The sequence below is a fragment of the Agrobacterium sp. DSM 25558 genome, assembly GCF_900100825.1.
Classification (GTDB): Bacteria; Pseudomonadota; Alphaproteobacteria; order Rhizobiales; family Rhizobiaceae; genus Agrobacterium.
In genome coordinates, this window is sequence record NZ_FMUD01000025.1 from 1 (window position 1) to 57,671 (window position 57,671).

General features: G+C 57.0%; 45 protein-coding genes (1 of these 45 running past the window's edge). 26 read left to right on the top strand and 19 right to left on the bottom strand.

Translation table 11 applies throughout. The features are described 5' to 3' along the window. From DSM25558_RS19205 to DSM25558_RS19245, 9 genes are all read left to right on the top strand, one after another. On the top strand, positions 1-284 hold a 284-nt coding region (locus tag DSM25558_RS19205; protein WP_077106300.1), incomplete at its 5' end, for an IS5/IS1182 family transposase. Positions 285-558: 274 nt separating this feature from the next. Further along, complete coding sequence (locus DSM25558_RS19210) at positions 559-1,338, top strand: DeoR/GlpR family DNA-binding transcription regulator (RefSeq protein WP_077106301.1); 780 nt, start codon at positions 559-561, stop codon at positions 1,336-1,338. A 102-nt stretch (positions 1,339-1,440) separates the two neighbouring features. Beyond that, the gene (gene glpD / locus DSM25558_RS19215; RefSeq protein ID WP_077106302.1) at positions 1,441-2,949 is read left to right on the top strand and encodes a glycerol-3-phosphate dehydrogenase; all 1,509 of its coding nucleotides are present in this window, start codon (positions 1,441-1,443) and stop codon (positions 2,947-2,949) included. A gap of 76 nt (positions 2,950-3,025) precedes the next feature. Further along, the gene (locus DSM25558_RS19220; protein ID WP_077106303.1) at positions 3,026-4,111 is read left to right on the top strand and encodes an ABC transporter ATP-binding protein; all 1,086 of its coding nucleotides are present in this window, start codon (positions 3,026-3,028) and stop codon (positions 4,109-4,111) included. Positions 4,112-4,123: 12 nt separating this feature from the next. After that, the gene (locus DSM25558_RS19225) at positions 4,124-5,194 is read left to right on the top strand and encodes an ABC transporter ATP-binding protein (RefSeq protein WP_077106304.1); all 1,071 of its coding nucleotides are present in this window, start codon (positions 4,124-4,126) and stop codon (positions 5,192-5,194) included. Between the two features lie 3 nt (positions 5,195-5,197). Continuing rightward, positions 5,198-6,064 carry a carbohydrate ABC transporter permease gene (locus DSM25558_RS19230; RefSeq protein WP_077106305.1) on the top strand — a complete coding sequence of 289 codons (867 nt, stop codon included), beginning with the start codon at positions 5,198-5,200 and terminating at the stop codon, positions 6,062-6,064. Positions 6,065-6,078: 14 nt separating this feature from the next. Further along, complete coding sequence (locus tag DSM25558_RS19235; RefSeq protein WP_062451178.1) at positions 6,079-6,897, top strand: carbohydrate ABC transporter permease; 819 nt, start codon at positions 6,079-6,081, stop codon at positions 6,895-6,897. A 15-nt stretch (positions 6,898-6,912) separates the two neighbouring features. Next, entirely contained in the window at positions 6,913-7,194 is a 282-nt protein-coding gene (locus DSM25558_RS19240; protein WP_077106306.1) for a DUF2160 domain-containing protein, read from the top strand. 78 nt (positions 7,195-7,272) lie between these two features. Continuing rightward, a complete protein-coding gene (locus DSM25558_RS19245) occupies positions 7,273-8,994 on the top strand; it encodes an ABC transporter substrate-binding protein (RefSeq protein ID WP_077106307.1) in 1,722 nt (573 codons plus the stop codon). 237 nt (positions 8,995-9,231) lie between these two features. Here the strand turns inward: DSM25558_RS19245 and fba are convergent, their stop codons facing one another. Next, the gene (gene fba / locus DSM25558_RS19250) at positions 9,232-10,296 is read right to left on the bottom strand and encodes a class II fructose-bisphosphate aldolase (protein WP_077106308.1); all 1,065 of its coding nucleotides are present in this window, start codon (positions 10,294-10,296) and stop codon (positions 9,232-9,234) included. A 349-nt stretch (positions 10,297-10,645) separates the two neighbouring features. On the opposite strand from fba, the gene DSM25558_RS19255 reads away from it, so the two are divergent. The 4 genes from DSM25558_RS19255 (at position 10,646) to DSM25558_RS19270 (ending at position 14,830) form a co-directional block, all read left to right on the top strand. After that, positions 10,646-11,647 (top strand): ABC transporter substrate-binding protein, encoded by a 1,002-nt coding sequence (locus DSM25558_RS19255; RefSeq protein ID WP_077106309.1) that lies wholly within the window; start codon positions 10,646-10,648, stop codon positions 11,645-11,647. Positions 11,648-11,747: 100 nt separating this feature from the next. Then, complete coding sequence (locus tag DSM25558_RS19260; RefSeq protein WP_077106310.1) at positions 11,748-12,635, top strand: ABC transporter permease; 888 nt, start codon at positions 11,748-11,750, stop codon at positions 12,633-12,635. Beyond that, positions 12,628-13,719 carry a quaternary amine ABC transporter ATP-binding protein gene (locus DSM25558_RS19265; protein WP_077106311.1) on the top strand — a complete coding sequence of 364 codons (1,092 nt, stop codon included), beginning with the start codon at positions 12,628-12,630 and terminating at the stop codon, positions 13,717-13,719. Before DSM25558_RS19260 ends, DSM25558_RS19265 begins: the two co-directional genes overlap by 8 nt. An 88-nt stretch (positions 13,720-13,807) precedes the next feature. Further along, positions 13,808-14,830, top strand: a complete 1,023-nt coding sequence (locus DSM25558_RS19270; RefSeq protein ID WP_077106312.1) for an LLM class flavin-dependent oxidoreductase — start codon at positions 13,808-13,810, stop codon at positions 14,828-14,830. Positions 14,831-14,873: 43 nt separating this feature from the next. Here the strand turns inward: DSM25558_RS19270 and DSM25558_RS19275 are convergent, their stop codons facing one another. Beyond that, positions 14,874-16,691 carry an ABC transporter ATP-binding protein gene (locus DSM25558_RS19275; protein ID WP_077106365.1) on the bottom strand — a complete coding sequence of 606 codons (1,818 nt, stop codon included), beginning with the start codon at positions 16,689-16,691 and terminating at the stop codon, positions 14,874-14,876. 515 nt (positions 16,692-17,206) lie between these two features. On the opposite strand from DSM25558_RS19275, the gene DSM25558_RS19280 reads away from it, so the two are divergent. Continuing rightward, positions 17,207-17,866 carry a peroxiredoxin gene (locus DSM25558_RS19280; protein WP_077106313.1) on the top strand — a complete coding sequence of 220 codons (660 nt, stop codon included), beginning with the start codon at positions 17,207-17,209 and terminating at the stop codon, positions 17,864-17,866. Between the two features lie 1,764 nt (positions 17,867-19,630). Here DSM25558_RS19280 and iolB read toward each other — a convergent pair. From iolB to DSM25558_RS19305, 5 genes are all read right to left on the bottom strand, one after another. Continuing rightward, the gene (iolB, locus tag DSM25558_RS19285) at positions 19,631-20,440 is read right to left on the bottom strand and encodes a 5-deoxy-glucuronate isomerase (protein WP_077106314.1); all 810 of its coding nucleotides are present in this window, start codon (positions 20,438-20,440) and stop codon (positions 19,631-19,633) included. A gap of 15 nt (positions 20,441-20,455) precedes the next feature. After that, a complete protein-coding gene (gene iolE, locus DSM25558_RS19290) occupies positions 20,456-21,355 on the bottom strand; it encodes a myo-inosose-2 dehydratase (protein WP_077106315.1) in 900 nt (299 codons plus the stop codon). A gap of 1 nt (position 21,356) precedes the next feature. After that, complete coding sequence (iolD, locus tag DSM25558_RS19295) at positions 21,357-23,180, bottom strand: 3D-(3,5/4)-trihydroxycyclohexane-1,2-dione acylhydrolase (decyclizing) (RefSeq protein ID WP_077106316.1); 1,824 nt, start codon at positions 23,178-23,180, stop codon at positions 21,357-21,359. Next, the gene (gene iolC / locus DSM25558_RS19300; RefSeq protein WP_077106317.1) at positions 23,177-25,099 is read right to left on the bottom strand and encodes a bifunctional 5-dehydro-2-deoxygluconokinase/5-dehydro-2-deoxyphosphogluconate aldolase; all 1,923 of its coding nucleotides are present in this window, start codon (positions 25,097-25,099) and stop codon (positions 23,177-23,179) included. The genes iolD and iolC overlap by 4 nt, the downstream gene beginning before the upstream one ends. A 117-nt stretch (positions 25,100-25,216) precedes the next feature. Then, positions 25,217-26,032: a MurR/RpiR family transcriptional regulator gene (locus DSM25558_RS19305; protein WP_077106318.1), complete on the bottom strand. Its 816-nt coding sequence runs from the start codon at positions 26,030-26,032 to the stop codon at positions 25,217-25,219. 148 nt (positions 26,033-26,180) lie between these two features. On the opposite strand from DSM25558_RS19305, the gene DSM25558_RS19310 reads away from it, so the two are divergent. Continuing rightward, positions 26,181-27,806 carry an ABC-F family ATP-binding cassette domain-containing protein gene (locus DSM25558_RS19310; protein ID WP_077106319.1) on the top strand — a complete coding sequence of 542 codons (1,626 nt, stop codon included), beginning with the start codon at positions 26,181-26,183 and terminating at the stop codon, positions 27,804-27,806. Between the two features lie 50 nt (positions 27,807-27,856). Here DSM25558_RS19310 and DSM25558_RS19315 read toward each other — a convergent pair whose 3' ends face one another. The 3 genes from DSM25558_RS19315 to DSM25558_RS19325 all read right to left on the bottom strand — a co-directional run bounded on the left by DSM25558_RS19315 (position 27,857) and on the right by DSM25558_RS19325 (position 30,871). Beyond that, positions 27,857-28,090: a DUF2171 domain-containing protein gene (locus DSM25558_RS19315; RefSeq protein ID WP_077106366.1), complete on the bottom strand. Its 234-nt coding sequence runs from the start codon at positions 28,088-28,090 to the stop codon at positions 27,857-27,859. Between the two features lie 97 nt (positions 28,091-28,187). Further along, positions 28,188-29,930 carry a methyl-accepting chemotaxis protein gene (locus tag DSM25558_RS19320; RefSeq protein ID WP_077106320.1) on the bottom strand — a complete coding sequence of 581 codons (1,743 nt, stop codon included), beginning with the start codon at positions 29,928-29,930 and terminating at the stop codon, positions 28,188-28,190. Between the two features lie 161 nt (positions 29,931-30,091). After that, positions 30,092-30,871 (bottom strand): LuxR family transcriptional regulator, encoded by a 780-nt coding sequence (locus tag DSM25558_RS19325; protein ID WP_077106321.1) that lies wholly within the window; start codon positions 30,869-30,871, stop codon positions 30,092-30,094. Between the two features lie 852 nt (positions 30,872-31,723). Between DSM25558_RS19325 and DSM25558_RS19330 the strand changes: the two genes are divergently transcribed. From DSM25558_RS19330 to DSM25558_RS19350, 5 genes are all read left to right on the top strand, one after another. Beyond that, positions 31,724-32,701, top strand: coding sequence for a fibrinogen-binding protein (locus DSM25558_RS19330; RefSeq protein WP_077106322.1), 978 nt, complete (start codon positions 31,724-31,726; stop codon positions 32,699-32,701). 160 nt (positions 32,702-32,861) lie between these two features. Further along, on the top strand, positions 32,862-34,874 hold the full coding sequence (locus tag DSM25558_RS19335; RefSeq protein WP_077106323.1) for a hypothetical protein: 2,013 nt from the start codon (positions 32,862-32,864) through the stop codon (positions 34,872-34,874). Between the two features lie 24 nt (positions 34,875-34,898). Next, positions 34,899-37,073, top strand: coding sequence for a type I secretion system permease/ATPase (locus tag DSM25558_RS19340; RefSeq protein ID WP_077106324.1), 2,175 nt, complete (start codon positions 34,899-34,901; stop codon positions 37,071-37,073). Between the two features lie 4 nt (positions 37,074-37,077). Further along, positions 37,078-38,430, top strand: a complete 1,353-nt coding sequence (locus DSM25558_RS19345; RefSeq protein ID WP_077106325.1) for an HlyD family type I secretion periplasmic adaptor subunit — start codon at positions 37,078-37,080, stop codon at positions 38,428-38,430. A gap of 105 nt (positions 38,431-38,535) precedes the next feature. Beyond that, complete coding sequence (locus DSM25558_RS19350; RefSeq protein WP_077106326.1) at positions 38,536-39,027, top strand: hypothetical protein; 492 nt, start codon at positions 38,536-38,538, stop codon at positions 39,025-39,027. Here DSM25558_RS19350 and alkB read toward each other — a convergent pair. Further along, a complete protein-coding gene (gene alkB, locus DSM25558_RS19355) occupies positions 39,022-39,666 on the bottom strand; it encodes a DNA oxidative demethylase AlkB (RefSeq protein WP_077106367.1) in 645 nt (214 codons plus the stop codon). The two genes, DSM25558_RS19350 and alkB, sit on opposite strands and share 6 nt — an antisense overlap. Further along, entirely contained in the window at positions 39,666-40,304 is a 639-nt protein-coding gene (locus tag DSM25558_RS19360; RefSeq protein WP_077106327.1) for a hypothetical protein, read from the bottom strand. The genes alkB and DSM25558_RS19360 overlap by 1 nt, the downstream gene beginning before the upstream one ends. Positions 40,305-40,477: 173 nt before the next feature. Between DSM25558_RS19360 and DSM25558_RS19365 the strand changes: the two genes are divergently transcribed. Beyond that, a complete protein-coding gene (locus DSM25558_RS19365) occupies positions 40,478-41,212 on the top strand; it encodes a metallophosphoesterase (RefSeq protein ID WP_083716576.1) in 735 nt (244 codons plus the stop codon). 184 nt (positions 41,213-41,396) lie between these two features. On the opposite strand, the gene DSM25558_RS19370 is transcribed toward DSM25558_RS19365, so the two are convergent. After that, a complete protein-coding gene (locus DSM25558_RS19370; protein WP_077106328.1) occupies positions 41,397-43,217 on the bottom strand; it encodes an IlvD/Edd family dehydratase in 1,821 nt (606 codons plus the stop codon). Positions 43,218-43,713: 496 nt separating this feature from the next. Here DSM25558_RS19370 and ytfQ point away from each other — a divergent pair, with 496 nt between their 5' ends. The 5 genes from ytfQ to DSM25558_RS19395 all read left to right on the top strand — a co-directional run bounded on the left by ytfQ (position 43,714) and on the right by DSM25558_RS19395 (position 49,039). Next, positions 43,714-44,673, top strand: a complete 960-nt coding sequence (ytfQ, locus tag DSM25558_RS19375) for a galactofuranose ABC transporter, galactofuranose-binding protein YtfQ (RefSeq protein WP_077106329.1) — start codon at positions 43,714-43,716, stop codon at positions 44,671-44,673. A 68-nt stretch (positions 44,674-44,741) separates the two neighbouring features. Further along, positions 44,742-46,265, top strand: coding sequence for a sugar ABC transporter ATP-binding protein (locus DSM25558_RS19380; RefSeq protein WP_077106330.1), 1,524 nt, complete (start codon positions 44,742-44,744; stop codon positions 46,263-46,265). Beyond that, entirely contained in the window at positions 46,265-47,308 is a 1,044-nt protein-coding gene (locus tag DSM25558_RS19385) for an ABC transporter permease (protein WP_083716582.1), read from the top strand. The genes DSM25558_RS19380 and DSM25558_RS19385 overlap by 1 nt, the downstream gene beginning before the upstream one ends. Beyond that, positions 47,305-48,285 carry a galactofuranose ABC transporter, permease protein YjfF gene (gene yjfF, locus DSM25558_RS19390; protein WP_083716577.1) on the top strand — a complete coding sequence of 327 codons (981 nt, stop codon included), beginning with the start codon at positions 47,305-47,307 and terminating at the stop codon, positions 48,283-48,285. The genes DSM25558_RS19385 and yjfF overlap by 4 nt, the downstream gene beginning before the upstream one ends. A 22-nt stretch (positions 48,286-48,307) precedes the next feature. Beyond that, on the top strand, positions 48,308-49,039 hold the full coding sequence (locus tag DSM25558_RS19395; protein WP_077106332.1) for a FadR/GntR family transcriptional regulator: 732 nt from the start codon (positions 48,308-48,310) through the stop codon (positions 49,037-49,039). 23 nt (positions 49,040-49,062) lie between these two features. On the opposite strand, the gene DSM25558_RS19400 is transcribed toward DSM25558_RS19395, so the two are convergent. From DSM25558_RS19400 to DSM25558_RS19425, 6 genes are all read right to left on the bottom strand, one after another. Next, positions 49,063-52,320: an error-prone DNA polymerase gene (locus DSM25558_RS19400; RefSeq protein WP_077106333.1), complete on the bottom strand. Its 3,258-nt coding sequence runs from the start codon at positions 52,318-52,320 to the stop codon at positions 49,063-49,065. Beyond that, the gene (locus DSM25558_RS19405) at positions 52,317-53,834 is read right to left on the bottom strand and encodes a Y-family DNA polymerase (protein ID WP_077106334.1); all 1,518 of its coding nucleotides are present in this window, start codon (positions 53,832-53,834) and stop codon (positions 52,317-52,319) included. The genes DSM25558_RS19400 and DSM25558_RS19405 overlap by 4 nt, the downstream gene beginning before the upstream one ends. Continuing rightward, positions 53,749-54,510 carry an ImuA family protein gene (locus DSM25558_RS19410; protein ID WP_077106335.1) on the bottom strand — a complete coding sequence of 254 codons (762 nt, stop codon included), beginning with the start codon at positions 54,508-54,510 and terminating at the stop codon, positions 53,749-53,751. Before DSM25558_RS19410 ends, DSM25558_RS19405 begins: the two co-directional genes overlap by 86 nt. A 134-nt stretch (positions 54,511-54,644) precedes the next feature. Then, positions 54,645-55,910, bottom strand: a complete 1,266-nt coding sequence (locus DSM25558_RS19415; protein WP_077106336.1) for an O-antigen ligase family protein — start codon at positions 55,908-55,910, stop codon at positions 54,645-54,647. A gap of 7 nt (positions 55,911-55,917) precedes the next feature. After that, a complete protein-coding gene (locus tag DSM25558_RS19420; protein WP_143239303.1) occupies positions 55,918-57,189 on the bottom strand; it encodes a polysaccharide biosynthesis/export family protein in 1,272 nt (423 codons plus the stop codon). A 127-nt stretch (positions 57,190-57,316) separates the two neighbouring features. After that, a protein-coding gene (locus DSM25558_RS19425) for a sugar transferase (protein WP_077106338.1) crosses the window boundary here: on the bottom strand, positions 57,317-57,671 show its 3' portion. Its footprint extends 326 nt past the window's final position; the window shows 355 of its 681 coding nt (coding positions 327-681); the start codon falls outside the window, past its right edge; the stop codon is at positions 57,317-57,319.

Here is a 57,671-nt window from a genome sequence, read left to right on the forward strand (position 1 = left end):
TGCCGAAGGCCAGGACGTTGCTGGCGGACAAGGGCTATGACGCCGACTGGTTTCGGTTTCGCGCTGCCTTAGCCGAGCGCAAGATCGACGCCTGCATCCCTTCAAGGTCCAACCGGAAAGTGCCCGTCCCGCACGATCCTGTTCTCTACAGGAAACGCCACAAAATCGAGAACATGTTCGGCAAGCTAAAGGACTGGAGGCGCATCCACACACGTTACGATCGCTGCGCACATACCTTCTTCTCAAGCATTTGCATCGCCGCCGCTGTTATCTTCTGGCTCTGATTTTATGAGTCCTGAGCCTAGCAGGATTGCGGCGCGCGTTGTTGTTTTTATAGACTGCATTTTTTTAATTTCCCCATAAAGTGTGAGAACCCGCAAACAAGGACAAAACGCGCCGAGGCGCAACCCCAATATTTATCAGGCGGACAAATTGGAGCCTTCACACGCGTGCCAATTGTGGAAAACCTTTCTCCAGACCAGCAGCCCCGGACACTTTCGCTTTTCAGAAAAATGAAATAAAACGAAAGTCCACAGATATTTCCGGGTAGAAGCCTCCATGTTTTTCTCATCGCGCCAGCTTGAAATCATCGAACTTGCGAAATCCGAGGGCAAGGTCAGTGTCGATGATCTGGCCTCCCGATTTTCAGTGACGGCGCAGACGATACGCAAGGATTTGAACGATCTGTGCGAGGCGCGCGCGCTGACACGAATCCATGGCGGCGCGATCTTTCCCAGCAGCACGGAAAACGTGAAATATGAAGCAAGACGCTCGATAGCTGCGACGGAAAAACAGGCGATAGGCCGCGCCGCAGCCGAGCTCATCCCCCATAAATCCTCGCTATTCATCAATATCGGCACGACGACGGAAGCTGTCGGCGAAGCGCTCGTGGACCATCAGGAACTGATGGTCATTACCAACAACATCAACGTTGCCAATAGGTTGCGGATATTTCCCGGTATTGAGGTCGTCATTGCAGGCGGCGTGGTGCGCGGCACGGACGGCGGGATCGTCGGGGAAGCGGCGGTGGACTTCATCCGCCAGTTCAAGGTGGACTATGCGGTGATCGGCGTGTCGGCCATCGACAAGGACGGCGCATTGCTGGATTACGATTTCCGCGAAGTGAAAGTGGCGCAGGCCATCATTGCCAACGCACGGCACGTCATTCTGGTGTCCGATTCCAGCAAATTCGACCGAACGGCACCGGTGAGGATAGGTCATCTCTCGCAGGTCCACACCTTTATAACCGACCACTGTCCGCTTGAATCCGTGAAAGTCATTTGCAAGGAAAATGACGTTCGGTTGATCGAAACCGAACGCTCACGGCCTGAGAACTGAAACGACGAACATTCGTTTGACATTCACTTTCTTTTCATTTTAACTCCCCTCAATTTCGAATTCCAAGAATAAGCGGCGGAATTTCGCATCAGGGAGAGTGACGTGACTGAGCAGGCGGTTCGCGATATTTTCGTGATCGGTGGGGGCATCAACGGATGCGGCATTGCGCGTGATGCTGCCGGTCGCGGCTATTCTGTCACCCTTGCCGAGATGAACGATTTCGCCTCCGGCACCTCTTCCGGCGCAACCAAGCTCATTCACGGCGGCCTTCGTTATCTTGAACATTACGAGTTCCGTTTGGTGCGCGAAGCCCTGATGGAACGCGAAGTGCTGTGGGCGATGGCCCCGCATATCATCTGGCCCATGCGTTTCGTTCTGCCTTTCCACAAGGGTGGTATTCGCCCTGCATGGCTCATCCGGCTCGGGCTTTTCCTTTATGACCACCTGGGTGGCCGCAAGCTTCTGCCCGCCACCAAATCCCTCGACATGCGCCGCGACCCCGCCGGCAAGCCACTAAAGCCGCTCTTCACCAAGGCCTTCGAATATTCGGATGGCTGGGTGGATGATGCCCGTCTGGTGGTGCTGAACGCCCGAGACGCTGCCGACCGTGGCGCAGATATCATGAGCCGCGCCAAGGTCACCTCCGTTCGCCGCGAGGGTGGCCTTTGGAACGTCGATGTGCAAGATACCGCAAGCGGCACCGTCAAAACCGTGAAGTCGCGTATGCTGGTTAACGCTTCTGGCCCGTGGGTGGACAATGTTCTGTCGAATGCGGCGGGCAAAAATCAGGTTCACAATGTGCGGCTGGTTCAGGGCAGCCACATCATCGTGAAGAAGAAGTTTAACGATCCACGCGCTTACTTCTTCCAGAACCCCGACAACCGCATCATTTTCGCCATTCCCTATGAGACCGATTTCACGCTGATCGGCACGACCGACCGCGACTATCAGGGTGATCCGGCGGATGTGAAGATCAGCGGCGAAGAGACGGATTACCTCTGCAACGCGGCCAGCGAATATTTCGCAGAACCGGTGACGAAAGACGATATCGTCTGGACCTATTCCGCCGTGCGTCCGCTGTTCGACGACGGCGCATCCAGCGCGCAGGAAGCCACCCGCGATTACGTTCTGAAGCTGGAAAACGCGTCCGGTGAAGCCCCGTTGCTGAATGTTTTCGGCGGCAAGCTGACGACCTATCGCCGTTTGGCTGAACATGCGCTGGAGAAGGTGGCGGAAGCCATTGGTGACAAGGGCAAGCCATGGACTGGCAAGAGCTCGCTTCCGGGTGGGGATTTCGCGGCCACCGGTTACGAGACGGAAGTTAAAAAGCTCAGCGCAAAATATAGCTTTCTATCCGAGCGTCAGGCGCGCAGACTGGTTCGTCTTTACGGAACGAAAGCAAATGCGATCCTTGGCGATGCGACCGGCATGAAGGCACTCGGCCAGCATTTCGGAGGCGATCTTTACGAGCGCGAAGTCGAGTGGCTGATCCGTCAGGAATGGGCCAGAACCAGCGACGACGTGTTGTGGCGCAGAACCAAGCAGGGCTTGCATTTTTCTAAGGAAGAGGCAGTCGCGCTCGACACTTACATGGCGTCTATCGCCGCGTGATTTTCTAACGCCCGCAGGGGCGTGATGGACTGACATTGAAGCAGATATCTTGCAGGTTGGGAGGCCTCGGGACAGCATGCTGGAATTACGCAACATTGCTAAGATGGTGGGTGGTGATTACCACATCTACCCAACCAATCTGACCCTCAAGCGGGGCACGTTGAACGTGCTGCTGGGGCCGACGCTGTCTGGAAAGACATCGCTGATGCGGCTGATGGCCGGTCTGGACAAGCCGACGGAGGGCCAACTGCTGTTCGATGGCACGGACGTAACGGGCAAGCGCGTGCAGGACCGCAGCGTTGCCATGGTGTACCAGCAATTCATCAATTACCCGGCGCTCACCGTCTACGAAAACATCGCCTCCCCGATGCGCATCGCCAAAAAGGACAAGGCAACCATCGACCGCGAAGTGCGGCGCGCTGCCGACATGCTGCGGCTCACGCCCTATCTCGACCGCACACCACTCAACCTCTCCGGCGGGCAGCAGCAGCGCACGGCGCTCGCCCGCGCCATCGTCAAAAATGCCAGCCTCGTGCTGCTGGATGAGCCCTTGGCCAACCTCGATTACAAGCTGCGCGAAGAATTGCGCGAAGAACTGCCAAAGATTTTTGCTCTGTCGGGTGCGATCTTCGTCTACGCAACGACCGAACCATCCGAAGCCCTGCTTCTCGGCGGCAACACGGCGACAATGCATCAGGGGCACATCGCCCAATATGGCAGCACCATTGATCTTTACCGCAATCCGGTCGATCTCGTTTCGGCAAAGACATTTGCCGATCCACCGCTGAACATCATCGCGGTGATGCGTTCGGGCGGATCGTTTCTGCTCAATGGCGAACCGGCGTTTCCGGTGCCATCGCATCTCTCTTACATTGCCGATGGCCCTGTCACATTGGCCTTTCATCCCCATCACCTCTACCCGACACCGGCAAATGGTGGAACGGCGATCAAGCTGAATGCAAAAACGCTGATCTCGGAAATTGCTGGCTCGGAAAGCTTTATCCATCTGGATTATGCGGGCAATCGCTGGGTCATGCTGACGCGCGGCATTCTGGATATCGAGCCGGACCGTCAGGTCGATATCTACCTGGATACCCTCCATCTGATGGCGTTCGATGCGAGTGGCCGCTCGCTTGCAACCCCGCAACAAGCAGCCGCGTGAGGAGAAGAGACCATGGCACGCATCAGTCTCGATCATATCCGCCACGCCTACAACGCCAAAGCCAGGGCGGCCAATGACTACGCCCTGAAGGAAGTGAATTACGAGTGGAGCGATGGCGGTGCCTACGCGCTGCTCGGCCCATCCGGTTGCGGCAAGACCACTTTGCTCAACATCATTTCCGGCCTTATCAATCCGTCCGATGGACGTATTCTGTTCGATGGCAAAGACGTTACCAATCTGCCAACGGAACAGCGCAACATCGCGCAGGTGTTCCAATTCCCGGTCATTTACGACACCATGACCGTCTACGACAATCTGGCCTTCCCGCTGCGCAATCGCGGCGTCTCAGAGACGGATGTTAATCGTCGCGTCAATGAAATTCTCGAGATGATCGATCTCTCATCCTGGGCCAAGCGCCGCGCGCATCGCTTGACGGCCGACCAGAAGCAGAAGATTTCGCTAGGCCGTGGCCTCGTCCGCGACGATGTCAACGCCATCCTGTTCGATGAGCCGTTGACGGTGATCGACCCGCACATGAAATGGGTGCTGCGCTCACAGTTGAAGCGCCTGCACAAACAGTTCGGATTTACCATGGTCTATGTCACGCACGACCAGACCGAGGCCATGACTTTCGCCGACAAAGTCGTCGTCATGTATGACGGGCAGATCGTGCAGATCGGCACACCTGCCGAATTGTTCGAACGACCAAGCCACACCTTCGTCGGTTACTTCATCGGCTCTCCGGGCATGAATTTCATGCCGGTGTCACTGGATGGCGCGCAGGCGAAAATAGGCGATCAGCATGTCTTGCTCGACGCAGCACCCAATGTTGAAAGCGAAGCGAAAACGGAACTGGGCATTCGCCCCGAATTCATCTCTCTCGGGCGCGAGGGCATGCCGGTTACGATCAGCAAGGTCGAGGATATCGGTCGCCAGAAAATCGTCCGCGCCAGCTTTGCCGGACATCCCTTGACTGTGGTGGTGCCTGAAGATGGCGACATTCCGTCTGAACCCCGAGTCACTTTCGATCCCAAGGCCATCGGCATCTACGCCGATAGCTGGCGCGTCGGCACGGGAGCCTGAGCCATGGAAAAAACGTTCAACAACAAGGCGTGGTTTCTGGTCATCCCGGTTCTGATCCTCGTCGCATTTTCCGCCGTCATTCCACTGATGACGGTCGTCAACTACTCGGTTCAGGATACGTTCGGAAATAACCAGTTCTTCTGGGCGGGAACCGACTGGTTCGTGCAGATGCTGCATTCCCCCCGCTTCTGGGACGCGTTGATGCGCAACCTTATTTTCTCCTTCGTCATTCTGGCGATTCAGATTCCGCTCGGCATTCTCATCGCGCTCAACATGCCGAAAACAGGCCTCGGCGTCCCGGTCTGCCTCGTGCTGATGGCCCTGCCGCTTCTCATTCCGTGGAACGTCGTCGGCACAATCTGGCAGGTCTTCGGGCGTGTCGATATCGGCTTCCTCGGCCATTACCTGTCCATGCTCGGCATCGACTACAACTATACGCAAGACCCAGTGGACGCCTGGGCCACCGTCATCATCATGGATGTCTGGCACTGGACGAGCCTCGTCGTGCTGCTGTGCTACGCCGGTCTGGTTTCCATCCCGGACGCCTATTATCAGGCAGCCCGCATCGATGGCGCATCGCGCTGGTCGGTCTTCCGCTATATCCAGTTACCGAAGATGAAGCGCGTGCTGCTCATCGCCGTTCTGCTGCGCTTCATGGACAGCTTCATGATCTACACCGAACCCTTCGTCGTCACCGGCGGTGGACCGGGTAACTCCACGACCTTCCTCTCCATCGATCTCGTGAAGATGGCGGTGGGACAGTTCGACTTGGGACCAGCCGCGGCGATGTCGATCATCTACTTCCTGATCATCCTCGCACTGTCCTGGATTTTCTACACCGTCATGACCAATAGCGACGAACAGGCTTGAGAAAGGAGAACATCATGAGCAATTCCAAATCCATCACCCGCTTCTCCTTCCTCATCCCGACGATTTATATCGTCTTCCTGCTGCTGCCGATCTATTGGCTCGTCAATATGAGCTTCAAGGAAAACGGCGAGATTCTCGGTGCCTTTTCGCTGTGGCCGCAAAACCCGACGCTGCGCAACTACACCATCATTTTCACCGATCCGGCCTGGTATAACGGCTACATCAACTCCATCATCTATGTGGTGATGAACACGGTGATCTCGGTTGCCGCCGCCCTGCCCGCCGCTTACGCGTTTTCGCGCTACCGCTTTCTGGGCGACAAGCACCTGTTCTTCTGGCTGCTGACGAACCGCATGGCACCGCCCGCCGTGTTCGCCCTGCCCTTCTTTCAGCTCTATTCCGCCTTTGGCCTGATCGACACGCATATCGCGGTCGCGATTGCCCACTGCCTGTTCAACGTTCCCCTGGCGGTGTGGATTCTCGAAGGCTTCATGTCCGGCGTACCCAAGGAAATCGATGAAACCGCCTATATCGACGGTTATTCCTTCCCGCGCTTTTTCGTGAAGATTTTCATGCCTCTGATCGCCAGCGGTATCGGCGTCGCGGCCTTCTTCTGCTTCATGTTCTCGTGGGTGGAATTACTGCTGGCCAGAACACTGACGACCACAGCCGCCAAGCCGATTGCCGCGACCATGACCCGCACCGTCTCGGCGTCCGGCATGGACTGGGGCGTGCTGGCCGCCGCCGGTGTGCTGACCATCATTCCCGGCGCGCTGGTCATCTATTTCGTCCGAAACTACATCGCCAAGGGCTTTGCCCTGGGTCGCGTCTAAGAAAGGAGAAGCAAAATGAATTTTTCCTGGATGGCATGGACGCTGCCCACGGCGCTGTTTTTTCTGACCATTTTACTACTGCTGATCGGCATGGCGATTTGGGAATATATCTCGCCCGGCGGCAATCCTCGCGTCGGCATCTTACGCTTCGAGACGACGCGCGGCGACCGCCTGTTCGTGTCGCTGCTCGGCTCCGCATTCATCCACCTCGGTTGGCTCGGCCTCGTCGGCCCCGGCCTTTGGTGGGCACTGGCTCTTTCGGTTGTCTATGCGATTGGCGTGTTCCGCTTCGTTTAGGCATTCGACTGAAATACCGGGAGGGAGGACCGCCCGGAGATACATCTGCAAGCAATCGTAAACACTGGGAGGATGATTATGCGAGTGCATCTTTTAACAACGACAGCGGCGGCGCTGCTGGCAATATCAGGCGTGGCAAACGCCGGAATGAACGAGGCCAAGACATTTCTGGACAAGGAAATTGGTGATCTCTCAAGCCTTTCCCGTGCCGATCAGGAAAAGGAAATGCAATGGTTCATCGATGCCGCAAAGCCTTTTGCCGGCATGGATATCAAGGTCGTTTCGGAAACCCTGACGACGCATGAATACGAGTCCAAGGTGCTGGCCAAAGCCTTCACCGAAATCACCGGCATCAAGCTGACGCACGACCTGATCGGCGAAGGCGACGTGGTCGAAAAGCTGCAAACGCAGATGCAATCAGGCGAAAACATCTACGACGCCTTCGTCAACGATAGCGACCTGATCGGCACCCATTGGCGCTACCAGCAGGCCCGCAACCTGACGGACTGGATGGCTAACGAAGGCAAGGATGTCACCAATCCCGGTCTCGACCTGAAGGATTTCATCGGCACGAAATTCACGACAGCACCTGACGGTAAGCTCTACCAGTTGCCCGACCAGCAGTTCGCCAACCTCTACTGGTTCCGGTATGACTGGTTCAACGACGAAAAGAACAAGGCAGATTTCAAGGCCAAGTATGGCTACGATCTCGGCGTTCCCGTCAACTGGTCAGCCTATGAAGACATCGCCGCCTTCTTCACCGGCCGCGAAATCAACGGCAAAAAAGTCTATGGCCATATGGATTATGGCAAGAAGGACCCGTCGCTCGGATGGCGCTTTACCGATGCGTGGCTTTCCATGGCCGGCAACGGCGACAAGGGCCTGCCAAACGGCCTGCCGGTCGATGAATGGGGCATCAAGGTCAACGAGAAATCGCAGCCGGTCGGCTCTTGCGTCGCGCGCGGCGGTGACACCAACGGTCCTGCCTCCGTCTATGCCATCCAGAAGTACCTCGACTGGTTGAAGGCTTACGCGCCTCCAGCAGCGGCGGGCATGAACTTCTCCGAATCCGGTCCCGTTCCGGCGCAGGGCGAAGTCGCGCAGCAGATTTTCTGGTACACGGCGTTTACAGCTGATGCGGTCAAGAAGGGACTGCCTGTCGTGAACGAGGATGGCACGCCGAAATGGCGCATGGCCCCCTCCCCGCATGGCGTTTACTGGAAAGATGGCATGAAGCTCGGCTATCAGGACGTGGGTTCCTGGACGCTGATGAAATCCACCCCTGACGACCGCGCCAAGGCCGCCTGGCTCTACGCACAGTTCGTGACCTCGAAGACCGTGGATGTGAAAAAGAGCCATGTCGGCCTGACCCTCATCCGCGACTCCTCGATCAACCACGAAAGCTTCACCAAGCGCGCCAAGGATCTCGGCGGCCTGATCGAGTTCTACCGTTCGCCAGCCCGCGTTCAGTGGTCTCCAACCGGCACCAACGTTCCTGATTATCCAAAGCTGGCCCAACTCTGGTGGCAGGCCGTGGGCGATGCATCGTCCGGCGCGAAGACCGCGCAGGAAGCCATGGACTCGCTCTGCGCCGAACAGGAAAAGGTCATGCAGCGTCTGGAACGCGCTGGCGTTCAGGGCGAAATCGGACCGAAGCTGGCTGAAGAGCACGATCTTGAATACTGGAACAAGGACGCCGTTTCCAAAGGCCACCTTGCACCACAGTTGAAGATCGCGGATGAAAAAGAAAAGCCAATGACCGTCAATTATGATGAGTTGGTTAAGAGCTGGCAGAAGTAAGTCTGACCTTCACCTTCGTCATCCTCGGGCTCGTCCCGAGGATCTACCAACGTACAAGCAGGCTGTGACGCGAGCTTGTGCCCGAAACGAAGAAGCCGGAGGTGAATTCACCACTTCCGGCTTTTTTATAATCTGCATCTAGAGCCAACTACCGTTGTGAAAGACGAGACGTAGCAGATCCTCGGGTCGAGCCCGAGGATGACGGAGGAGAGGGGATTGCCCCTTCTCTAAAGAACCTTACGAAATCACCGGGTCCAGCGACCCCGAAGCATAACGCTTCGCCATCTCCCGCAGTGGGATCGGCGTGATCTTCGATGCCTGCCCAGCTGTCCAGAACAACTCAAACCGCTCCTTGCAGAGCTTCGTCATCGCATCCCGCGCAGGCTTCAAATACTTGCGCAAATCGAACTCAGCCGGGTCTTCCGCAAGAACCTTGCGGATTTGTCCGGTGATGGCCATGCGGCAGTCCGTATCGATGTTGATCTTGCGCACACCGTTCTTGATACCGCGCTGAATTTCCTCGATCGGCACGCCCCAGGTCGGCTTGATGGCACCGCCGTAAGCGTTGATGATATCCTGCAAATCCTGCGGCACGGTGGAAGAACCGTGCATCACAAGATGCGTGTTCGGCAGCTTGTTATGGATTTCCTCGATGACATTCATGGCCAGCACCGAGCCATCCGGCCTGCGGGTGAACTTGTAGGCACCGTGGCTCGTGCCCATGGCAACGGCCAGTGCATCCACCTTGGTTTCGCGCACGAATTTCACCGCTTCGTCAGGGTCTGTCAGCAGCTGGTCATGCGACAGAACACCCTCGGCACCGTGGCCGTCTTCCGCCTCGCCCATGCCGGATTCCAGAGAACCGAGAACACCCAACTCGCCCTCGACGGAAATGCCGCCATAATGGGCCATGTCGGTGACTTGTTTGGTAACGCCTACATTGTAGTCCCAGTCGCCCGGTGTTTTGCCATCGGCCTTGAGAGAACCATCCATCATGACCGATGTAAAACCGGCCTGAATGGCCGTCATGCAGCTGGCGGCCTCGTTGCCGTGGTCTAGGTGCACGCAAACGGGAATATGCGGATAAATTTCGACAACTGCATCCATCATGTGCTTGAGCATGATGTCGTTTGCATAGGCGCGCGCGCCGCGCGAAGCCTGCATGATGACAGGCGAATTGGTCGCATCCGCTGCGTCCATAATGGCCAGCGCCTGCTCCATATTGTTGATGTTGAAGGCAGGTACGCCATAGCCGTGTTCTGCCGCGTGATCGAGCAATTGACGGAGCGTTATTCGAGCCAAGGTATTTCCCCCTAAACGAGTTGTTTTGAGAATGGCATCCCTCAACACCATCCTGTCCTTTGCCGGACAGTTGCTACTATTGCCTTGCGGATACCAACTATCCAGCTTTTTTTGACATCCATCAGCAAAGAGTGAGCGATCCACACACCGCAAGCCGACATGGCGGAAAAGTTACCTGAAGATTAAAATGCCGTGACCTGTCGTGGTTTGGCGGATGGCCGTCGCAATTTGCGTAGGTTGCGGGCGTGCTTCACGCCATCATCCGTTCAACTTTGCAAAGACAAAGACAGGGGCAGACCCAAGCGGCAGGTTCGTCTCTTTATAAGCGTCGCCAATAAAGGGAACAGATATGAAGAAACTGCTTGCATCCACCTGTCTGGTGTTCGGTTTGCTGGGTGGCGCATCCGCGTCGAACGCCGCAGACTGTGGTAGCCCCACCATCGCCAGCATGAATTGGCAAAGCGCCGAAGTGCTCTCCGCCATCGACAAGATCATTCTCAACGAAGGTTACGGTTGCAGCGCCGATATCACCATCGGCGATACCGTGCCGACAATCACCTCCATGGTTGAAAAAGGCCAGCCGGATATCGCCCCGGAAGCCTGGGCCGATACCCTGCCGGAGGTGGTCAAACGCGGCGTGGATGAAGGCAAACTCGTCGTTGCTGCAACGGCGCTGCCGGATGGCGGTATTCAAGGCTGGTGGATTCCGAAATACGTGGCCGACGCCCACCCCGATATCAAGACCATCGGCGACCTGCTGAAAAATCCGAAGCTTTTCCCCGATGCTGAAAACCCTGAAAAGGGTGCCATCGTCAATGGCCCGCAGGGTTGGGGCGGCACCGTCGTCACGGCCCAGCTTTACAAGGCATTCGGCGCGGAAAAAGCGGGTTTCACCCTCGTGGATAGCGGCTCTTCCGCTGGTCTCGACGGCTCCATTGCCAAGGCTTACGAGCGCAAGCAGCCATGGGTCGGCTATTACTGGTCGCCCACCGCCCTTCTCGGCAAATACGAAATGGTGAAGCTTGAGCCCGGCGTCGCCGCCGACGCAGCCGAATGGAAACGCTGCAACACGGTTGCCGATTGCCCGGACCCGAAGCCGAACGCATGGCCGGTCGACAAGGTCGTCACGCTGGTTGCCAAGCCTTTCTCGGAAAAGGCTGGTCCTGAAATTATGGATTACCTCAACAAACGTTCGTGGAGCAACGCGACCGTCAACAAGCTGATGGCCTGGATGACGGACAATCAGGCGACCGGCGAAGACAGCGCAAAGCATTTCCTCAAAGAAAACCCGGACATCTGGACGAAGTGGGTTTCTGCCGACGCTGCGGAAAAGATCAAGGCTTCGCTCTGAAGACCTTCCCTGCTGCCTGACCCACCGTCCGGCGGCCACGCAAATCGACATGCGATTGGTAAAAACCGATCGCATGTCGCCGTGATCATAGGGGAATTGTATGGACTGGTTTTACAAGTTTCCGCACATGAACGACGATATGCTTCGTAATCTGAAAAAGATCATCGATGACGGTTTTCGTGAGTTCACGCGCGCCTGGGGCGGCAGCATCGAAGGCTTCTTTTCGCCGCTTCAGCAGTTTTTGATCTGGGCCGAGCGTTTCATGACGCAAACGCCGTGGCCGATCATCATTCTTATCATTCTGGCGATTGCCTGGGCTGGCAGTCGCAGCCTCAAGATCGTGCTGGGCTGTCTTTTCACGCTGCTGGCTATCGGCTATTTCGATATGTGGACGGATACGATGCGGACGATCTCTATGATCTTCGTCTGCACGGTTTTGTCCATCACCATTGGCCTCCCCATCGGCATTCTCATGTCGCATTCCAATCGCTTCCAGCGCGTGGTCAATCCGATCCTCGATGTCATGCAGACCATGCCGAGTTTCGTCTACCTCATTCCCGTGGTCATGCTGCTGGGCATCGGCAGGGTGCCGGGGCTGATCGCGGTGGTGATCTACGCCATTCCGCCGATGATCCGCCTGACCAATCTCGGCATTCGGCTGGTGGACCGGGATGTGCTTGAAGCGGCAGACGCGTTCGGCTCATCCGGCTGGCAAAAACTTTTCAAGGTGCAATTGCCGCTGGCGCTTCCCACCATCATGGCCGGTATCAACCAGACCATCATGATGGCACTCGCCATGGTCGTCATTGCCTCCATGATCGGTGTGCAGGGGCTGGGACAACCGGTTCTGAAAGCCATCGCCAACCAGTATTTCACGCTGGGCATCTTCAATGGCCTCGCCATCGTCGGCATTGCCATCATCTTTGATCGCATTAGCCAAGCCTATGGCAAAAGGCTCCAGAAACATCAGGAGATTGCCCATGGCTGACACTGCATTTGGTGGCATCAAGATCAGCAATCTCTACAAGATTTTCGGGGTGAAACCGGAAGCCCATATCGACGCTGTCAAACGGGGGCTGACAAAGACGGAGCTAAACGAGAAACACGGTCATGTTCTTGGGCTCCGGGATATCAACATCGACATACCCTCCGGCTGCATTCAGGTCATCATGGGACTGTCCGGCTCCGGCAAATCCACGCTGATCCGCCATATCAATCGGCTGATAGACCCGACAGCCGGTGAAGTGCTGGTCGATGGCGTCGACGTGGTGAAGATGAATTCCACCGAGCTTCGCACCTTTCGCCGCCACCAGACCGCCATGGTCTTTCAGAAATTCGCGCTTCTGCCGCATCGTAACATTTTGGACAACACGCTTTACGGACTTGAAGTGCAGGGCATGGCACGCGCAAAAAGCGTCGATATTGCCATGCGCTGGCTGGAACGGGTTGGCTTGAAAGGCTATGAAACGCGCTTTCCCAACCAACTCTCTGGCGGCATGCAGCAACGCGTCGGGCTGGCGCGGGCGCTGTCCAACGATGCGCCTGTGCTGTTGATGGATGAGGCCTACTCGGCGCTCGACCCGTTGATCCGCACCGACATGCAGACCGTGCTTCTCGATATTCAAAAGGAAATCAAGAAAACCATTGTCTTCATCACCCATGATCTGGATGAGGCACTGCGCCTGGGCGACCAGATCGCCATTCTGCGCGATGGCGAGGTCATTCAGCAGGGCACCAGTCAGGATATCGTCTTGCGGCCTGCGGATGATTACATCGCAACCTTCGTCAAAGAAGTGAACCGCGGTCGCGTCATCAATGTCGAAGCGATCATGTCTCCGGTCAGACCCGGGCCGCCGCTGACTGGTCCGCAGGTGGTGGTGGGAACCAGTGTCGAGGAGGCCATGCGCCTGTTGTCTGTCAGCGGTCAGGACGATGCCGCGGTCGCCAGCCCATCCGGGGAGGTCGTGGGCATGGTCAGTTTCAGACAGCTCGCCAGTGCCATCGTCAATGCGCAGGTGCCGGAGGGGCAGCACATTCATGCCACCGGAGGCGTCGTTCGCGCCAAGGCCTGAACAGACTGTTCACAATCGGGCCGGTACATTCTCTGAATTGCGCACTATATGTTCGGCAACGAAACATACGCAATTCAGGTGAAATATCATGAAAAAGATCGGTTTTCTGTCTTTCGGTCACTGGAGCCCCGGCGCGCATTCGCAGGCCCGTACCGCGAAAGACGTGTTGCAGCAATCCATCGAACTTGCCGTTGCCGCCGAAGAAATCGGTGTCGATGGTGCCTATTTCCGTGTCCACCACTTTGCCCGCCAACTCGCCTCGCCCTTTCCGCTGTTGGCCGCCGTCGGTGCCAGAACGAAGACGATCGAGATCGGCACCGGCGTCATCGACATGCGCTACGAAAATCCGCTCTACATGGCGGAAGATGCCGGTTCCGCCGACCTTATTTCCAACGGACGCCTACAACTGGGCCTCAGCCGTGGCTCGCCGGAACAGGTGATCGATGGCTGGCGGTATTTCGGTTACCAGCCGAAAGAGGGTTCAAGCGACGCCGATATGGGCCGCAACAGCACGGAAGTCTTTCTGGCAGTGCTGAAGGGTGAAGGCTTTGCTGAGCCGAACCCGCATCCGATGTTCCCTAACCCGCCCGGCAAGCTTCGCCTTGAACCGCATTCGGAAGGTCTGCGCGACCGCATCTGGTGGGGCGCTGGCTCCAATGCAACTGCCATCTGGGCTGGCAAGCTGGGCATGAACCTGCAAAGCTCGACCTTGAAGGACGACGAAACCGGCGAGCCGTTTCATGTGCAGCAGGCAGCGCAAATTCGCGCCTATCGCCAGGCATGGAAGGAAGCTGGCCACAGCCGCCAGCCCCGCGTTTCCGTTAGCCGCAGCATCTTTGCGCTGACAGATGACCGCGACCGCGCCTATTTTGGCAGCGGAGCCAAGGAAAGCGACAGCATCGGTCATCTGGATGCCAACACCCGCGCTATCTTTGGGCGCTCTTATGCGGCAGAGCCGGACGTTCTGATCAAGGAACTGGCACAGGATGAGGCCATTGCCGAAGCCGATACGCTGTTGTTGACGATCCCGAACCAGTTGGGTGTCAACTACAATGTCCACGTCCTTGATTCCATTTTGAAATATGTCGCACCGGAACTCGGCTGGCGATAATAAAAAGGTCCACGGCATCGTGCGATGCCGTGGACTTGAGACCTTATTCGGCAACGTCCATCACGAGGCCTTTCGTCAGCTCCAGCGCCTGCTGCTCGAACAGGCCGCGATAGATGCCGCCCTTCTTCTGGATGAGGCTGACATGCGTGCCCTCTTCCGCAATCGTGCCGTGGCTGAACACTAGGAGACGGTCGAGCGAGCGGACGGTTGAGAGACGGTGTGCCACGACCAGCGTCGTGCGCCCCTGCATCAACCGTTCCATCGCATGCTGGATCAGCATTTCCGATTCCGAATCCAGGCTGGACGTCGCTTCATCGAGAATGAGCACGGGCGCATCTGCCAGAAACGCCCGGGCAATGGCGATACGCTGACGCTCTCCACCCGAAAGTTTCACGCCACGTTCACCCACCAGCGTGCCATAACCCTTCGGCAGGGCGGTGATGAAGCCGTGCGCGCTGGCAAGCTTCGCCGCATTCTCGATTTCGCTCTGCGTGGCGTTTGGCCTTGCATAGGCAATGTTTTCCGCCAGCGACCGGTGAAACAGGATCGGTTCCTGCTGCACGATGGCAATCTGCTGGCGCAGCGACGCCTGCGACACCTGCGAAATATCCTGCCCATCAATGCGGATAGAGCCGTGGCTGACATCATGCAGCCGCTGGATCAACTTGATGAAGGTCGTCTTGCCCGAACCGGAATGGCCGACAAGTCCCACCCGCTCACCCGGTTTGATGGTGACGGAAAAATCCTTGTAAAGCGGCGCGAGATGTTTGCCGTAATGGAAGCTCACCCGGTCGAACTCGATTTTTCCTTCATTGATGACAAGCGTCTTTGCGTTTGGCACATCGTCAATGCCAAGCGGCTGCGAATGGATGGAGACGAGCTCCTCCATATCGTTCACCGACCGCTGCAGGTTGCGGATATGCATGCCGATTTCGCGCAGGTAGCCTTGCAGGATGAAAAACGCCGTTAGAACGAAGGTGATATCACCCGCGTTGGCTTTGCCGCTGGCCCAGAGCAACAGCGCAAGGCCGACCACGCCTGCCCGCATGATGCTGAGCAGGCCAGCCTGCAACGTGCCGTTGATGGTGCCGCGCGTCCAAGTCCGCCGTGTCCGGTCCTGCCACTTGCCCATGACGCGCGTCAGCCGGCTGTCTTCCCGCTCTTCCGCGCCGAAGGCTTTCACCACGGCATTGCAGGTCACGGCATCGGCCAGGGAGCCGCCGAGCTTGGTATCCCAGGCGTTGGCAAGACTTGCCATGGGCGCGACATAGCCAAGCGCCATGCACACCGTGATGGCGACGAAAAGCAAGGAGCCCAGCCCGACAAGTAGGCCCATCATCGGCCAGTACCACGTCATCAGAACAGTCGATCCGATGAGCATAATGACCGACGGAAACAGCGCGACGAACACCGTGTCGTTCAACAGATCCAGCGCCCACATGCCGCGCGTGACCTTGCGAACCGTCGAGCCGGCAAAGCTGTTGGCATGCCAATCCGAAGAGAAACGCTGGATGCGGTGAAACGAATCCGCAGCGATATCCGTCATGGACCGCAGCGTGAAACTGATGATCGTCATGAAGGTGGCGTGCCGCAAAATGACGGCCAACACGGCAAGACCCATGAGCCAACAGAATGCAGTGAGCGCATTGTTCCAGACGATGGGATCGCTGGCCGTGCCGGAGACCACGGCATCCACGAGATGACCGGCAAACATTGGCGTCAACACATCGGCGAGCGTGGAAAACAGCACGGCGCACAGCATGAAAGCCACACGACCGGGTTGTTGCCGCCAATGCGCCCAACAGAAACGAAAAACGCTGCGAAACGCCTGACTTCGGCGCATTTTCAAACCAAAAGACATGAACAGCATCCGGCTGGCAGCCGGTCCCATAAAAGAAGGAAAAACGGAATCCGCGCTGGATTGATGCGCGAAATAATTTGGGGAAAAACAAGAAAGAGCTAGCTCAGCCAGCTATTGTGTTGCGATCTCTTGATGAGAAGAGAGGCTGGGCCTCAGCCGTGATTGGCTGATGCCACCGGGGAGTTAGAAAAATATGCCATCAAATACCTCCCTCGTTAACGTTGATGGGGACATCGTATGCATCTTAAATCAAAAGACCAGCCCATTTTTTATTCAGATGCAACTAAACCTCTGGCTGCGGCAGAGTTGCCACAGGTAGCGCCGACGGTGGCGGTATGGGCCGGCACGCCCCTCCCCATTTCCGCGTAAAAAACTGGCATTGCAAAGTCATTGTCCCCATATGCCAAAAGAAGAATTTTTCTCCTCTCCATCGCGCCTTTTGTGGATGATTATTTGGCGACTTTGCACGCGCGACAAGAGAAAATCAGATTCTAACCTTATGCTTGGAGCATGCCATGACGTTGCGTATCAACCAGACCGCCCCGGATTTTACCGCCGATACAACCCAGGGGTCGATCAGCTTTCATGAGTGGATCGGCGATAGCTGGGCTGTCCTGTTTTCTCACCCCAAGAACTTCACGCCGGTCTGCACCACGGAACTGGGCGCGATGGCGGGCCTCGATGGCGAGTTCAAGAAGCGCAATGTGAAGGTCATCGGCATTTCGGTCGATCCGGTGGAAAGCCACTCCAAGTGGAAGCAGGACATCCAGACCGCAACCGGCTTCGAGGTTGCCTATCCGCTGATCGGCGACAAGGACCTCAAGGTCGCAAAGCTCTACGACATGCTGCCGGATGATGCGGGCGAAAGCTCCGAAGGCCGTACGCCTGCCGATAACGCGACCGTTCGCTCCGTCTACGTCATCGGCCCCGACAAGAAGATCAAGCTGATCCTCACCTACCCGATGACCACAGGCCGCAACTTCGATGAAATCCTGCGCACAATCGACTCGATCCAGCTGACCGCCAAACACCAGGTGGCGACACCGGCGAACTGGAAGCAGGGCGAGGACGTGATTATTACGGCTGCGGTTTCGAATGAGGATGCGATTACGCGGTTTGGTTCGTTTGATACGGTGTTGCCGTATTTGCGCAAGACGAAGCAGCCGCAGGGTTGATGTCTCGGGGCGCACTCTGTTCTGCTTTGGTGGGCGACGTCTGACGCACGTTCGCCAAGCGGCAGTGTTGCGCCCTATTCTCCACTCGGGGTGATCTAGTGGGTTCACCACACCCTCCGTCCTCATGCTGAGGTGGCGCGCAGCGCCCTCGAAGCATCCTGCCGCGTACTCCTTGGCCCGCAACCTTCGTCCTTCGAGGCTGCGGCTTCGCCTCCGCACCTCTCCTTCGACGGGCTCAGGATGATGGATGAGGGTTGCTGTGGTGTGCGCTATTCTCCACACCACTTGATGTAGTCGGCTAACCACACCCTCCGTCCTCATGCATCATCCTGAGCCTGTCGAAGGAGAGGTGGCGCGCAACGCCCTCGAAGCATCCTGCCGCGTACTCCTTGGCCCGCAACCCCCGTCCTTCTAGGCTGCGGCTTCGCCTCCGCGCCTCAGGATGAGGGTTGCTACCGTTGCGCCCTATTCTTCATTCCACTTGATGCCGTCAGCTCACCACACCCACCCCTCATGCTGAGGTGCTTTGACCGAAGGGCAAAGCCTCGAAGCATCTGCCGCGCACTCTGCCCCCAAGTCCGCAACCCTCGTCCTTCGAGGCCCCTGCGGGGCACCTCAGGATGAGGGTTGCTGCCGTTGCATCCGGCATCTACCGTTGCCTGAGGCAAAACAATTGCCCTCAGCCACACCTGCCCTCACTGATCCCCTCACTATCAAAAATCCCGGCCACCGCTTAGGCAAGCTTCGCCGTTCACGCGGCAGCATCTGCCCGTGTCATGCTTCATTCTCAGGTCCCATAACCATTCGCAGCCATGGATAGTCGGACGGGGCGCTGCAAGCTGCCTCGTTGGGTAGTACAATAATGGCACCTCACAGCGCCCCGTTCAGCTCTTTTGGCCAAACAGCAATCCACTTGCCACGGCTGGCAGAGCCCGGACGGCGAAGGGGGAAACCTTGCCGGAGAACCGGTCGGACATAGTCAAGGTCCGACCCTTCCCATCCGGGTGGCGATGGCCTGTTGCCAGATCATCGCCCCGCCAGTTCAGCCACATCTGCCTTCGATTTGCTCCCGCGCCGATAATCTAGGGGCGGAAGGATCGATCCGTTTTTCGCAAGCTCTGCACCCGCCAGCCCCGGCCAAGTGCGCCCCTTGCGATCCGTCCGCACCATCTCTGGTGCGGGGCAGATGCAGCGTGTTCCTGTGTACCGCCTGACTTTCGCTTCAATCCCCATAGTCGCATTCGACCAGAGGACGATGAGCTGTCGGTACACCCGGCGACTAGGTCGGGCATCGGGAGAATGACACCGGGCGGTCCGAAACCGGTGTCACGCTCCTCCCGTTGCCGCCGGGGAGATTGCTGCTCGACCCCGGGAGCGAAAGGTTTGCGTCACCCTTTCAACCCCAGCGCCGGTCCCGCCTCGCCGCAACGCCTTGCGGTGTATCCGAGGGCGGAACGGGGAGATTGTGCGGGTGATTCGCGCGCCGTGGAGAAAAGTGCGGGAGGTTTTTTGAGGATTTTGCGGGTTTTTGGGTAAGGTATTGATTTGGTTGGGGAGTATTTTTAGTGGAGAGGTTGGAGGGTGCCGCTCACCCCCCTCTGCCCTGCCGGGCATCTCCCCCTCAGGTGGGGAGATTGGCTGGGCGCGCCGCCGTCACTTTATTCTCGACCGCTAAGAATGCCAAAAGGTCGCCACGAGCCGATCTCCCCCCTTGAGGGGGAGATGCCTGGCAAGGCAGAGGGGGGTAAGCCCCACCCAGCAACTTCACCCATTATCCCGCTTGAATATCCAATCATGATCCGGGTGGTTCTGGAAGCGCCATTTGCGCATCGGCCCCGCCATCACGTTGAGATAATACATCTCATATCCGTATGGCGCACCGCAGGGATGGTGCCCCTTGGGTACCAGCACGACATCGCCATCGGAAACCGCCATGGTTTCATCCAGCGATCCATCTTCCGTAAAGACACGCTGGAAGCCGAAGCCCTGGGCGGGGTTAAGGCGGTGGTAGTAGGTTTCTTCCAGATAGGTCATGTCGGGGAAATTGTCCTCGTCATGCCGGTGGGGCGGGTAGGATGACCAGTGGCCGGATGGGGTGAAGACTTCCGTGACGAGCAGACTATCGGCCACATCGCGGTCTTCCATGGCAATCGGGAAAATGTAGCGGGTGTTGGCACCCTTGCCGCGTTCGCTGAGCGAAATGCCGGTGGGACCGATGATCTGCGCCTCCCTGCCCGGCTTGGCGGGTGCTGTGCAGACGCCGATGGTGCAATCGCTCGTGGCTTTGACCGACCACGAGGAACCGGCGGGAATATAGACGCAATGCGGCGGTTTGCGCTCGAACACGTTCATGCGGTCGCCGAGTTCGCCGAAGTTCTTGTCTTCGGATGACACTTCCGCTTTGCCTTCGACCAGCACAAGAATGACTTCCGTGTCGCCGGTTTCCTCGGCAGCGGTCTCACCCGGTTTCAGTCGATAGAGACCAAAGCCGACATAGCCCCATTCAGCACTTTGTGGTGTGATGTCGTGGACCTTGCCGGTTTTTCCGGTTGGCTTGCGAAGCAGATTGGCCATCGTCGTCTCCTTTGATCAGGCTTTATCCAGCCCGGCTTGCCTGGCGAAGTCCCGCAGGGATTTCAGACCGAGGCTTTGATATTCGAAGGGATTGCGCACATCCGGGTCCTGCTCGGCCTCGATCACCAGCCAGCCGCTGTAGCCATGTTCGGCGGCAATTTTCAGTACGGGTGGGAAATCGACGCCGCCATCCGTATCACCGGGAACAGTGAAGACGCCGCGACGTACGCCTTCCAAGAACGAAAGCTTTTCGCTGCGCACTTGCGCTGCAATGTCAGGTCGGACGTTTTTCGCGTGGATGTGGCCGACGCGCGCTATGTGCTTGCGAGCGAGACGTGCGGGATCACCGCCGCCAAATAGCGTGTGGCCAGTGTCCAGCAGCAGCTTGGTATGCGGCCCAGTGTTTTCCATCAGACGGTCGATTTCGTCTTCGCTTTCGATGATGGTGCCCATGTGGTGGTGGTAGACGAGTGCGATGCCCTGCTCGGCAGCAAATGCCGCCAGTGCTTCCACGCCTGCGCCAAAGTTTTTCCAGTCGACATCGGCAAGCTTTGGACGGTCGTTGACCGGCTTTCCGTCATCGCCGTGGATGGCGTTGGAGGTTTCGCAGACGATAATGACCTTGGAGCCCATGGCTTTCAGAAGATCGAGCGCGGGCTGCATGGCCGCTTTTTCGTCTTCGATGGAGTTTGTCAGCAGATTCAGCGAATGCCAGCCGGACACGAAGCGCAGATTGCGCGGCTCCAGCACCGCTTTCAGCGCATCCGGTTCCTGCGGAAACTTGTGACCCTTTTCGATGCCGTCGAAACCGATTTTCGAGGTCTCATCCAGGCATTGTTCGAGGCTGATATGGGCGCCCAGCGTGCGGTCGTCGTCATTGCTCCAGGCAATGGGGTTGGTGCCGTAAAGGATCATCTTACTGTCTTTCTTTCAACGCAGCTTCGTAAGCGGCGCGTGCATTGTTGACTTCTGTGCGCTCGGAGACTTCCGGAACTGCCACATCCCACCAGTACCCACCGGCGTCGGGTGTCGGGTATGGGTCAGTGTCGATGACGATAACGGTCGTCACCGTCGCCTCGCGCGCGGCATTCAGTGCGGTTTCCAGTTCCGCAATCGAGGACACCTTGTGGGCATCGGCACCCATGCTGGCGGCGTGGGCGGTAAAATCGATGGCGATGGGGTTGGTGTGGTTGGTGTGGGCGTAGAGGTTGTTGAACTCCGCGCCGCCGGTGCCCATTTGCAGCCGATTGATGCAGCCGTAACCTCGGTTATCGGTAATCACGAGGGTGATTTTCACACCCATCGCGACGGCGGTGGCCAGCTCCGAATTCATCATCATGTAGGAGCCATCGCCGACCATGACGATCACGTCACGATGCGGCTCAGCCATCTTGATGCCGAGGCCACCGGCGATCTCGTAACCCATGCAGGAGAAGCCGTATTCCATGTGGTAAGAGAGCGGCAGCTTGGCCTTCCAAAGCTGGTGCAACTCGCCCGGCATGGTGCCAGCGGCGCACATGACGACGGTATTGTCGCGCGAAGCGCGCTGCACAGCGCCGATGACCTGCATATCGGTCGGCAGGCTGTTGGCTTCGGTTGGCGCTGCCGTCACGGCATCGGCCTTCGTAAACCATTGTTGTTTCAAAGCAGTGTCGGGTGCTGAAAAGCGGTGGATGCCCAAGGCGTCGGACAGCTTCTCTAGGCCGACCTTGGCGTCCGCCGTCAGGCTGATGGCATTGTGTTTGGCGCTGTCATAGGGCTGGACGTTGAGCGCCAGCAGCTTGCGATCTGGGTTCTTGAACAGCGCCCAGGAGCCGGTGGTGAAATCCTGAAAGCGGGTGCCGATGCCGAAGACGAGATCGGCCTTTTCGGCGATGGCATTGGCGCTATCTGCACCGGTTACACCGACAGGGCCGAAGTTCAGGTCGTGGTCCCAGGCGAGAGCCGACTTGCCCGCCTGCGTTTCGATGACGGGAATGGAGTGCGTCTCGGCAAAGTTCTTCAGCGTTTCCGTTGCGCCGGAGAAGTGAACGCCGCCACCGGCGACGATGACGGGGTTCTTTGCGGCTTTCAGCGCGGCAACGGCGTCTTCGAACTCGGCGACATCGGGCTCAGGACGGCGTTGACGCCAGACTTTTTTCTCAAAGAAGCTGGCCGGATAATCATAAGCTTCCGCCTGCACATCCTGGCAGAAGGCGAGCGTGACCGGGCCGCAATCGGCAGGGTCCGTCAAGGTGCGCATGGCACGCGGCAGCGCTGTCAAAAGCTGTTCAGGGCGCATGATGCGGTCGAAATAGCGGCTGACGGGTTTTAAACAATCATTGGCTGATACGGTGCCGTCACCGAAATCCTCGATCTGCTGCAACACCGGATCGGGGCCGCGATTGGCGAAGACATCGCCGGGGATGAGCAGGACGGGCAAACGGTTGACATGGGCAAGTGCGGCTGCCGTCACCATATTCGTCGCGCCGGGGCCGATGGAGGATGTGACCGCCATGGCACGGCGGCGGCCGAGTTGTTTGGCGTAGGCGATCGCCGCATGGGCCATGGATTGCTCGTTCTGGCCGCGATAGGTCTTCAGCTCATCGCGGATGCCGTAGAGCGCTTCACCAATGCCAGCGACATTGCCGTGGCCGAAAATAGCCCAGACACCGGCGATATAGGTCTCGCCAGCTTCGTTCATCTGCGTGGCCAGATAGCGCATCATCGCCTGCGCTGCCGTCAATCGTAGTGTCGTCACGCTGCTTCTCCCTTGTTTCCCGCGGCGCGCGCCTCATCCCAGATGCGGCAAAGCGCGCTGTAGCGCTCCGCCATCTGGCCGACGGCCTCCACATCGTTCATCTTGCCCGAAAGCCATGCACGGCCAGCATCGGCAAAAATCGTTCGGCCAACGGCAAAGCCTTTGACGAGATCGAAGCCTGCTGCCAGACGGAAACTCTCCTCAAGCTCCGCCTGCGGTGCATCCAGCCCCAGCACCACGATGCCGCGCACGTAAGCGTCGTTGCGCTGCACCGCATCGGTCGCATTTTTCCATGCTGCCTCGCTTTTCATCGGCTCCAGCTTCCACCAGTCGGGGTAGACGCCGATCTCGTAGAAACGGTCAATGATCTTGGCCGTCGTCGTGTCATCCACAGGTCCGACTTTGGACGGAATGACTTCCAGCAGCAGTTCCAGCCGGTTGCGGCGGGCGGCCTGGAAGAGGCGAAGCACCGTGTCTTCCTGTTCCCTGCGCAGATCGGCTGCATCATCTGGGTGATAGAAGCAGAGAACCTTGACGACATTGTTGGCTGGCCATTCGTTCAGCCCGCCGAAATCGAGGCCGAGTTCGGGCTCCAATGTCAGGGGACGAGAGCCCGGCCATTCCACGGGGCGGCCGATCCAGAGGTTCGTGCCGCTCGCCTCGTAAAGCGCATCGCGGCCCAAGCGGCTGTCGCAGAGAATGCCGTACCCGGCTTCGCCGCCGGACACCTGAAGAGCTGCTTGCAGGCAAAGCTTCTTGAACTCGCCAATCTTGTCGTGCGCAACTCCTGCCTCATCAGCCATCGCTTCCAGTTGCATGCGGTGATCGAAGGCGAAGACGCGCATGGTGTTCCAGTCACCCTTGCGGTTCGTGGCCCAGTGCACCTGCTCCAGCGCTTCATCCTTGCGCAATGCCTTGTTGTTGATGCCGGTGCGGAAGAAATATTGCAGCTCTTCCCAGCTTGGGTAAGCGGGTGTGCAGCCGTGTCGGGAGACGGCGAAGGCACCGCAGGCATTGGCGTATTTCAGGGTCGTCGGCCAGTCCTCACCGCGCAGCCAACCGCGGAACAGGCCAGCCATGAAGCCATCGCCCGCACCCAGCACGTTAAAGACTTCGATGGGGAAACCCTCGCCGGATTCGCCGTCATCGAGACTGGCTGGAATATCGCCCGGAAACACGGATGCACCCATGGGGCCGCGCTTGCAGACCAAAGTCGCTTGGGAGACCTTACGAACGGCCTTCAACGCTTCCAGGGTATCGGTAGAACCACCGGCAATGTGAAATTCCTCTTCCGTCCCGACGATGAGGTCGAACAGATGCAGGGTCGATTGCAGCTTGGTTGTCACCTTTTCGGATTCCACGAAACGACTTTCGCCATCGCCGTGGCCTGCGACACCCCAGAGGTTGGGTCGGTAATCGATATCGAGGGCTGTCTTTGCGCCGTTTTCCCGCGCGAGGTTCAACGCCTTCAACACGGCGGCTTCCGTCTTGGGGTGGGAAAGATGTGTTCCGGTGGCGCAGACGCATCCAGCATCGGCGATGAAGGCGGGATCGATATCGTCTTCGCACAAAGCCATATCGGCGCAGTTTTCGCGGTAGAAGATCAGCGGAAATTGCGACTGGTCGCGGATGCCGAGCAGCACCAGCGCCGTCAGGCGTTCGGGGTCGGTCTTCACGCCCCTGATATCGACGCCTTCGCGCACCAACTGTTCGCGGATAAAGCGGCCCATATGCTCGTCACCCACGCGGGTGATGACGGCGGTCTTCAGACCCAGCCGCGCCCCACCGGCTGCGATATTGGTGGGCGAGCCACCGATATATTTGTTGAAGGACGACATATCCTCCAGCCGCCCGCCAACCTGCGCGCCGTAAAGATCGACCGATGAACGGCCAATGGTAATCAGATCAAGCTTTTTCACGACCGTCCTCCCTCGCTGTGACGCGAATCCTGCATCTGGAATGACACTCCACTATCATTCCATTTCAGGTTATTTTTGGACTATAAATTCCATTTTCTCCATTTTCAACATAAATATTCAATTTTGGCGGTGCGTGCCGACACCGACAGCCAGTGCGATTGCAACACACAAAGTGGCCGAAAGCGAGCGGAACGCGCCGAAATCCACCTCTGATACTGCAAGGATCGTCGCACCCAACTTGCGCATCGGGCTGACCGCCGTATCGGTCATGGCAATCACCGGAATCTGACGCGCGAGGCTTGATGATATGACGTCCATCGTCTCTACCGAGTAGGGCGAAAACGTGATGGCCAGCACCACATCGCCAGACCGTATGGCGCTCTCATTGTGCAGTTGCCCGACCGATGCGTGCAGCATGGCGGGAACGCCCATTTTTTCGAACGCGTATGCCAGATAGCTGGCGACAGCAAAGGAACGGCGTAGGCCGATGATGTGGATGGTGCTGGCTTGCGACAGAACCCGGATGGCGGTTTCGAACTCCTGCGGATCAACGGTTTTCAGCACGTTTTCGAGCGAGGCACGACCGGCATCCACGAACTCGGCCAGAAGCAGCGCGCCGCCGTCTTCACCATTGTCCCGCAGGTTGCTAAGCCGCGTCGTATAATCCGGCCAGCCGCCGGTATAGTGTTCGCGAAACAGACGCTGCATGTCTGAAAAGCCGGAAAAGCCCATAATCTGGCTGAAGCGCATAATGGCAGATGGCTGGACGCCTGCGCCTTCCGCCAGTTCGGCCACAGTTGAAACTGCGATGCGGTCGGCATGGGAGGCGACGTAGTCGGCGCATTGTCGCAGACGTTTGGGCAGACTGCCGGTTATCTCCAGCAACCGTTCCCGAAAGGCTTCAACCGTTGTCGGGGCCGCATCTGCGCTCATGATATCTCCCTCATTTTTCTATCCAACCCGCAATATGGAATATCCATTCCAAAATATTTCACAAGGTTTCCATGGCGATTCATCTGGTGACAGTGAGGGCCCGGCGTGGCATAGGGACGCCAAACCTCCAGCTTATCGGTTATTCCCAATGATCCGCATCGAAAACATCAGCAAATCCGCCAGCCACCGTATCCTCTTCATCGAGGCGTCTGCGGCGCTCAACCGTGGTGAAAAGGTTGGACTTGTGGGCCCCAATGGCGCGGGCAAGACGACGCTGTTTCGGATGATCACCGGTCAAGAGCAGCCGGATGAAGGCCAGGTAGCATCAGACAAGCATGTCTCCATTGGCTACTTCAACCAAGATGTCGGCGAAATGGCAGGCCGCAGCGCGGTTGCCGAAGCCATGGAAGGTGCAGGCCCTGTCAGCGCGGTTGCGACCGAGCTTCGTGAGTTGGAAGCACGGATGGTCGATCCTGATCAACTCGACCAGATGGATGAAATCATCGAGCGTTACGGCGAGGTGCAGGCGCGTTACGAGGAACTGGACGGCTACTCTCTGGAAGGACGCGCCCGCGAGGTTCTGGCGGGACTGAGTTTCAGCCAGGAGATGATGGATGGCGATGTCGGCGAGCTTTCGGGTGGCTGGAAGATGCGCGTGGCGCTGGCCCGCATTCTTCTGATGCGGCCCGACGTGATGCTGCTGGACGAACCAAGCAACCACTTGGATATCGAAAGCCTCATCTGGCTTGAGAACTTCCTGAAGACCTATGACGGCGCGCTTTTGATGACCTCGCATGACCGCGAGTTCATGAACCGCATCGTCAACAAGATCATCGAAATCGATGCCGGTTCGCTCACCAGCTATACCGGCGATTACGGCTTTTACGAACAGCAGCGTGCCCAGAACGAAAAGCAGCAGCAGGCGCAGTTCGAGCGGCAGCAGGCAATGCTGGCCAAGGAAATCAAGTTCATCGAACGCTTCAAGGCCCGCGCCTCACATGCATCGCAGGTCCAGAGCCGTGTGAAGAAGCTGGAAAAGATCGACCGCGTCGAGCCGCCCAAACGCAGGCAGACGGTGGCCTTCGATTTCCAGACGCCACCACGCTCCGGCGAAGACGTTGTGTCCTTGAAGCAGGTGCACAAGGCCTATGGTCAGCGCACGATCTATGAAGGTCTCGACTTCATGATCCGTCGCAAGGAGCGCTGGTGCATTATGGGTGTCAACGGCGCTGGAAAATCCACCCTTCTCAAGCTGATTGCGGGCACGGCTGAGCCGGATGTCGGCAGCGTCAATGTCGGTGCCAGCGTCAAGCTAGGTTATTTCGCCCAGCACTCGATGGATTTGCTGGATGGCGATGCCACAATCCTGCAATGGTTGGAGCAACGTTTCCCGAAAGCGGGACAGGCTCCATTGCGGGCGCTTTCCGGCTGCTTCGGTTTTTCAGGCGATGACGTTGAAAAGAAATGCCGGGTTCTATCAGGCGGTGAAAAAGCGCGCCTCGTCATGGCGGCCATGCTGTTCGATCCGCCGAACTTTCTCGTTCTGGACGAACCGACCAACCACCTTGACCTCGACACCAAGGAAATGCTGATCAAGGCTCTTAGCGAATATGAAGGCACCATGCTCTTCGTCTCACACGACCGCCATTTTCTCGCAGCACTGTCCAATCGCGTTCTGGAGTTGACGCCCGAGGGTATCCATCAATATGGCGGTGGTTATGTCGAATATGTCGAGCGGACTGGTGCGGAAGCACCGGGACTGATGAAGGCATAAAAAATGCGGCCTCCAGGGCCGCATTTTGAGTTTGGTAAAGCGCTGGCACTCTAGTTGAGTGTTTCCCAGTTGCTTCGCACATCTGACGCCGATCTGCTGAGATGCACGTGTGCATCTACATGGTCGACCCATTCCAACGGGATCAGATGGTGTTTGCCATCGTCGGAATCGGTTCTGGTCAACTTGATCCGGGTCTGGCCTTCCATATGATCGACGGTGCCTACATGGCTACCATCTGCGGAACGCACTTCCATGTGCTCGCGAATTTTGTCTTCAGAAATCATTTCTGTTTCCTCCGTTGTTTCTTCGATCTGCAAGGAGGAAATGAGAATGAGCCGATTTCGTTCCAGCTTTTATATGCGTATCTGTCAGCACCAGTTTCTAGAACAGGGCGTCCGCAAACAGATCATCATCCTCGGCGGCGGCAGATTGGCTTGCAAACGAACTGGATGTTGCCGTGCTGGCGGGCAGGAAACGAAGGTGAATATCGCGCTCCTGAGCCATGGTGTAAAGCTTGAAAACCTGGGAGCTGAAAGGGCTGATCTTGTCGGCAAATCCGGAAACATCGGCATTGAAGCCTTGCGACAATTGCGCAGCAATCTGACAGCATTCGTTGAACGTGTTGCCAAGCTCGCTTTGGAAGTCGAGTGAAACCACCGCAGAGCTGATGCGGCTGAACACGGCCTGGCCTTCCTCGGCAAGTGCGTCGATGCCGCTTTCCATCTGCGTCTTGGCAAGGCGCACGGTTTCCAACGCTTCATTCAAAGGTGACGCGAGATCCGCGGAAAGCCCGCGTCCCTCCTGAGCCAGTTGCTGCGTCGTTGTTTCAACCCGATGCAGTTCTTCAACGATAGCGTCGGCGGGCGTTTCCAACTTGCCTGCGAACAGGCGCATTTCACCGCTGACGACATTGACGGAACGGCCGGCATCGCCAAGTTTCGAGCAACGCAGATTGGAGTTGAGCGCCATGTAATGGATATCGATTTTGATGGAGCGGAGAACTTCGATCCCGCGCGACAGCTCTTGCGCGCTGCTTGTGACGGACTGGACCACCTCATCGGCCTCGGCGCTGCTTTCCTGAACGCGCGCAACGAGATTGCAGGCCTCGACGATTCCCTTCTCCATCAGGGACAACACGTTCCGATCGCCATTCGATGTTCTGTCCACCAGTTCATCGCGCAGCGAAAGAATGCGCGCCGCATCATCTGCAAAGCTGGAGATACTGGTGAAGATTTTGCCGCAGTCGCGATGGAAGTCCGATGCCGTCTCATCCATATGCGCGCTGGCCAATTGAAGCACAGCTTCCTTCAGCACTTCATATTCGGCGTCGCTGAGGGCCTTGCCTTCAGGAGACGAGCCAAAGTCGTCCATCATCTGAAGCATGCTTTGAATGTGTTCGATGCGCTGGCGTGTGATATCGCCGATTTGCAGGGACGACAGCACGGAGCCGATCTTGCCCTGAATGGTCTGGGCAATTTTCTTCACCTGAGCGGCAATATCCACCATCTCTTGATGCTGCTGGGAAATGCGGGCGGAATTTTCGTTCAAACTCGTAATGATCTGGGGAATGGTGGAGTCGAAATCCGCCTTCGTGGTGGACGAAAACGATAGCGCCTTGATCAGCTGTGTTCGCATGACATCGAGGTTCTTTGCGAAACGCCCGACTTCATCGGCACCAGACTGAATGCGCTCGCGTATCTCATCTGCAAAGCCGGCAAACTCGGCAAGACCAGCGCCGGTGATTTTGACCGTGATGGCAAAGGTCTTCAAATAACGAATGGTTTCGTGAATATCATCGATGTGCTCACCCGTGGAAGCACACATATCGGCCAGCGACTTGAAGCCCGCCTGACGCCGTTCCTCCGTCTTTGGCAATTGCGCAAGGTCATTGATGGTCTTGCGTAAGCCATCAACGTTGTTCTTCGCCGTCTTGCCGTCCAGAGTTCCGGTCATTCCGTCGAGAATGCCGGTGAGGTTGCCAAGAATATCCATAACGGAAACGAGAACCGCGCCGCCATCGAGAAATCTCTTCTCGATCTTTGCATGGGCAGCCGTCAGCTTGGCGCTGAGCTCGGCCTGCTGATCAAGTTTGTAGGTCACGTTGGACTTATGCAAAGTATTCATCGTCGTTTTCCGATCTGGCGTTGTGGACTAACGCTAAGCGGATTTAGGAAACGACAGGTGAATCAAAGCGATGATCCGCAGTCAAATGCCAATTACGGTTAACAGTTGGCTACACCACCGGTTGACGGATAGGGGCGATATACAACGCCCCTATCCGCCCGTTAATTGTGCCATTTGTTTCCCCCGCCATTCGACGCTTCATCTTTACCGAAGAACCGAGAAGCGGCCTCTGTCCGGTTGCGCACATTCATCTTCTTGTAGATGTTGCGAACATGAACCTTGACCGTGTTTTCGGACAGGTGAAGACGATCGGCGATGATCTTGTTCTGCGTACCTTTGCACAACAAATCCAGGATTTGCACTTCTCTGGTGGTGAGCGCGGAAAATTCGTTCTTGCGGGCCGCGAGCGCATCGGCACGGTTGGCAACAACGGAGCGCGTATCATAAACGGTGCTTTTGGACACTTCCGGGCCCGACGACAGCCTGCCAAGCAAGGCAGACGGAAAATGCTCGCCTCCCTTGATCAGAAGATCGACCACCGCCATGAAGACATCGAGGCGCAAATTGAGGGGAAGCACGCCATCTATGATGCGTGTGTCGACAAGTTGCTTGAGATAGGACTCGATCATATCGATGGCGTCGATGACCAGAGCGACGCGCGCAAGCGGATGTTTGGCATGAACCTCCGCCAGCAACTCACCCAGACGGGGTCCGGAGAGCTTGTAAAACAGAACGAGCTTGACCTCCCGTATCAGCCCTTCGGGTATGGATGACGACGGTCCCGCGCTCATCATCTCGCATGTGTGAAATTTTTTACCCAATGCCTCCACCAGACATTCGGAGAAGAGATCTTCATTGGCCACGACCAGTATTGTTCCACCGGACGATAAGGCCGTGTTATTATGCTGTGCGTTGATAACCCTCGATGCAACCATGAACATATACGCCTCCCTAAAGCGTTACGCAGATACTCTGATTCATGTAGGAGTGCGGTGGAATGGCAGAGAGCTTTTCGGGAGCATCTCAAACATAGCCCGCTTTATTCGTTAGTTATTTATTAATCATAAGAAATAGTACAAATAAAATGCAAAATAAATTGCCCAAATGGATTAGTCGGGCTGTAATGGCATAATAATGAGTGGTTTTTTTGGTTTACTCATGCAATTCTTGTCGCTCAGCTAAAACACACTTCAAAAAATACATTGTTCAGATGTATAAATATAATCAAGTAATTCTAGATTGCGCATATCAAGCGCGGAATTTGCAAGCTCCTCATGCCATCTGAGGACTTTCATAGGTGATATCGCCGCTTCATTCGTTCATTTGACCCCAAAAACGACTATGGGCCTTCCGGAAAAAGGGCGTAACCCATTCGATGTCGGCTCTGGACCCAGCACTGTGCTTAGTCAATGCTTAATCCCATTTAGCAGCTAGCAACCCCCGCCCAACTCGGACACATTCGGCCCCGTTGCAACAGACCGCAACCGGTTCGATCCAACATCATCCTGTGTGTTTGCGTAAGGATGTAACCGGCGAACTGACAAAACGACCAGACAGACTGAAGCATGAAATCTGCATTCGTTCGCGATTGTGGAGCTGGATGCGCATGTTCGTGACCGTGTCTTGCGCATTCCCAAAAGCAGCGGCCTGAAAATCCGGGCCAATAGCCGCAGACGAAACGTCGATGAGTACGTCTGCATGTGTGTCAATATCGGAGTGAGCGCGAGTAAAATCCCATTTAAGATGAGAGGGATTTCGAAAAGCTGCTCCGAACTTTTTCGGAGGATATAGACATGGGTTACCCACAACAGCAGCCAGCAGGCGACGACATCACTAAGGTTGGCGCGCTCGCAGATGGATTTGCCAACACAGCGACCAACGATAGCAACGTGGATGACAGCAATGTCGGCGTCGCCAACGGCGGCAATCGCGACAACACCTATACCGACAACAGCCAGAACCTGGATGTCGATGCCAAGGTTCAGGTCGCGACCGACAATGGCGACAACCGCGACAACAGCTATAACTGGGACTACGACAGCAAGACATCCAGCTATAGCGACAATGACACCAATTCGAACAACAAGACCGTCAACGTGAACGACGCTGATACCTCCGTGAAAAGCGATTACGACTGGAGCTATGACAGCAAGTCCTACAGCGACAACGACACCAAGGTCATTACGAACACCCACACAGATACCGACACCAAGACGTTCAACTACTCCGATACGGATACGGATATCAAAACAACGACCGATAGCTTCAACTCGGCGTTCTCCAAGACAGATACCGATTTCTCGACGATCGAACACGTCAAGGACATCGGAAATCTGGGTGTTGCCGGCGGTGACATCGCGTTCAACCTCGGCGACGACTTCTCCTTCTCGCTCAATGTCGACAACATTCTCAACAACTCGTTGAACGGCGATGGCAACGACAGCGCATTCAGCTTGGTTCAGGCCAGCCATCTGGCTGATCAGGACACGGCCTACAATGTGAGCATGAACAACCAGGACGCGCATAACGACCTAAGCACCCAGGGCGGCGAAGCCCACGGCGCGCAGGGTATGGATATGGACGGCAAGGGTTGGGACCTCAAGGCAGGCGACGATGCGACGGGCACGAGCTCGACGAACGCCTCTTCGATCCTGGCGAACTCCGGCTACCATCTGGAACTGGTACAGGGTGCAAACCTTCTCACCAACTCCTTCGAAGGCAGCGTCATCGGCGGCGACTCGCATCATGCGGGTGAAGACGCAAGCTCCTGAGACCTCACTCTCTAGATCGAAAAGACTGCACCGGCTTGGGCCGGTGCAGTTTCCGGCTGTAGCAGCCGTAGACCCCGTTGAACGGCGATGTCGCCCGAAGCCGAAGCCCGGCTTCCTTGCTGCGGCGTGACCGGAACGGGTCTGAAGAGGGGGACAAGCCATGTATACGGACAGGATTTCTGACATGATCGCCCACTTCATCGGGCTTTTCGAAACCGAAGTCGATGAAGCGCGAATGAGAACCCATTATGCTGGAGGCCAAGGTCTTCAAGACGATAGGGCACTGCCGCCGCATGACGACGTGCAGAACGCTGACCAGACTTACGACGTACCGCTGCAGGACTATGACCCCGGCGTTAAATACCGTGCCGGTCACTATGAGTTCAGCGCAACACGCACGCACCATGCCTTGTCGTTCGACGACGCCATCCGTAAGCATTCGCACCATGCGTCTTATGATTTTGCTGGCTCGCATTTCAGAATGCCCGGCGAGATCGACGCCTATCAGGAACAGCCAAAACTCGTTCTCTATACCGGCCCCGGCTCCGTCATTGCGCATGTGTCACAGCTGACCTTGCTGCAGGATGACGACTATCTCAACATGACTGATGGTCCCAATGTTGCGCGTGACACGACCTATGTCACCGAGCGCACGACCGAATATTACAACGAAGCGGCACGCTTCACCCCGTTCGACAGCTATCACCGCACCGACACCTATGATGGATTGCAATCCATAGCGAAGGATCTGCACGACTACATCACGCAGGCCAGAGACAATGATGTTTCGTCTCTCGGGACAGGTGCCGACCAAGATTTCGTTGTCGCCAGCCATTCGATCACCGGAACCTATGTGAATGGCGTCGCGGCAACCGCATTGCCAGATGTCGATGATTTCATGCCGGATCGCGGCATTGCCAAACCGCTGACGGACCGGGAAGAAAGCGATGCGCCGCAGGAAAGTCACACCGGCGCGGGCAACAGTCTGGATGTGGCCGCCGGTGCCAATGTGGTCGCTAATATCGTGTCCGTGGTCAATACCGGCGTCGTAGCGCCGGTCATGGCTGTTATGGGCGACTACCACCAGATCGATGCGATCACGCAATCCTATGTCTACAGCGATCACGACAGTATTGATTCCGCTTTCACCCGCGAAGACCATGCAGGAACCGTCGCCAACAATATCGCTGCGTTCCAGAGAACCGTCTGGGGCGAAAGCGCCGATGGCGGCCATGCGGAAAGCACACCCGACGCGACGATATTTCCGACCGCCTGGCGGGTCAGCTACATCGAAGGCGACGTGTCCTTCGTGCACTGGATCGAGCAATATCACTTCGTATCCGACAACGACACGATGACGGTGACGACATCAGGTGCCGATGTGAGCGTGCTGACCGGCGGAAACAGCGCCGTCAACCTGGCGAATTTCCTCGGCATCGGCATTCAATATGATCTGGTCATCGTTGGCGGCAATGTGCTGGACATGAACATGATCGCCCAGATGGCCGTTCTCTACGATAACGACAGCGTTCACGCCCTGCCCGGCTCGACATCCGGTGCCACCGTCCAATCCGGCAACAATCTTCTCTGGAACGAAGCGTCGATCCACAATGTCGGTGCCAATGATCGGTTCGCGTCTATGCCCGACTATATGGTCGAGGCCGCCAAGGCGATCAACGAGCGCGATCCGCACATGCCGGAGGGGCTCTCGACGGACCCGAATTTCGCAGGCTATGCCGGTCTCAACGTCCTCTACATCACCGGCAATCTCTACGACGTCACCTACGTCAAGCAGGTCAGCGTTCTGGGGGATTCGGACGACGTGACACAAGCGGCCTCGAAGGTGCTTGCCAACAACGAGAACGCCACTGTTCACATCGATACCGGCAGCAACGCCGTCGTCAACATTGCCCAGATCACCGATTACGACAGTTTTGGTGGCTCCACCTATGTCGGCGGTCATCTCTATTCGGATGCCGTGCTGATCCAGGGCGGACTGATCGAGCACGACGCAACGCAGCCGCATCAGGCGGCTTTGGCCAACGAGGTCATTGCCTTTCTTCATGACGACAATCCAGCCGACGACCACATCGACGCGGTCTTCAACTCCGGGCACGACCTGTCGTGGTCGCAGGCCCATCCCGTCGATGTCATGCAAACGGCCGTCGCATAGCAGGCTTTTCAGGGGAACGTGGAAATGGATCACATTTCGAGAAACAAGATCGAGCAGGGGCGCATTCTCGGCCTTAATGAAAAGACGGATGGCGAGGCCGATGGCAATCTGACCGAGGCCTGCATCACGGCGATAAATGACGCGGTCGACAATCTGCGTCAGCTTTCGTCGGCAGCGGTCAAAGCGGAGATTGCGCCGGAGCCGGTAAGGACCGCCACGCCGGTCATAGAAGCAAGGGTAACACCCGACCCGGAAACCCCGTCGGTGAACCCCGCATCGCGCGACGCACCGACAGAAAAGCCAGATCTCAAAACCGGCCCGGACCTGCCTTTCATCAAGACCATAGACAACAATGATGGCCCTATCCGTGAAAACGAACGCCGTCCCACCACGGGCGGTGGCGGCAATGGCAAGGAGCCGGACCTCAAAGGTGGCGGCGGCGGTGGTGGCGGAGGAAACGAGCACGGTTTTCACAAGCGCAGCGAGCCGGTCAACTTTGCCGCAAGTCTTGCAAAGGGCATCGCAGCCGTTCGCCGCAACATGGTGATCGTGATGCTGTTTACCGTCGCGATCAACGTCCTGCTGCTGGCCATTCCGCTTTACCTGTTCCAGATTTCCGACCGTGTTCTAACCAGCCGCTCCATGGATACGCTGGTCATGTTGACGATCGCAGTGATCGGCGCGGTTCTGTTGCAGGCCTTCATGGATGCGATCCGACGCTTCATTCTGATGCGCACCGCAGTCGAACTGGAAGTTCAGCTTGGAGCACCGATCCTCAGCGCCGCAGCCCGCGCATCTTTGCACGGTAGTGGCAAAGATTATCAAATATTACAGGACCTTCAGCAGCTTCGTTCTTTCCTGACATCCGGCACGCTGATTGCGTTTCTCGACGCGCCGCTGATGCCGCTATTCGTGCTGGTGGTTTACCTCGTCCACCCGCATCTGGGCATCATCATCATGGCGTGTTGCGCCGTGCTGTTCGTTATCGCCTGGCTGAACCAGAAGTTCACGGCGAAGCAGTTTTCCGAAGCCAACGGCTTTCACAGCCGTGCAAACTTCCACCTCGATTCCATGTCGCGCAATTCGCAGATCATCAATGCCTTGGCGATGATACCGGAGGCGGTGAAAATGTGGGGCCGCGAAACAGCGGGTTCGCTCAAATCCCACGTCGCCGCGCAGGATCGCAACATCATGTTCTCAGGCGTATCAAAGGCCTGCCGCATGATTACCCAGATTGCTCTTCTCGGCTGGGGCGCGCATCTGTCGCTTTCCGGCGAGTTGACTGGCGGCATGGTGATCGCGGCATCCATCGTTTCGGGTCGCGCGCTTGCCCCAATCGAAGGCGCAATCGAGGGATGGCATCAGTTCAACAAATCGGCCTCGTCCTATGGTCGCATCAAACAGCTTCTTCTCAGCTCTCCACTCAATTTTCCGCGCCTGCGACTGCCAAACCCGGAAGGAAGGTTGGATGTGGAGCGCATTCTGTTCGTTCCCCCACCGCAGAAAAAAGTGATCCTGAACGGCATTTCCTTCTCGCTGAAAAAGGGAGAGTCGCTGGCGATCATCGGCAATTCCGGTTCGGGTAAAACCACGCTCGGCAAGATGCTGGTCGGCTCCATCCTGCCCACATCAGGCAATGTGCGTCTCGATCTGATGGATCTGCGCAACTGGGATCAGCGCCAGTTCGGTGAGAGCATCGGTTATCTGCCGCAGGATGTGCAGCTTTTCCCTGGCACCATCAAGGCCAATATCTGCCGTATGCGCGACGACGTGGAAGACCGGCAGATTTATGAGGCCGCCGTTCTTGCCGATGTGCATGAACTGATCGCAGGCTTTCCGCAAGGCTATGAAACAGTCGTTGCTGCCGATGGCGCACCGCTTTCGGGCGGCCAAAAGCAGCGTATCGCGCTTGCTCGCGCCTTCTTCGGTGATCCGAAATTCGTGGTGCTGGACGAGCCGAACTCCAACCTCGACACGCAGGGTGAGCAGGCGTTGGCGAAAGCGCTACTGCACGCCAAGACGCAAGGCATCACCACGGTCACAATTACCCAGCGACCTGCTTTGCTGCAATGCGTGGATAAGATCATGATTTTGAAGGACGGATCGGTCGCGATGTTCGGAGAGCGGATCGAGGTGCTCAAGGCGCTATCCGGCAACAGGGGCTCGCAATCCGGTCAATCTCCGCAGATAGAGGGTTAAGGCCATGGTTTTCAAAAGAAAACAAAAGCAGGTGGAGCAAGGTCAGCTCGAATGGTACAGCGAAGTCCCGCGCTCCATCCGCATGTACAGCGTGACAGGTCTTGCCGTTCTGTTCGCCTCGTTCGGTGGTTTCGGTTACTGGGCAGGCACCGCACCTCTGGCCTCCGCTATCATCGCGCAAGGCAGCTTTGTGGCGACAGGCAACAACAAAATCATCCAGCATCTGGAAGGTGGCATCATCAAAGAAATGATGGTGAGCGAAGGTCAGGTGGTGAAAGAGGGTGATGTTCTCGTCGTTCTCGACAAGACGGCCGCACTTTCCAACCAGAAAATGATCAACCTGAAACGGCTTCGCCTCGAAACCATCGTTTACCGCCTGCGGGCCGAGGCCCAGGGTGAAAAGACGTTCAAGGTGCCCGACATCGTGATGGCGGAGGCAAGCGACCCGGATGTGAATGCCATTATCCAGGGCCAGAATGTGGTTTTTCACAGCAAGCAGATCAAGCTGGAAGAGCAGCTCAATCTGGTCGAAAAGAACATCCGCTCGCTCGAGTTTCGCTTTATCGGCTACAAGGGACAGAAATCATCCTTTGAACGCCAACAATCATTGCTGGAGCAGGAACGCGATTCCAAAGCCAAGCTTGCCAAGGACGGCGTGATCCGCAAGACCGATATGCTGGCGCTGGAGCGCGCCATTGCCGATGCGATGGGAGACATTTCCCGTCTGGATGGCGAGATGAACCAGAGCGAGGCCGAAATCGCGAAATTCCGTCAGGAAGCTGTGATTGCCGTCAATTCCAACAAGCAAGCCGCACTCGACGCGCTGGAAACAGCCGAGGCCGATCTCGATGGCGTGCGTCAGCAATTGCGAGAAGCGTCCCAAATTTTAGACCGCACCGTGATCCGCTCTCCCGTCAACGGCACGGTCATTCGCTCCTACTATCATACGGCAGGCGGCGTCATCACCACCGGCAAGCCGATTATGGAAATCCTGCCAGCCCATGTGCCGCTCATTCTCGAAGCGCAGGTGTTGAGAACCTCCATCGACCAACTGCATGAAGGACAGACGGCGGCCATCCGCCTTTCGGCGCTCAACCGACGCACAACGCCGGTGCTGGATGGAAAGGTGTTCTACGTTTCCGCCGACAGCATCGAGGAAAATGCTGGGATGCAGGTCAAGGACGTCTATATCGTCCGCGTCCAGATTTCGGACGAGGAATTGGCCAAGGTGCATGGCTTCCATCCGGTGCCCGGCATGCCGGCGGATGTCCTCATCCAGACATCGGAACGGACGTTCTTCGAGTATCTGACAAAGCCGATTGCCGATAGCATGTCGCGTGCCTTCAAAGAGCGCTGAGGCCAAAGCCAGCCTTCTTCCTCCCGAGACATCGGCCCGGAAATCCTTATCGATTTCCGGGCCGATACTGTATGATTACCTCATGCTTTGGGCCGGAGGGTTGAAATGGCAGCCATGTCTGACGTCTTGTTGCTGGTCGGCCGTCTCAACTATGTCTGGACCAATACCGAAAGCCTGTTGATCTATATCATCGCCCATCTTCTCAAGGTCGAGAAGGAGGCGGCGATCGTCGTGTTTCTGACGCTGAATACGACACGCGCGCGCATGGATCTCGTCGAGCGTCTGGCAAAGCTTCGTTCCACGTCCGTGGCCGATAGAAAAGCGGTTCTGGGCGCAATGGCGCGTCTGAAAAAGGAATCGAAGACGCGTAACAAATATAATCACTGCATCTACGCCTTCGATGAGAACGGTGACATTTCCAGTACGCAGTTGATGCGGCTTGTGGAGGATGACAAGCGGGTGCGTTACGGCAAGGTGGAGCCTGTGGACGCCGCCGAAATCAAACTGCTGGAACGGTCGATTGCAGAGATTACCGATATCAGCAAGGATATGTGGGTCTTCATTAAGAACAGCAAATACGTCTCTGGCGATCTATAGCGACGCGTGTCTGAATGTCAGATTGAACCGCGCGCGCCCGGCCGCATCATGTGCTCCCTCCTTCAAGGGCATGATGCCGTGAAAGAACAGGCGGGACGGACCGCCCCAAACGACGACGTCGCCGTGGCTGAGCGGATATTTGCGCACGGGATCGCCACGATTGATACCGCCGAACTGGAAGGTCGCAGGCAGGCCAAGTGAAACAGATACGATAGGATTGGTGAAATCCTTCTCATCCTTATCCTGATGCAGCGACATTTTCGCGCCGGGCTCATAACGATTGATCAGGCAGGCATTCGGCACAAAGTCAGGATATCCCGCTTGCTTGGCGGCATTGACAGCAAGAGACATGAAACTCTCCGGCATGGCTGGCCAGGGCTGACCGCTTTCGGGATCTGTCTTCTGATAACGATAGCCCTTACGATCCGTCACCCAGCCGAAGGGGCCGCAATTCGTCATGGCCACGGACATGGAAAATCCACCGGGCGTGACCATGTGCCGGAACGGTGCGACCGTGGAGACACCTTCTATCTGCGATAACAGATCATGGGCATTTTCCAGCGCATAACGACGCAGCAACCATGCACCATCCGCCATTTTTTCGTTTGCGCTATCGAGCCCGGAGAACAGATCAACCATCATGCCAAAGCGCTCCCGGCCGTGGCAGTAACTGAGGGGTGGAGCAAGGGAAGATACCCCGCCTTCAGAGCACGCAGCGTTGAGGGTGGTGTCAACAAACCATCCACGAAAGGCAAGGTTTCGGGTGGCTCGTAGCCATCAGCGCTCCACCGATAGGGCTTACCCTTCTTGATAAGATAGGCTTTGCCATCAGCAGCGATCATTGCGCCGTCAGGCAATTCCTCCAAGGTCAAGAGCAACATGTTCAGACGCTTGCGGCGCGACTGAAGCCTCTCCTTGTGCAGGATGATATCGATATCTCCGGCAGTGGGCACAGATGTCCCGTTGCCCTTGGCCCACGCTGCCCGGAATTTGTCCGCATCCTGCCTGCGGCACTGAAAGCAGGGGCGGTGGCCAGCGGCCAGAGCCGTTGCCTCATCGAAAAAGAAAAGCTCGGTCCAGCTTCGTGTCGCCATGACATCCCGGCGTGCATTCTTGTAGTCGCAACTGCACACGAGCCAAGCCTTCGACGTCCAGCGCTTTGTCGTCAGCGTCTTCGTTTCGGGATCATGCAGAATACCGCGATTGCCGGTGAAGAGACCGCGCATAGGCAGGTCAACGATATCGCCAAACGGATCGACGCGATTCTGTAGCGGCATACTCTTCTCCCTGACGACAATGAGCAGTTCGCTCAAATCACATGCAAAAAGAGACCATTTTAGGGAGCTGCGGTGCCGCGATTTCGTTGTAAATGCGGCGTTAAGCACAATGGTCCATATCTTGTGAGAGATTTCGTGGCCCTGCCGTCACCGCTTGAGAAGGTTCGCCCCTAATGCCCGCTCCCGAGATGCGCCGGAAGTTGTTTTCCCATGAGAGACCAGACGTTATTTACGCCATCGGCGATGTCCACGGCTGTTTCGACCTGTTGCAGGCATTGCAGCAAAAAATCCTGAACGATGCGGCTCAGCACCATGGCTCGAAATGGATCGTGATGCTGGGTGACTATGTCGATCGCGGGCCGAAATCCTCCTATGTCATCCATGAGTTGATGCAGCCGATGTCCGGCGACATCGAACGTTTTTGCCTTGCCGGAAACCACGAAGCGACGATGCTGGATTTTCTGGAGGATCCGCGTAAGGACCATCTCTGGCTGGAATTCGGAGGGCTGGAAACGCTCAAGTCTTACGGGATCGGCGAGATATCGCAGGACAAGAAACACCTGAAGGCGCAGCTTAAAGAACACATTCCGCAAAACCATATCGACTTCATGGCATCGCTGCCATCGCTGCTGGCGGTTCCTGGCCTTTGTTTCGTGCATGCGGGCGTGGTGAACGGTGTACCGCTGCAACGGCAGGACGACAAGCATCTGCTGTGGATACGACCCAAGGAGCAAACGGTGCCGGGCGCGGACAATCTGTTCATGACCGTGCATGGTCATACGCCGGTGCGTAGCGTTTCGCTGTCCGATAACCGGCTGAATGTTGACACTGGAGCGTTTATGACGGGTCGGCTATCTGCGGTGAAGATCGTTCGGGATGGCACGGTGACGGTGATGCACGCGGAATAAACCAACTTTAGCAAAGCCGTTGATCGTTTATTACCAGGCAAAACCCCTACCCCGCGTCATGCTCGGGCTTGTCCCGAGCATCTAACGATCCACAACGTCAAACGTGGTTAGATCCTCGGGACAAGCCCGAGGATGACGGAGGGGGCTTAGCTCGCAAACTAAGCCCACACACCCTTTTCCAACCTTAGTGGTTGTCGCGTGGCACGCCCTTGGTCTGGGCGATGCGCTGATACTTGACCGCATTTTCTAGGACCGCGCCGGTTTCCATCTGGCCAACGAGGCCGCGCTGGATTTCCTGCCATGGGGTCTGGTGGTCGGGGTACTTGTACCCGCCAGATGCGGACAGGGCCTCATAACGCTTGGCGAGTTCTTCGGCAGAGATCAGAATGTCTGCCTTACCGTTGCCAACGTCGATGCGGACGCGGTCGCCGGTCTGAAGGATCGCAAGACCGCCGCCTGCGGCAGCTTCCGGCGATGCGTTGAGGATGGACGGGCTGCCCGATGTGCCGGACTGGCGACCATCACCAATGCAGGGAAGCGAGGTGATGCCCTGCTTGAGCAGGTAATCCGGCGCACGCATGTTGACGACTTCGGCAGCACCTGGATAACCGATAGGACCGGCACCGCGCATGAAGAGAACCGTGTTCGCATCGATGCCGAGTGACGGATCGTCGATGCGGTGGTGGTAATCTTCCGGACCATCGAACACCACGGCTTTGCCTTCGAAGGCTTCCGGATCGTTGGGGTTGGACAGGTAACGCTCGCGGAATTCTGGCGAAATCACGCTGGTCTTCATGATGGCGGACGAGAACAGGTTGCCACGCAGAACGCGGAAACCGGCGCGCTCCTTCAGCGGCTGATCGAAAGGACGGATGACCTTTTCGTCTTCGATGATGGCACCACGGCAATTGTCGCCAATGGTCTTGCCGTTGACCGTCATCGCGTCTTCCTTGATGAGGCCTTGCGTCATCAACTGGTTGACGACAGCCGGAACGCCACCTGCGTGGTAATAGTCTTCACCGAGATATTCACCGGCAGGCTGAAGGTTGACCAGCAATGGAACCTCTTCGCCATAGGTCTGCCAGTCATCGACCGTCAGTTCGACGTCGAGGTGACGCGCAAGACCGTTCAAGTGGATCGGCGCGTTGGTGGAGCCGCCGATGGCCGAGTTGACGCGGATGGCGTTGATGAAGGCGTCCTTCGTCATGATGTCGGAAGGCTTGAGGTCTTCGCGAACCATTTCAACGATGCGCAAACCGGTGAGGTAGGAAATTTCCTGACGGTCGCGATAAGGTGCGGGAATGGCCGCAGAACCCGGCAGCTGCATGCCGAGGGCTTCAGCAAGCGAGTTCATGGTCGTCGCCGTGCCCATGGTGTTGCAATAGCCGGTAGATGGGGCAGAAGACGCAACAAGCTTGACGAAACCGGCATAGTCGATTTCGCCCTTGGCCAGAAGTTCGCGTGCCTTCCAGACGATGGTGCCAGAACCCGTGCGCTCACCACGGAACCAGCCGTTCAGCATGGGGCCGACGGAGAGCGCGATGGCAGGAATGTTTACGGTGGCCGCCGCCATAAGACAGGCAGGTGTGGTCTTGTCACAGCCGATGGTCAGCACGACGCCATCAAGCGGATAGCCGTACAGCACTTCCACGAGGCCGAGATAGGCAAGGTTACGGTCGAGACCCGCTGTCGGGCGCTTGCCGGTTTCCTGAATGGGGTGAACCGGGAATTCGATGGCGATGCCACCGGCTTCGCGGATACCTTCGCGCAGACGGTGGGCAAGCTCGAGATGGTGGCGGTTGCACGGCGACAGATCGGAACCCGTCTGCGCGATACCGATGATCGGGCGATCGGACTGCAATTCTGCCTGGCTGAGGCCGAAGTTCATATAGCGCTCAAGATAGAGCGCCGTCATATCAGCGTTATCAGGGTTATCGAACCATGCGCGAGAACGCAGCTTACCGCCCTTTGCCTGTGTTGCGGGTAGGTTGGTCGAGTCTTTCATAACTTTGATCTCCAGCCGGAAGTGGCAAATGGGTACGACAACAGGATTGCGACGACCTTATGATGAGGACAAGAGAAAAGAAACTCGGCGGCACGATGCGCGCGAGAGGTCCGGCAGAGGACATCGCCAGAATTGACCGACCTTTTGAAGACAGTCGATAAGGATCGTCACACGTTTCCGCCCTGAATTCTTCTTTTGCCTGACACTCATCTGCGGCAATTGACTGAGTCCGTCAATCACCAAGGATCAGCACTCGGTATTCGTATTACTATTTTGCGCCCCGGCCTCTTGTCAAGCAGAGCGCAGAGTTGATCGGTACGCCGCGCGAAAATTATTTACGGGTCAAATTCTATTGTAATATAAAGAAAAATTCCTGTTTTCTCAGGATTTCTTCCTCGTCGAATACAAGAAAACGCTCAGAAGCCACTTTTCAAAGATAATACTATATGCTCATATCTGCCCGTCTTAGCCGAATTCATCTCTGGGAGGATTACAGATGAAAAAAGCACTCGCGGCAGTTACTGTCGCTCTATCTGCATGTCTGGCATCAGGCGTTTCCGCAAAAACTCTCACCGTTGGCTTCTCGCAGATCGGCTCTGAATCCGGTTGGCGCGCGGCCGAAACAACGGTGACCAAGCAGCAGGCTGAAAAGCGTGGCGTAACGCTGAAGTTTGCCGATGCGCAGCAGAAGCAGGAAAACCAGATCAAGGCCGTTCGTGGCTTCATCGCACAGGGCGTCGATGCCATCTTCATCGCACCCGTCGTCGCAACCGGCTGGGATGCCGTTCTGAAAGAAGCCAAGGAAGAGAAGATTCCCGTCATTCTTCTCGACCGTCAGATCGAAGCTCCAGACAGCCTTTACCTGACCGCCGTCACATCCGATCAGGTTCATGAAGGCAAGGTTGCTGGCGAATGGCTGGCCAAGGATGTCGGCTCCAAGGACTGCAAGGTAGTAGAGCTCCAGGGCACCACCGGTTCTTCGCCTGCGATCAACCGCAAGAAGGGCTTCGAGGAAGGCATCGCATCGCATGCCAACATCAAGATCGTTCGTTCGCAGACTGGCGACTTTACCCGCACCAAGGGCAAGGAAGTCATGGAAAGCTTCATCAAGGCTGAAGGCGGCGGCAAGAATATCTGCGCAGTCTACGCTCACAATGACGACATGGCTGTCGGCGCAATCCAGGCCATCAAGGAAGCTGGTTTGAAGCCAGGCACAGATATCAAGGTCGTGTCCATCGATGCTGTCCCTGATATCTTCAAGGCCATGGCTGCCGGTGAAGCCAATGCGACGGTAGAGCTGACGCCAAACATGGCTGGTCCTGCCTTCGACGCGCTCGAAGCATATTTGAAGGACAAGAAAGAGCCTGCAAAGTGGATCCAGACGGAATCCAAGCTCTACACGGCGTCTGATGACCCGATGAAAGTGTACGAGGAGAAGAAGGGACTGGGCTACTAAGCCAGTTTCCAGCTTCGGGAGCGGCGCGCAAGCGCCGTTCCCACCTATATTCCGTGCAGGACTTGACCATGCCCGAAACCAGCCGTCTTCTGGAAGCGCGCGCCATAGGAAAATCTTTCCTGGGTATCGCTGCGCTCGATAATGTCGATATATCGCTCAACCGTGGTGAAGTTCATGCTTTGCTGGGAGAAAACGGTGCGGGCAAATCGACGCTCATCAAAATACTCACTGGCGTTTATCATCGTGACCGTGGCACCATCCGTCTCGATGGCGCAGAGATTTCGCCGACCAATGTTGCCGAGGCGCAAAACCTCGGTATCGGCACCGTCTATCAGGAAGTGAACCTTCTCGAAAATCTGACCGTCGCCGAAAACCTGTTTCTGGGCAGACAGCCCCGCCGTTTCGGCCTGATCGACCGTCGCGAAATGCGCAGCCGAGCAGAAAAGCTGCTGACGCGATATGGCCTTGCGATCAATGTCGATGCGCTGCTTTCGAGCTACTCCGTCGCGATCCGCCAGATTATTGCGATTGCACGCGCCGTCGATCTATCCGGCAAGGTTCTGGTTCTGGACGAGCCGACCGCGAGCCTCGACAGCCACGAAGTCGAGATGCTGTTTACCGTGCTGCGCCAGTTGCGCGCGGAAGGTCTCGGCATCGTCATCATCACCCACTTCCTCAACCAGGTTTACGATATTGCTGACCGCGTCACCGTGTTGCGCAACGGCAAGCTTGTCGGCACCCGCCAGATTTCCGAATTACCGCGCGGCGAACTCATTTCGATGATGTTGGGACGTGAACTGCAAAGCGTGACCCATGACCGTCAGGCCGCAGACAACACCGTGGTGGAGGGCGAAGCGCCGATCCGCTTCGAGGGGTACGGAAAACGCGGCAGCGTCGAACCGTTTGATCTCGATGTGCGCCCCGGTGAAGTTGTTGGTATCGCCGGTCTTTTGGGTTCGGGCCGCAGCGAAACGGCTTTCCTTCTGTTCGGCATAGACAAGCCGGATGGCGGACAGGCCAGCATCGATGGCAAGACGGTTGCGATTACCTCTCCAGAGGCCGCCATTGAAAACGGGTTCGGCTTTTGCCCGGAAGAGCGAAAGACCGACGGCATTATCGGTGATTTTTCCGTGGCGGATAATATTGCGCTCGCCTTGCAGGCACGTCAGGGATGGATGCGACCGCTTTCCCATAAGCAAAAGGCCGCATTGGCGGATGGCTTCATCAAGTCACTCGATATTCGCCCTGCGGATCGGGAGCGGCCGATCAAGTTTCTATCTGGCGGCAATCAGCAAAAAGCGATCCTAGCGCGTTGGCTGGCGACAGATCCACGGCTTCTCATTCTCGATGAGCCCACACGCGGCATCGATATCGGCGCTCACGCGGAAATCCTGAAAATGATCGAGCGTCTCTGTTCGCAGGGCATGTCTCTCATCGTCATTTCTTCGGAACTGGAAGAGCTGACGGCTGTCGCGCACCGGGTCATCGTACTGTCGGACCGCCGACATGTGGCCGAGCTCAAGGGAGAAGACGTGACCGCAGATAACATCATGCAAGCCATTGCCAGTGCATCCAGAACGGAGGCCGCATGATGAAGAGCATCACTGCCCGCCTGAAACGGCTAGCTCCCCAGCTTGCCGCACTCATCATCATCCTCGGCGCTATCGCTTTGATTTCGCCAGGCTTCCTGAATGTATCGTTCCAGAACGGCCGCCTCTATGGCAGCGTCATCGACATTCTGGTGCGCGCAGCGCCGGTGGCATTGTTGACGATTGGCATGACGCTTGTCATCGCCACCAAGGGCATCGACCTGTCCATCGGTGCCGTCATCGCCATCTGTGGCGCAGTTGCCGCGACCCTGATCACCAGCGGCCACTCTATTCCCGTCGTTATCGCCGTTTCGCTGGCAGTCGGCATTGCCTGCGGTATCTGGAACGGTATTCTTGTCGCCATTCTCGATATTCAGCCGATCATTGCCACGCTGATCCTGATGGTCGCCGGGCGCGGCATTGCCCAGCTCATCACCGAAGGCGTTATCCTGACCTTCAACGATGACGGCTTTTCCGCCATCGGCACCGGCGCGTTTGCGGGCATCCCCATGCCTGTCATCATTTGGGTTGTGACAGCGCTGCTCGTCGGCATTCTGGTGCGCAAATCCGCACTCGGCTTCCTTATCGAAGCCACCGGCATCAACCGCCGTGCATCCGCGCTGGCCGGTGTGCAGGCACGGTTTCTGTTGTTTTTCGTCTACGCAGTATCCGGGCTTTGCGCAGCCGTTGCGGGCATGATCGTAACCGCCGATATCAGAGGTGCGGATGCCAATAATGCCGGTCTATGGCTGGAACTCGACGCCATTCTGGCAGTGGTCATCGGTGGCACGTCATTGAATGGCGGGCGTTTTTCCATCACCGCGTCTCTGATCGGTGCCTTGATCATCCAGACCATAAATACCGGCATTCTGGTCTCCGGCTTTCCACCGGAATTCAACCTCATCATCAAGGCTGGCATCATCATTGTCGTGTTGACGCTACAATCCCCAGCCATCGGAACGCTGATCGGCTTTACCAGATCGCGCAAGACACCGGCTCCCGTCACGCCGTCCCACACCGTCAACCATGAGGGAGCGGCGCGATGATTCACACCCGCAATCTTCCGTTTCTGACGACGCTTGCCGTCTTTCTCGTCGCCTATGTGCTGTGCGTTATGCAGTACCCGGCCATGTTCTCGACGCGGGTCGTCGGCAATCTGTTGACTGATAATGCGTTTCTCGGCATTGCCGCAGTCGGCATGACCTTCGTCATCCTCTCGGGCGGCATTGACCTCTCCATCGGTTCAGTCATTGCCTTCGCCAGCGTGTTCGTTGCTGTTCTGGTTGGCACCTATAACGTCCATCCGCTGGTCGCCTTCGCAGCCGTCCTCGTCATCTCCACGATTTTCGGCTGCCTGATGGGGGGGATGATCCGGTTCCTGTCGATCCCGCCCTTCGTGGTGACCTTGGCCGGCATGTTTCTGGCGCGTGGTGCCGCTTATCTGATCTCGACGCAGTCGGTGCCGATCTCGCATCCCGTCATCGATGCCATCCAGGGCTTTTACTTCCGCGTGCCCGGCGGTGGACGGTTGACGGCACTTGCCATCGTGATGCTGATCGTCTTCGTCGTGGGCGGCATCGTTGCCAGCCGGACGCGGTTTGGCGCGAACATTTATGCGCTGGGCGGCAATCAGCAATCGGCAGAATTGATGGGCGTTCCCATCGGCAAGACGATCATCGGCATCTACGCGCTGTCGGGTTTTCTGTCCGGCTTGGCGGGCATCGTCTACACGCTCTATACATCCTCGGGTTATTCGCTGGCGACGGTTGGCATGGAGCTCGATGCAATCGCAGCCGTAGTCATCGGCGGCACCTTGCTGACAGGCGGCACCGGGCTAGTGGCGGGGACTTTCATCGGCCTGCTGATCCAGGGACTGATACAGACCTACATCGTTTTTGAAGGCACATTGTCATCCTGGTGGACGAAAATCGTCATTGGCATCCTGCTGTTCATATTCATCGTGTTGCAACGCACCATCATCTGGTATTCAAACAGAAGGCTGGCTGGAGCTCATCCAGCATAACGATAGCGACGGAGGCATTTTATTGGGGCTGCTGGAAACGACGATTACCGGACGAAAGCGGCGCAGCAGCCACGCGCATGTCGTGGCTGAACTCGGCAGCGCCATCGTATCGGGCCGCATCCCCGAAAATTCTCTTCTGCCGAATGATGCCGAGCTTTCCTTGCGTTTCGGTGTTTCGCGCACCGTGCTGCGTGAGACCATGAAGACGCTGGCAGCCAAGCGCCTTGTGGAGCCGAAAGCAAAAGTTGGAACCCGCGTTCTGGAAAAATCCAGCTGGAATTTTTTTGATCCTGATGTTCTGGGCTGGCGCTGCGATGCAGGGCTGGACCCCGAATTCATCAATCACCTCGCCGATATCCGGCTGGCGCTGGAACCGGCAGCAGCAGCAGCGGCCGCACGCCATGCGTCTAGCGAAGACATCGTCTCCCTCTATGCCATTGCTGCCCGGTTCGACAATGTGAACCATACGCCCGAGACCATCGCCAAGGTCGATCTGGAATTTCATCTGGCCGTCGCCCGCATTTCCGGCAACCCCTTCATGCGCTCTGCCAGCGGCCTGATCGAAGCAGCACTGGCCATTTCCTTCCAGCTTTCTTCTCCGGCATCATCGCCCGAGACGATTTCGGAAATTGCCTCCAATCATCTGCGCATCGTCCATGCCATTGCGGCACGCGATGAAGGCTCTGCCGTCAAAGCCATGCGGCATGTCATCGAGGTCGGCAAGGACCGGATCAAGAACGCGATCTCCGAATGACCCTCTGAGATATCCGGCACGCCTCAATGAAAATTGCGGCCCTTGACGGTGATTTGATCCCCTCCATCCTCCGGCATCTCGGATCGTTTCGGGAGGCGGCGACGGTCTTCGGGCGGAATGCCATGGTGAAACTCATCGCCTCGGCCATGCGGCAACGGAAACGGCCCTTCCCTTTCGCCCACGCTTTTCAGCACATCCGAGAGATCGGTGATACGGCGGGCGACAAGATGCACGACCTCGCCTTCGCGCTGGATTTTTCCGTAAATCCCGACCATGCCAGCCGATAGAATAACGCGGCGATATTTTTCGAAGGTTTTGACCCAGACGACGGCATTGGCGATGCCCGTTTCATCTTCCAGCGTCATGAAGATGACACCTTTCGCAGAGCCGGGCCGCTGTCGCACCAGAACGAGCCCGGCAATTTCCAGCCAGCTTCCGTCTTTTGCACCAACGGCTTGCGCACAAGTCGCAATACGCCGCTTTGAAAGGTCATCCCGCAAAAACGCCATGGGATGCTCGCGCAAGGTCAAGCCGACATGGCCATAATCCTGAACCACCTCCCCACCCGCCGTCATGGGGCGCAAGGCGACCTCTGGTTCGCTTAACTCCGCAATGACGCTGTTCTGGCTTGTAGCAGCGGCCGCAAATAACGGTAGCGGCTCATCACGCAGAGCCTTGATGGCCCAGAGAGCCTGACGGCGGGATAGGCCAAGCGACGGCAGAAACGCATCCGCCTCTGCAAGGGCGACCAGAGCATCAACCGGAACACCGGCCCTGCGCCATAGATCATCGATGGATACGAATGTGCGGTCCTCACGGCACAGTATGATATCGCTTGCGCGCTTGTTGGAAAGTCCCTTAACCAGACACATGCCGAGCCGCACGGCATTTCGCTCCGGCCCGACTTCCTCTTCCAGCGTACAATCCCAGCGACTGGTGTTGATGCAGACCGGGCGCACGACGACACCGTGATTTTGCGCATCGCGAACCAGTTGCGCTGGGGCATAGAAGCCCATCGGCTGGGAGTTTAGAAGTGCCGCGCAAAAAATATCAGGATGATGGCATTTCACCCAGGAGGATGCGTAGGCGATCAGTGCGAAGGAGGCCGCGTGGCTTTCCGGGAAGCCGTAGCTGCCGAAGCCTTTGATTTGTGCTGAAAGCCGTTCAGCAAACTCCTTGGGGAAGTTGTTCTTGATCAGACCACTTACCAGCTTCTCTTCAAAATTTGCGATGGTTCCTACGTTCTTGAATGTGGCCATTGCTCTACGCAGCTCGTCTGCCTCATTGGGGGAGAAACCTGCGCAATCAATAGCTATCCGCATCGCATGTTCCTGAAATAGAGGAACCCCCAGCGTCTTGGAGAGCACATTTTCAAGCTCAGGACGCTCGTATGTGATTTGCTTCCCTTGCGCCTTTTCCTGTCGCCGTTTGAGATAGGGGTGCACCATGTTGCCCTGTATGGGGCCGGGCCGGACAATGGCCACCTGAATGACGAGATCGTAGAGTTCGCGCGGCCTTAACCGAGGCAGCATCGACATTTGCGCCCGGCTTTCGATCTGGAACGTGCCAATCGTATCAGCCTTGCAGATCATATCGTAAGTGGGAATATCGTTCGGCGGAATTGTGGAAAGTTCATATCTCTCCTTTTTCCGCTCTTCCAACATATCGAAAGCCCGACGCATGCAGGACAGCATGCCGAGTGCTAGGCAATCCATTTTCATGAATTTGACGATTTCGATATCGTCCTTGTCCCATTCGATGATCTGGCGATCATCCATGGCCGCTGGCTCGATAGGCACGAGCTCATCAAGCCTGTCATGAGTGAGCACGAAGCCGCCCGGATGCTGGCTGTTGTGGCGTGGTGTGCCAATGAGTTGTCTGGCAAGGTCGAAGGCCAATTTTACGCGGCGATCTCCGAGATTGATGTTCAGGTCTTTCGCTTCTTTTTGACCCGCGTCCTCCGTCCACCACCAGATTTGCGATGACATGAGCTTGGTCAGGTCTTCGGGCAAGCCCAGCACCTTGCCGACATCGCGGATGGCCCCTTTGCCCCGGTACCGAGTGACAACTGAACACAACGCCGCCTTGTCGCGCCCGTAATGGTCATAGACCCATTGTATGACCTCTTCGCGCTTTTGATGCTCGAAATCCACGTCAATATCAGGTGGTTCATTACGGTTTTCGGAGATGAAACGCTCAAACAGCAAGTCATGATCGTCAGGATCGATGGCTGTAATTTTCAACACATAACAAACGGCGGAGTTGGCAGCAGAGCCGCGCCCCTGACAGAGAATGTTTCGCCTTCGCGCCTCCCGAACAATAGAATTTACTGTCAGAAAATAGGGCGCATATTTTAGCTTTGCGATCAAAGCCAGTTCATGCTTCAGAGCGTTTTCGACCTTCTCCGGCAAACCATTTGGGTAACGTTCTGGGACGGAATCCCAGACATACTTTTCCAGTGCTTCCTGAGCACTCAATCCAGGCTCCGTATTTTCTTCAGGATATTGGTATTCCAATTCCTTGAGCGAAAATTTGCAGCGTCGCATAATCTCCAGCGTGCGCCTCAAAGCCCCGGGATAGGCGGAAAACAGCCGGTGCATTTCCTGCGGTGGCTTCAGGTAGCGGTCGGCGTGCCGTTCGCGCCTGAATCCGGCATCATCGATGGTACAATTGTGGCGGATGCAGGTGACGACGTCCTGCAGCATGCGGCGTTCCGGCTCATGAAACAGCACGTCATTGGTGACGACGGTGGCAACGCCTGTACGCTCTGCCATGTGCGAGAGATCATAAAGCCGCACCTGATCGTTCGGACGGCGGCGGAGGCTCATGGCCACGTAGGCTCGATCACCAAAATCAGCTTTCAGCCGCCGCAGCCGAATGGAGAGGACTTCATCCGCAAGGTCCGGTAACAGGATGACCAGCAGCCCTTCACCATAGGCAACCAGGTCGCTCCATGTCAGATGGCATTTTCCTTTGCCCGCCGCTTTCTTGCCATGGGTAAGCAGACGGCACAGCCGGCCGTAGGCGGCCCGATCTGTGGGATAGACAAGCACGGAGATGTCGTCTTCCAGGTCGAGCCTGCACCCGATGACGAGCCGGATTCCTGTTTTTTCCGCAGCCCGATAGGCGCGCGGGATTCCGGTGAGGCTGTTGCGATCCACAATGCCCAGGGCCTCGATGCCGAGGGCTTTTGCCTGGGCAAACAAATCCTCGCAGGAACTGACCCCCCGCAGGAACGAGAAATGCGATGTCACCTGAAGTTCGGCATATTGAGCGCTCATCCGAATAGCCCGTGCATAAACCAGCTCAAGGAGCCGGTATTGGCGTGCTCACCATCACCGTAGCGGAAAATCCAGAAGCGCTCGCCTGCCTCATCCTCCACGGTGAAATAATCGCGAACTGCAGCCTGTTCGCAGTCGCGTTTCCACCATTCACCGAAAACGCGTTCCGGCCCATCGGCCCGTTTCACCAGACGGCGGACACCGCGCCATGTGAAGCTTTTGGGCGGATGATCCGGCAACAGTGCCATTGTCTTGATCGGCTCCGGGCGGGCAAGGAGGCGAACTGGACGTGGCCAGTGGTCCGGCCAGCCGAGAGGATCAGCGGCAGACTGTGCAGCAACCATCTGGACGGAACGTTCGGGTACATCGCTGGCGACTGCCGCATAACGATAGACCTTGTGGCCGCGGTTGATGATGACATCGACGGTTTCACCAATATCGGCTTTCGCATCATCCAGCAGGGTGGAGCGCGCCTGCCCCACCACCAGCGCTTCCGCGTGGGTTGCCGTCAGAGTCATTTTCTCGATGCCGAAACCGGGGTCGATCGTATCGATCCGGTCGCTCAAGAGGCGGGTCAATTGCTTGACGTCGCGAACCGGTTTGGAGGTTCCGGCGCGGATGGCCTGCAAGCCGCTATCGACCCGGTGCAGCACGAGATCGACACGTCGTGCGCCGAGGCCACGCTTTTCCAGCCCGAGACAAAGCCGGCGAACGAGCTTTTCGGTGTATCGTGCGATGGTCTCGGCAGCAGAAATGGGTTCGGCAAAGAAGCGAAAAACTTCGACCAATTCCGGCACGCGGATCGGCTCAATCGGTTCTGACAGCAGGCCATGAGCATGATCCAGCCTGCGACCCACCTGCGGGCCGAAACGCAGCGTGACCGGCGCACGCGCTGTTGCCATCAACTGCCCAATGTGGCGAAAGCCCAGCACTTTCAGATCGGCCACGGTCCTCGGCTCCAGACGAAGAGCCGCCAAGGGGAGAGATGCGAGTGCGGCAAAGGCACCCGCTTGCGGCACGATGGTTGCGGCATCCTTGCCGAAGCGAGCCAGCGCATGCGCGGCACCCCAGCTGTCGGCAATCGCAGCACGTGCCGTAAAGCCAAGCCCGTGCAGGCGGTTGATCATGCCGGTCAGCATCAGATGTTCGTTGCCATGCAGATGGTCCGCACCCGTCGTATCCAGCACCAGACCATCAGGCGGATCAGGCGCGACAATCGGTGCGTAGATCCGCAGGAACCAGAAGGCGAGGTCCCGCAGCGCTTTGGCATCCTCGGCAGCCTGCAACTCCTCCACGATGAGGCCGGGCAGAATGGCCTGCGCCTTGCTGACCGGCATGCCGAGCCTCAGGCCAGCCGATGCTGCCGCAACATCCTGCGCTGCGATTACCCGACGACTTCCCTGTCTGGCAATCATCACCACCGGGCGGTCAAGCGGTGGCGCTTGTTTGCCAAGCGTCCTGCGGTAGCGGTCTGTCGACCATGTCGGCAGGTAGAGCGAGACGACCCTTTGCATCACAGGCTTCCACTTCAAAATCGGCACATTCGCCGCCACGACACCGCAAAAGCTCCAGAAACCAACGCGCCCGACCCACCCCCTGCACCGGCAAGGGTGTGGAGGGCCGCACGGAAATGCGCCACCGCGTGACGGCAGCCGTCGGCTGTCCGAACTCAACAGCACCGGATGGATGACGCCAGCGACGAATTGCGAGACCGACGACCCCGGACCCTTCCGCCGCCAATTGCAAACGTCGGGAGATGGTCATTGGCAGTTTCGACACTTCACCCACCACTGCCCCGAAGCCGTTGCAGCGCAAGCCCTCTTCGAAACAGTCCAGCACGCCTTTTTCATCGCGACACTCCACAATGATCAGGCGGTTTTGCGATAGGCCCGCCTGCGTCAAGGCAGGCATGAACAGATCAGGCCGGGTCACGCACCAAAGAATTTTGCCTTTCACACGTGCGGCTATGCCTGCGGAAAACAGCGCCGGAGCAGCGCCATCCACGGCACCATTGCCGCCACCGCTGACCTCGTGCAAACTTCCGAGCTTCAAGCCGCCGCCGGGCAGATGCTCATCAATGGAAGGAACACCGAAAGGCAGGGTTTCATGATGCCGTACCGGACCTTGCGTGATCCGCTCCAGCCGCTCCCGCAATTCTTCGACAACCAACTGTTCGGCGCGTTTATGCATGACACAACACTTTTAGAGGCACTTCACGCTTCAAAAACTACTTGTTCACTTTTTGTTCCTATTTCAGCAAAGAGTCAATAAGCTTTCCCGCGTCCTGTGGATAAGACAAAAAGACGTCTCCATATTGATGAAAGTCAGCGCCCCGGCACAGGGCGCATGGCCACGCCAGAAAATGCGCCAGCGGCCACACGCTTTGGCAGCGTCAGTTTTCCTGCTGAATAATAGAGCAGGAAAGAGCCGATCTGATAGGCGAAGATAATGTCGATTTCCACGAAGGATCGCACAACGAACAGCGCGCAAAGAGCAAAAAGGATCAGTCCCTGCGGATCGCGGTTGCGCACCAGCACAGAGCGCAAGTGCCCGAGGAGCGTTCCGTACAGCACCATAACCAGCAGTGCCAAGCCAACGAAGCCATTCTCTACGACGGTTTCGATATAGGTATTGTGGAAGTGAAAACCGCTGCGCGTGGTGATGAAGAAATCGTCCCACAGACGCTCGGCATCATAAAAGCCCACGACCCAAAAGCCTTGATAGCCTACGCCCAGGATAGGAGAGGCTTTCGCGGCCTCGATGCCTTGCTGCCATAGATAGGTGCGCCCGGTCAGTGTCGAGTCCTTGCCGAAAATGCCAAGCACCGCATCCAGCAGGCCAAATTGCAAAGCCGCCACCACAAGCAGGCCACCTGCGCCCACCAGAGCAAGAAAGATCATCTTGCGATTGGCGGGAGACAGCATGCCCATGGGCATAAAGCCGATGATGAGAGCAACAACGGCGGCCGTCGTGATGACTGACGTGGCCGATTGTGATGCCAGCAGGCAATAAGCTGAGAGCAAGCCTGCCATTCCGGCAATACCAAGCCAGATCATGTCGCGCTGACGCAGCACCAGCACCGAGGAGGCGGCAAAAATCACACCGAGAGATGCATAGAAACCAAGCTGATTCTTGGAGGAAAAAGCACCGACGAAACTGAATGTGCCATCCAGAGCATCGAAAAGATAAATACCGAACAGCATGGAATAAAGCAGAACGACAATAATGCCGATAAGCGCACCGCGCGTCAGTGTGGTGATCGAGATGACGCGCATCGCAATCAGTGCGCAGACGATATGCGTCATATATTGAATGGATGCCCTCATGGTTGTGGACATGGCGTCCGACCAGAAACTGGAGAGCACCGCGAGAATACCGAAACCGAAAATCCAGAGGTAACGGGTGTAATTGCCCAAAACACGACGGTAATCCACCAGAACGAGTGGGAGCCACACGGCGTAGTAGGCAAGGACCGAGACCATGCCGAACTTGGATGAATAGGCGAAGACGAAGAATGACAGCGCCACCGCCGCCATTCCGTAAAGGCCGTTTCTATCCGGATCGATCAGTGCCGATTTGGCAATCCGCATGTGGGCCTCACTGCATCAGAACGTCTGATGACACCTTTATCACATCACCAGGCTGAATGGATGTGGTTTCGTCAGCCTTGATTTCCTTCGATGTACCGTCCTGTTCGCGAACGATAACGTAGGTGATGGTCGCCGACTTGCCCGAAGGATCAAAGCGAATGGCCTCGGCTGATTGCGCCAGTGCTTCGGAAATCAATTCGCGGCTGGTGCCGAGTTGCAGGTTCAGCTTCTGCAGTTCAGCTTCTGTATCCTGCAATTCCTTGGAGCGCTGAGCGACCCAATCATTGCGCAGGTTGATCTCGTCCTGCATTGCCTTGTTGATATCCTGCTTGGCGCGCAACGAAGACGTATCGATATCGAGAAGCGTGGACTCCACTTCGGCGGCACGCTCTTCGGCAGAAATCCGCCGCTGGGCAAGGGCAAGACCCTGCTCATTCAGCCGGTTTACCTTTTCCTTGTCCTCATTGGCCAGTTGCAGCTGACGATTCTGGGTTTCCGACTTCTTTTGCAGGGATTCGACTTCCGTTTCCAGAAGCTGCCTGAGATCGGTCAGGGCCTTCAACTGAAGCGTATAGCGTTCGCTACGCGACTTCATGAGAGCATTTTCGCTCTCCAAGAGAGCATCGATATTCAGGATTTTTTCAAGGGCGGGCGTCTTGGCTATTTCCGTGTCGCCCCTCACCTCTGCCTGAAGCCGAGCCTGCCGTGCCAGAAGACGACCGCGCTGGTCGTCATAGACGGCAGCATCGCCACGGGCATTGATAAAGTCGCGTGCAAAGCGCTGGCCAGCATCGGAACGGCGCAGACCGCCGGAAAGGCTGACAGCCTTCAATACGGTCAGATTGGGGGCATAGGGATATTCGCCGGGGGTCTGAACATCACCGGTCAGGAACACCGGGCGGAATTGAGAGATTTCGACGGAGGCAGACGGCAGGTTGCGCAACGCAAACTTGCTTTGCAGTTGCGCACCGATCTCTTCACCCACTTGGCCTGTGGTTTTACCGGCAACGTCCAATTGGCCGATGAATGGCAGGGACAGCGAACCGGATGCGCCAACGGAATAATCTCCGTTGATCACTTCCCAATTGCGGATAGTGCCATCGGCAGGCTGCCATTCGGCAACGCGAATGCGCAGCTTGTCAGCGGTGCCGAGAAGATATTGCTTGTCCTGCGCAAATGCCTGGAGAGGAGCAATGAAAACCAGCGACGCTGTAACAGCAAGCGCAAAGAATTTGCGGGACGCAACGTTTTTAGAAAAGCCGGTGGCGATGCCAACCATCTTGAACTCCATATTTACGATCGCAAGACCGCGACCGGATTACGACCAGCTTATAAGGGCCGGTCGCAAATGCCACATAGGGTGGCGGCAATATCTTTTGTGCAAAACGACGAACGATGAAATTTGTTCAGTAGCTGCCACGAGACATGCAAACTGCGGGAATGGTTTTAACGATAATCGAAACGTCCTGCATCATCGACCAGTTGCGCACATATTGCGTATCGAAGTCGACGCGCTCCTTGTAGGAAACGTCGTTACGACCGCTGATCTGCCACAAGCCAGTCAGGCCTGGACGCGTGCTGAGATAATAGGAAGCAGCGCCTTCGTAGTAGTTGAGCTCTTCGTCAACTACGGGACGTGGACCGACAACACTCATTTCGCCACGAAGGATATTAACGAGCTGCGGCAGTTCATCCAGGCTGAGCTTACGCAGAACGTTGCCGATCGCTGTGACGCGTGGGTCGTTCTTGAGTTTACGCGTA

Bases quoted from the DNA above. Each gene is read 5' to 3' on its own strand.
- DSM25558_RS19210 (WP_077106301.1), top strand. From the start codon at position 559: ATGTTTTTCTCATCGCGCCAGCTTGAAATCATCGAACTTGCGAAATCC.
- DSM25558_RS19220 (WP_077106303.1), top strand. From the start codon at position 3,026: ATGCTGGAATTACGCAACATTGCTAAGATGGTGGGTGGTGATTACCAC.
- DSM25558_RS19225 (WP_077106304.1), top strand. From the start codon at position 4,124: ATGGCACGCATCAGTCTCGATCATATCCGCCACGCCTACAACGCCAAA.
- DSM25558_RS19230 (WP_077106305.1), top strand. From the start codon at position 5,198: ATGGAAAAAACGTTCAACAACAAGGCGTGGTTTCTGGTCATCCCGGTT.
- DSM25558_RS19235 (WP_062451178.1), top strand. From the start codon at position 6,079: ATGAGCAATTCCAAATCCATCACCCGCTTCTCCTTCCTCATCCCGACG.
- DSM25558_RS19240 (WP_077106306.1), top strand. From the start codon at position 6,913: ATGAATTTTTCCTGGATGGCATGGACGCTGCCCACGGCGCTGTTTTTT.
- DSM25558_RS19245 (WP_077106307.1), top strand. From the start codon at position 7,273: ATGCGAGTGCATCTTTTAACAACGACAGCGGCGGCGCTGCTGGCAATA.
- DSM25558_RS19255 (WP_077106309.1), top strand. From the start codon at position 10,646: ATGAAGAAACTGCTTGCATCCACCTGTCTGGTGTTCGGTTTGCTGGGT.
- DSM25558_RS19260 (WP_077106310.1), top strand. From the start codon at position 11,748: ATGGACTGGTTTTACAAGTTTCCGCACATGAACGACGATATGCTTCGT.
- DSM25558_RS19265 (WP_077106311.1), top strand. From the start codon at position 12,628: ATGGCTGACACTGCATTTGGTGGCATCAAGATCAGCAATCTCTACAAG.
- DSM25558_RS19270 (WP_077106312.1), top strand. From the start codon at position 13,808: ATGAAAAAGATCGGTTTTCTGTCTTTCGGTCACTGGAGCCCCGGCGCG.
- DSM25558_RS19275 (WP_077106365.1), bottom strand. From the start codon at position 16,691: ATGTCTTTTGGTTTGAAAATGCGCCGAAGTCAGGCGTTTCGCAGCGTT.
- DSM25558_RS19280 (WP_077106313.1), top strand. From the start codon at position 17,207: ATGACGTTGCGTATCAACCAGACCGCCCCGGATTTTACCGCCGATACA.
- iolB (WP_077106314.1), bottom strand. From the start codon at position 20,440: ATGGCCAATCTGCTTCGCAAGCCAACCGGAAAAACCGGCAAGGTCCAC.
- iolE (WP_077106315.1), bottom strand. From the start codon at position 21,355: ATGATCCTTTACGGCACCAACCCCATTGCCTGGAGCAATGACGACGAC.
- DSM25558_RS19305 (WP_077106318.1), bottom strand. From the start codon at position 26,032: ATGAGCGCAGATGCGGCCCCGACAACGGTTGAAGCCTTTCGGGAACGG.
- DSM25558_RS19310 (WP_077106319.1), top strand. From the start codon at position 26,181: ATGATCCGCATCGAAAACATCAGCAAATCCGCCAGCCACCGTATCCTC.
- DSM25558_RS19315 (WP_077106366.1), bottom strand. From the start codon at position 28,090: ATGATTTCTGAAGACAAAATTCGCGAGCACATGGAAGTGCGTTCCGCA.
- DSM25558_RS19320 (WP_077106320.1), bottom strand. From the start codon at position 29,930: ATGAATACTTTGCATAAGTCCAACGTGACCTACAAACTTGATCAGCAG.
- DSM25558_RS19325 (WP_077106321.1), bottom strand. From the start codon at position 30,871: ATGTTCATGGTTGCATCGAGGGTTATCAACGCACAGCATAATAACACG.
- DSM25558_RS19330 (WP_077106322.1), top strand. From the start codon at position 31,724: ATGGGTTACCCACAACAGCAGCCAGCAGGCGACGACATCACTAAGGTT.
- DSM25558_RS19335 (WP_077106323.1), top strand. From the start codon at position 32,862: ATGTATACGGACAGGATTTCTGACATGATCGCCCACTTCATCGGGCTT.
- DSM25558_RS19340 (WP_077106324.1), top strand. From the start codon at position 34,899: ATGGATCACATTTCGAGAAACAAGATCGAGCAGGGGCGCATTCTCGGC.
- DSM25558_RS19345 (WP_077106325.1), top strand. From the start codon at position 37,078: ATGGTTTTCAAAAGAAAACAAAAGCAGGTGGAGCAAGGTCAGCTCGAA.
- DSM25558_RS19350 (WP_077106326.1), top strand. From the start codon at position 38,536: ATGGCAGCCATGTCTGACGTCTTGTTGCTGGTCGGCCGTCTCAACTAT.
- alkB (WP_077106367.1), bottom strand. From the start codon at position 39,666: ATGGTTGATCTGTTCTCCGGGCTCGATAGCGCAAACGAAAAAATGGCG.
- DSM25558_RS19360 (WP_077106327.1), bottom strand. From the start codon at position 40,304: ATGCCGCTACAGAATCGCGTCGATCCGTTTGGCGATATCGTTGACCTG.
- DSM25558_RS19365 (WP_083716576.1), top strand. From the start codon at position 40,478: ATGCCCGCTCCCGAGATGCGCCGGAAGTTGTTTTCCCATGAGAGACCA.
- DSM25558_RS19370 (WP_077106328.1), bottom strand. From the start codon at position 43,217: ATGAAAGACTCGACCAACCTACCCGCAACACAGGCAAAGGGCGGTAAG.
- ytfQ (WP_077106329.1), top strand. From the start codon at position 43,714: ATGAAAAAAGCACTCGCGGCAGTTACTGTCGCTCTATCTGCATGTCTG.
- DSM25558_RS19380 (WP_077106330.1), top strand. From the start codon at position 44,742: ATGCCCGAAACCAGCCGTCTTCTGGAAGCGCGCGCCATAGGAAAATCT.
- DSM25558_RS19385 (WP_083716582.1), top strand. From the start codon at position 46,265: ATGAAGAGCATCACTGCCCGCCTGAAACGGCTAGCTCCCCAGCTTGCC.
- yjfF (WP_083716577.1), top strand. From the start codon at position 47,305: ATGATTCACACCCGCAATCTTCCGTTTCTGACGACGCTTGCCGTCTTT.
- DSM25558_RS19400 (WP_077106333.1), bottom strand. From the start codon at position 52,320: ATGAGCGCTCAATATGCCGAACTTCAGGTGACATCGCATTTCTCGTTC.
- DSM25558_RS19405 (WP_077106334.1), bottom strand. From the start codon at position 53,834: ATGCAAAGGGTCGTCTCGCTCTACCTGCCGACATGGTCGACAGACCGC.
- DSM25558_RS19410 (WP_077106335.1), bottom strand. From the start codon at position 54,510: ATGCATAAACGCGCCGAACAGTTGGTTGTCGAAGAATTGCGGGAGCGG.
- DSM25558_RS19415 (WP_077106336.1), bottom strand. From the start codon at position 55,910: ATGCGGATTGCCAAATCGGCACTGATCGATCCGGATAGAAACGGCCTT.
- DSM25558_RS19420 (WP_143239303.1), bottom strand. From the start codon at position 57,189: ATGGTTGGCATCGCCACCGGCTTTTCTAAAAACGTTGCGTCCCGCAAA.